At 55.3% G+C, this 57671-nt stretch carries 34 protein-coding genes, 1 tRNA gene and 1 pseudogene (2 of these 36 only partly in view); 16 read left to right on the top strand and 20 right to left on the bottom strand.

Annotated features, from left to right (window positions below):
- The 4 genes from SV7mr_RS21380 to ltrA all read left to right on the top strand — a co-directional run.
- Positions 1–913, top strand: partial view of a sugar phosphate isomerase/epimerase family protein gene (locus SV7mr_RS21380; protein ID WP_419187726.1) — the 3' portion only. Its footprint begins 98 nt before the window's first position; 913 of the gene's 1011 nt are visible here — the last part of the coding sequence; its start codon lies off the left edge, out of view; it ends in the stop codon at positions 911–913.
- A gap of 78 nt (positions 914–991) precedes the next feature.
- On the top strand, positions 992–2122 hold the full coding sequence (locus SV7mr_RS21375) for a Gfo/Idh/MocA family protein (protein WP_145276519.1): 1131 nt from the start codon (positions 992–994) through the stop codon (positions 2120–2122).
- A gap of 379 nt (positions 2123–2501) precedes the next feature.
- A complete protein-coding gene (locus SV7mr_RS21370; RefSeq protein ID WP_145276517.1) occupies positions 2502–3752 on the top strand; it encodes an LL-diaminopimelate aminotransferase in 1251 nt (416 codons plus the stop codon).
- 709 nt (positions 3753–4461) lie between these two features.
- Positions 4462–5745: a group II intron reverse transcriptase/maturase gene (gene ltrA, locus SV7mr_RS21360; protein ID WP_419187725.1), complete on the top strand. Its 1284-nt coding sequence runs from the start codon at positions 4462–4464 to the stop codon at positions 5743–5745.
- A 99-nt stretch (positions 5746–5844) separates the two neighbouring features.
- Here the strand turns inward: ltrA and lnt are convergent, their stop codons facing one another.
- Positions 5845–7572 (bottom strand): apolipoprotein N-acyltransferase, encoded by a 1728-nt coding sequence (lnt, locus tag SV7mr_RS21355; protein ID WP_145276515.1) that lies wholly within the window; start codon positions 7570–7572, stop codon positions 5845–5847.
- A gap of 168 nt (positions 7573–7740) precedes the next feature.
- On the opposite strand from lnt, the gene SV7mr_RS21350 reads away from it, so the two are divergent.
- Positions 7741–9636, top strand: coding sequence for a serine/threonine-protein kinase (locus SV7mr_RS21350; RefSeq protein ID WP_145276513.1), 1896 nt, complete (start codon positions 7741–7743; stop codon positions 9634–9636).
- A 153-nt stretch (positions 9637–9789) separates the two neighbouring features.
- Here SV7mr_RS21350 and SV7mr_RS21345 read toward each other — a convergent pair whose 3' ends face one another.
- Both SV7mr_RS21345 and SV7mr_RS21340 read right to left on the bottom strand, forming a co-directional pair.
- Positions 9790–11391: an L-fucose/L-arabinose isomerase family protein gene (locus SV7mr_RS21345; RefSeq protein ID WP_145276511.1), complete on the bottom strand. Its 1602-nt coding sequence runs from the start codon at positions 11389–11391 to the stop codon at positions 9790–9792.
- Positions 11392–11427: 36 nt separating this feature from the next.
- Complete coding sequence (locus SV7mr_RS21340; protein WP_145276509.1) at positions 11428–13083, bottom strand: ribulokinase; 1656 nt, start codon at positions 13081–13083, stop codon at positions 11428–11430.
- A 339-nt stretch (positions 13084–13422) separates the two neighbouring features.
- Between SV7mr_RS21340 and SV7mr_RS21335 the strand changes: the two genes are divergently transcribed.
- The 4 genes and pseudogenes from SV7mr_RS21335 to SV7mr_RS21320 all read left to right on the top strand — a co-directional run.
- Positions 13423–14271, top strand: a complete 849-nt coding sequence (locus SV7mr_RS21335; protein WP_145276507.1) for a hypothetical protein — start codon at positions 13423–13425, stop codon at positions 14269–14271.
- 58 nt (positions 14272–14329) lie between these two features.
- Positions 14330–14403: transfer RNA gene (locus SV7mr_RS21330), tRNA-Val, on the top strand.
- A 588-nt stretch (positions 14404–14991) separates the two neighbouring features.
- Entirely contained in the window at positions 14992–15417 is a 426-nt protein-coding gene (locus SV7mr_RS21325) for a GxxExxY protein (protein WP_145276505.1), read from the top strand.
- A gap of 487 nt (positions 15418–15904) precedes the next feature.
- Positions 15905–16258, top strand: a pseudogene (locus tag SV7mr_RS21320) (transposase); the annotation flags it as partial.
- A gap of 144 nt (positions 16259–16402) precedes the next feature.
- Here SV7mr_RS21320 and SV7mr_RS21315 read toward each other — a convergent pair.
- Positions 16403–18226: a glycoside hydrolase family 2 TIM barrel-domain containing protein gene (locus SV7mr_RS21315; RefSeq protein ID WP_145276501.1), complete on the bottom strand. Its 1824-nt coding sequence runs from the start codon at positions 18224–18226 to the stop codon at positions 16403–16405.
- A gap of 118 nt (positions 18227–18344) precedes the next feature.
- Between SV7mr_RS21315 and SV7mr_RS21310 the strand changes: the two genes are divergently transcribed.
- Entirely contained in the window at positions 18345–18575 is a 231-nt protein-coding gene (locus tag SV7mr_RS21310; protein WP_145276498.1) for a hypothetical protein, read from the top strand.
- Between the two features lie 58 nt (positions 18576–18633).
- On the opposite strand, the gene SV7mr_RS21305 is transcribed toward SV7mr_RS21310, so the two are convergent.
- The gene (locus SV7mr_RS21305; RefSeq protein WP_145276496.1) at positions 18634–19218 is read right to left on the bottom strand and encodes a GNAT family N-acetyltransferase; all 585 of its coding nucleotides are present in this window, start codon (positions 19216–19218) and stop codon (positions 18634–18636) included.
- Between the two features lie 323 nt (positions 19219–19541).
- Between SV7mr_RS21305 and miaA the strand changes: the two genes are divergently transcribed.
- Positions 19542–20552 (top strand): tRNA (adenosine(37)-N6)-dimethylallyltransferase MiaA, encoded by a 1011-nt coding sequence (gene miaA, locus SV7mr_RS21300; protein WP_145276494.1) that lies wholly within the window; start codon positions 19542–19544, stop codon positions 20550–20552.
- Here miaA and SV7mr_RS21295 read toward each other — a convergent pair whose 3' ends face one another.
- The 5 genes from SV7mr_RS21295 to SV7mr_RS21275 all read right to left on the bottom strand — a co-directional run bounded on the left by SV7mr_RS21295 (position 20553) and on the right by SV7mr_RS21275 (position 25875).
- Positions 20553–21608, bottom strand: a complete 1056-nt coding sequence (locus SV7mr_RS21295) for an NAD(P)-binding domain-containing protein (protein WP_145276492.1) — start codon at positions 21606–21608, stop codon at positions 20553–20555. It abuts the gene before it with no gap.
- 82 nt (positions 21609–21690) lie between these two features.
- Positions 21691–22812: a DNA alkylation repair protein gene (locus tag SV7mr_RS21290; RefSeq protein ID WP_145276490.1), complete on the bottom strand. Its 1122-nt coding sequence runs from the start codon at positions 22810–22812 to the stop codon at positions 21691–21693.
- On the bottom strand, positions 22809–23567 hold the full coding sequence (gene nagB, locus SV7mr_RS21285) for a glucosamine-6-phosphate deaminase (RefSeq protein ID WP_145276488.1): 759 nt from the start codon (positions 23565–23567) through the stop codon (positions 22809–22811). The genes SV7mr_RS21290 and nagB overlap by 4 nt, the downstream gene beginning before the upstream one ends.
- Positions 23567–24874: an HD domain-containing protein gene (locus SV7mr_RS21280; protein ID WP_145278824.1), complete on the bottom strand. Its 1308-nt coding sequence runs from the start codon at positions 24872–24874 to the stop codon at positions 23567–23569. The genes nagB and SV7mr_RS21280 overlap by 1 nt, the downstream gene beginning before the upstream one ends.
- A gap of 59 nt (positions 24875–24933) precedes the next feature.
- Positions 24934–25875: an RING finger protein gene (locus SV7mr_RS21275; protein ID WP_419187724.1), complete on the bottom strand. Its 942-nt coding sequence runs from the start codon at positions 25873–25875 to the stop codon at positions 24934–24936.
- 366 nt (positions 25876–26241) lie between these two features.
- Here SV7mr_RS21275 and SV7mr_RS21270 point away from each other — a divergent pair, with 366 nt between their 5' ends.
- Positions 26242–26760, top strand: coding sequence for a tRNA (cytidine(34)-2'-O)-methyltransferase (locus tag SV7mr_RS21270; protein WP_419187723.1), 519 nt, complete (start codon positions 26242–26244; stop codon positions 26758–26760).
- Here SV7mr_RS21270 and SV7mr_RS21265 read toward each other — a convergent pair.
- The 5 genes from SV7mr_RS21265 to SV7mr_RS21245 form a co-directional block, all read right to left on the bottom strand.
- Positions 26733–29036, bottom strand: coding sequence for an efflux RND transporter periplasmic adaptor subunit (locus SV7mr_RS21265; protein ID WP_145276486.1), 2304 nt, complete (start codon positions 29034–29036; stop codon positions 26733–26735). The two genes, SV7mr_RS21270 and SV7mr_RS21265, sit on opposite strands and share 28 nt — an antisense overlap.
- A 13-nt stretch (positions 29037–29049) precedes the next feature.
- A complete protein-coding gene (locus SV7mr_RS21260; protein ID WP_145276485.1) occupies positions 29050–30636 on the bottom strand; it encodes an efflux RND transporter periplasmic adaptor subunit in 1587 nt (528 codons plus the stop codon).
- 29 nt (positions 30637–30665) lie between these two features.
- Complete coding sequence (locus tag SV7mr_RS21255; RefSeq protein WP_145276483.1) at positions 30666–31715, bottom strand: efflux RND transporter periplasmic adaptor subunit; 1050 nt, start codon at positions 31713–31715, stop codon at positions 30666–30668.
- A gap of 188 nt (positions 31716–31903) precedes the next feature.
- Positions 31904–33958, bottom strand: coding sequence for a preprotein translocase subunit SecA (locus SV7mr_RS21250; protein ID WP_145276481.1), 2055 nt, complete (start codon positions 33956–33958; stop codon positions 31904–31906).
- 2 nt (positions 33959–33960) lie between these two features.
- Positions 33961–36351, bottom strand: a complete 2391-nt coding sequence (locus SV7mr_RS21245; RefSeq protein ID WP_145276479.1) for a TolC family protein — start codon at positions 36349–36351, stop codon at positions 33961–33963.
- Between the two features lie 397 nt (positions 36352–36748).
- Between SV7mr_RS21245 and SV7mr_RS21240 the strand changes: the two genes are divergently transcribed.
- Both SV7mr_RS21240 and SV7mr_RS21235 read left to right on the top strand, forming a co-directional pair.
- Positions 36749–44938 (top strand): DUF4347 domain-containing protein, encoded by an 8190-nt coding sequence (locus SV7mr_RS21240; protein ID WP_145276477.1) that lies wholly within the window; start codon positions 36749–36751, stop codon positions 44936–44938.
- Between the two features lie 16 nt (positions 44939–44954).
- Complete coding sequence (locus SV7mr_RS21235) at positions 44955–47942, top strand: hybrid sensor histidine kinase/response regulator (protein WP_419187722.1); 2988 nt, start codon at positions 44955–44957, stop codon at positions 47940–47942.
- Between the two features lie 40 nt (positions 47943–47982).
- Here the strand turns inward: SV7mr_RS21235 and SV7mr_RS21230 are convergent, their stop codons facing one another.
- The 3 genes from SV7mr_RS21230 to SV7mr_RS21220 form a co-directional block, all read right to left on the bottom strand.
- Positions 47983–49431 (bottom strand): sigma-54-dependent transcriptional regulator, encoded by a 1449-nt coding sequence (locus SV7mr_RS21230; RefSeq protein ID WP_419187721.1) that lies wholly within the window; start codon positions 49429–49431, stop codon positions 47983–47985.
- The gene (locus tag SV7mr_RS21225; protein WP_145276473.1) at positions 49428–50882 is read right to left on the bottom strand and encodes a sensor histidine kinase; all 1455 of its coding nucleotides are present in this window, start codon (positions 50880–50882) and stop codon (positions 49428–49430) included. The genes SV7mr_RS21230 and SV7mr_RS21225 overlap by 4 nt, the downstream gene beginning before the upstream one ends.
- Positions 50883–50945: 63 nt before the next feature.
- Positions 50946–51671, bottom strand: a complete 726-nt coding sequence (locus SV7mr_RS21220; RefSeq protein WP_145276471.1) for an SOS response-associated peptidase — start codon at positions 51669–51671, stop codon at positions 50946–50948.
- Between the two features lie 790 nt (positions 51672–52461).
- On the opposite strand from SV7mr_RS21220, the gene SV7mr_RS21215 reads away from it, so the two are divergent.
- Positions 52462–54042: a TrkH family potassium uptake protein gene (locus SV7mr_RS21215; protein ID WP_419188492.1), complete on the top strand. Its 1581-nt coding sequence runs from the start codon at positions 52462–52464 to the stop codon at positions 54040–54042.
- A 352-nt stretch (positions 54043–54394) separates the two neighbouring features.
- Here SV7mr_RS21215 and SV7mr_RS21210 read toward each other — a convergent pair whose 3' ends face one another.
- Positions 54395–55984, bottom strand: a complete 1590-nt coding sequence (locus SV7mr_RS21210) for a sodium:solute symporter family protein (RefSeq protein WP_145276467.1) — start codon at positions 55982–55984, stop codon at positions 54395–54397.
- Positions 55981–56244, bottom strand: coding sequence for a DUF3311 domain-containing protein (locus SV7mr_RS21205; protein ID WP_145276464.1), 264 nt, complete (start codon positions 56242–56244; stop codon positions 55981–55983). The genes SV7mr_RS21210 and SV7mr_RS21205 overlap by 4 nt, the downstream gene beginning before the upstream one ends.
- A gap of 571 nt (positions 56245–56815) precedes the next feature.
- Between SV7mr_RS21205 and rlmKL the strand changes: the two genes are divergently transcribed.
- Positions 56816–57671, top strand: partial view of a bifunctional 23S rRNA (guanine(2069)-N(7))-methyltransferase RlmK/23S rRNA (guanine(2445)-N(2))-methyltransferase RlmL gene (gene rlmKL, locus SV7mr_RS21195; RefSeq protein WP_145276460.1) — the beginning only. The gene runs 1391 nt beyond the window's last position; 856 of the gene's 2247 nt are visible here — the first part of the coding sequence; it begins with the start codon at positions 56816–56818; its stop codon lies off the right edge, out of view.

The following is a 57671-nucleotide window of genomic DNA, read 5'->3' as shown; positions in this document are numbered from 1 at the left end:
CGCTGCCGCTGAAGTCAATGGTCGTAAGTACGACGGCATTGATTACTTCTTGTTCCATCCCCATACCGATCCCCAAGCCAGTGACGACGAGCTGCGTAAGATCGCGGATTTGATTCAATCCAAAGGGTTTGCCGTCGGTTCATTGGTTGCACCGGTTTGGCCTGGCACCGTTGGTGATTCAGCGATGGGTGACAAGGAGCAGACCGACAAGTTTCTTGAGGCTGTGAAGATGGCTTGCCGTATCGCCGGCATCTTCAACGAGCATGGGGTTCGCCAGTACGGAGTGATCCGCATCGACAGTGCTGAGTTCGGTGTCGAAAAGTGGCGTGAAGATCCACAAGCGAACACCAAGAAAATCGCCAACACGTTCCGTGAAGCAGCCAAAATCGCAGCCGATCATGGCGAGCGTTTGGCTGCCGAAGGCGAAATCTGCTGGGCCGGCATGCATAGCTGGAAAGACATGCTGGATCTGTTAGAAGAAGTCGGCATGCCGGAATCCTTGGGCTTCCAAGCTGACCTGGCGCACACTTATCTGTACCTGATGGGGTACAACGCTTCCGAGCATGCGTTGCTACAAGAGGGCTATAGCGACGACGAGTTCTACGCCGCCTACGAAAACATGACTGACAAGTTGCGTCCTTGGACGATCGACTTTCACGTCGCTCAGAATGATGGTCAAGTTCACGGCGCTGGCAGCCATGACAAGACCGGAAAGCACTGCCCTGCCGATGATCCCAACGGTAAGTTGGACATCGTCAAGTGTGCTGGTTACTGGCTAAAAGACGCCGAGCAACGCGGTATCAAGCACATCTGCTGGGATGGCTGCATGTTCCCCAACGCGACTTTGGAAAAGCCAGAAACTTGGAACACCATTCTGGACACCATGATTAAGGTTGACGATTCGCTGAATTAATTGGATCGATCCGATTGATCTCAGCGCACGACAGACCAACCCTTTCCATTACTACTACTTGCTTCGATAAATCTTGATATGAAACCTTTGAATATTGGTATGGTCGGCTATGGCTTCATGGGCCGTACCCACAGCAACGGTTACTCACAAGCCAATCACTTCTTTGATTTGGAATACAAACCGGTTCTTAAAGCGGTTTGTGCTCGCAACAAAGACAAGGCGCAGGCCTTTGCTGATCAGTGGGGCTATGAGTCAGTCGAAACCGATTGGCGCGAACTGCTTAAGCGTGACGATATCGACGCCATCGATATTTGTACTCCCAATAACTTGCACAAAGAAATCGCTATCGCCGCTGCCGAAGCTGGCAAGATGGTGCTGTGCGAGAAGCCGCTTTCGATGGACACCGCCGAAGGCGAAGAAATGGTTGCAGCGGTTGAAAAAGCCGGTGTTGCCAACATGGTTTGGTACAACTACCGACGCGTTCCTGCGGTCACGCTGGCCAAGCAACTGATCGACGAAGGCCGATTGGGACGCATCTTTCACTACCGCGCAAACTTCCTGCAGGACTGGACCATTAGCGAAGATGTCCCACAAGGTGGTGAAGCCACGTGGCGACTGGATGCCGAAGCCGCTGGCAGTGGTGTGACCGGTGACTTGTTGGCGCACTGTATCGACACCGCGCTCTGGCTAAACGGGGACATCACTGATGTTTCCGCAATGACTGAAACGTTCATCAAGCAGCGGACGCATAGCGAAACCGGTGAAACCCAGGAAGTCAAAATTGACGATGCCTGTGCGTTTCACTGTCACTTTAAAAATGGTTCCTTGGGCCTCTTCGAATCCACACGCTATGCGCGTGGGCACAAAGCCTTGTACACCTTGGAAATCAATGGTGAACATGCTTCGATTCGTTGGGATCTGCATGACCTGCATCGCCTTGAGTACTTTGATCACCGCGATGACTCCATCGTTCGTGGCTGGCGCAGTGTTCACATCAGCGACGGTGATCAGCCTTACATGGGCAACTGGTGGGTGCCAGGTTTGAACATCGGCTATGAGCACACGTTCATTCACCAAGTCGCCGACTTCTTGAAGTCCTTGGAAACCGGTGAGCCGATTGAGCCAAGTTTCCGCTCGGCTCTGGAAACCCAGAAAGTCTGTGACGCCGTGTTGGCAAGTGCCGCCGAGCGTCAGTGGAAAGACGTTTAAGGCCAACGCTCCAGCGATTCGCCCTCCCGGTCTCGGGAGGGCCAGTTCTAAGCGGGCCCAGTTCTAAGCGGGCCCAGTTCTAAGCGGGCCCAGTTCTAAGCGGGCCCAGTTCTATGTGGGCCCCATCCGTGCGGTCCCCGCGAGCGTGCTTGCATGCGTCTTTTCCCTCTGGACCGCGTTTGACGCACGCATTGGGACGACCGGCTTTCGCTCGTCGCGGTGACTCTGCAATCCGCCGCTCTCCAATCCCGCCTTGGCTTTGATTGGCTCCAAGCACTCCCCGGCCGGCGGGATTCTCTCTATGATTGTGCCCTCGCAGGCCTTTCCCGCGACGTGTTTTTTCGCACCCTTCAATCCCTCGTAGCGCCCCTAGAACCCAATGAGCAGCGATAACTCCACTCAGGACCCCTACTTCCAGAAACTGTTTGCCGAGCGGATTGGCGGTGAAAACTACGGCAAGGGCACCGAGATCTACAAGTTTGAAAAGATCAAACGTGCCAAACGAAACGCGCTAGACGCTCATCCCAATCGCCAATTGCTTGACTTTGGTATCGGCGAAAACGACGCCATGGCCGATTCGGCCGTCCGCGAGGTGATGAAGCAGGAAGTCGATCTTGCCGAGAACCGTGGCTATGCTGACAACGGCGTTGCTGAATACAAGCAAGCCGCAGTTCGCTTCATGCAACGCCACTTCGGTGTCGAACTGAGCGAAAGTCAGGTCAATCACTGCATCGGCAGTAAGCCCGCCTACGCCATGTTGCCGGCTTGTTTCATTAATCCTGGTGATATCACGATGATGACCGTGCCAGGTTATCCCGTGGCTGGGACTCACACACGCTATTACGGTGGCGAAGTGTATCGATTGCCATTGCTGGCCGAGAATGATTTTCTGCCCGATCTGGATTCGATTCCGGATGACATTTATGCCCGGACCAAGATGCTGGTCATCAATTATCCCAACTCGCCCACCGGTCGTTTGGCACCGCAATCGTTCTTCGAAAAGGTCGTCAAGCTCGCCAAGGAAAAGCAGTTTATCGTCGTTCACGACGCGGCTCACATCTTGCTGACCTTTGATGGCAAGCCAACCAGTTTCTTGCAAACTCCCGGTGCACTGGATGTTGGCGTCGAGGTTCACTCGATGAGCAAGGGTTACGACATGATCGGCTGGCGGATGGGATTTGTCGCTGGTAACGAACGGATCGTTTCAGCGTTCTCCGACGTGAAAGATAACAGCGATAGCGGTCAATTCATTGCAACTCAGAAAGCGGCTGCAGCGGCTTTAGACGATGACTCCATTCCACAGCGAATTAACGACAAGTACCGTCGCCGGATGGAGAAACTGGTTGCTGTGCTAAAAGAGGTCGGCTTTGATTGTCAGATGCCGGGAGGTTCTTACTTCCTGTACACACCCTCGCCAACGGGATGTGAAGGCGGCGAGAGCTTCGCAGCAGCTGAAGATGCAACGCGTTACTTGATCGAAGACCTAGGCATTGTCACCGTTCCATGGGATGACGCAGGTGCTTATCTGCGTTTCAGTGTCACCTACGTTGCCGGAAGTGAAGCCGAGGAAGATGCCTTGATGGAAGAGACCAAAAAGCGTCTCACCGCAGCCAAGCTAACCTTCGCGTAACATTTACGCCGCTAAGAAACAGCTGATGATTCGTTGACTGCACTCTCCCGCAAGCGGGAGGGTGTTGTTGATGGGGCCATTCGTTGACTGCACTCTCCCGCTTGCGGGAGAGTCGAGCCTAAGCGAGGTGAGGGGAGTGCCGGGATAAAACCGGATTGAGATAGGGAATGAAAGTGTCCTACGTAGAAAGTCTAGCCAACTGCTATGGCCTCCATCGGAGGTGCAGAGAGGGTAACCGATCTGTGCTGAGCGTCCGACAAGGGGGGAAACGCAGGCCAGCTATTGAGCTCCGAAATCTGAACTTCCGTGTGCCGACCTGGTCCCTCTATGGGGAAGGCAACACCGATGGGTTCGTCATTAGGCGAGAACCCATCGGACACGGCGGAGTCACGAGAACCTGCGCATGCGTGGAAATCTCAATCGCGAGAACCGGGAGATCCGATCGGCCACTGGCAAGTATCCAGTGCGGGCAGCGAACCGTCCAGCGGGAAAGGCTGCCATGAACGCTGATCGGAAGTCGGATGAGTCCATAGTACTGCCGACACAGGCGAACAACGCCGGAACTGAACCGGCCGCGGAGTCTGTCGAGGAAAGGGACTCAGCCAAGATGAGCACCTCGCAGCACGATCGACCCCGAACTTCGAGTCGGACCAAGCGTCGTTCTCGCGGGCTGCTGGGTGTGCGCGAAACAGCGCGGGACTGTCCTGCGTTGAAGTTCGAGAACCTGTTGCATCACATCAACGTTCCCCTGCTGCACGAGGCCTTCGATGATTTGAAGAAATCTGCCGCAGCGGGCATCGACGAGGTGACTTGGCAGCAGTACGAGCAAGACCGAGAAGCCTCGATTGAGGCTCTACACGGTCGTATTCACCGGGGTGCCTACCGAGCGAAGCCCTCCAAGAGAATCTACATTCCCAAAGCCGATGGCCGGCAACGTCCGATCGGCATCACGGCCCTGGAGGACAAGATTGTCCAAAAGGCAACCGGGTGGGTCATGCAGTGCATCTACGAACAGGATTTTCTCGGATTCAGTTATGGTGGCCGTCCTGGTCGCGGCGCTCACGATGCACTCGATGCGTTGTGTGTCGGCGTGAGCAGCAAAAAGGTGAACTGGATTCTGGACGCCGATGTGAAAGGCTTCTTTGACAACGTGGACCACCAATGGCTCATGAAGTTCATCGAGCATCGCATTAGCGACAAACGGAGTCTCCGTCTGATCGGAAAATGGCTTCGAGCCGGTGTCAGCGAAGACGGTGAGTGGTCCAAGACGACGGTGGGGACTCCGCAAGGAGCGGTGATCTCGCCGCTGCTTGCGAACATCTATCTTCACTATGTGTTGGACTTGTGGATCGACCACTGGCGAAGACAGCGCGGCCGCAAGGACGTCGTTGTGGTTCGGTACGTCGACGATTTTGTGATTGGGTTTGAGAGCAAAGCTGATGCTGAAATGTGCCTGGAAGCACTCCGGGAACGTTTCGGTAAGTTCGGCCTTGAGCTTCATCCCGAAAAGACTCGCTTGCTCGAGTTTGGTCGTTATGCGATCGAGCGTCGATCTGAGCGAGGAGACGGTCGACCGGAGACGTTCGATTTTCTCGGTTTCACGCACCGCTGTGATACCAGCCCAAAGACGGGATGGTTCATGATTCGCCGCGAGACGATCGCGAGCCGGATGGCTCGTACCCTCTCGGCAATCAAGGCGGAGCTTCGTCGTCGGCGACACCAGTCAGTCGGCCAACAAGGTCGGTGGCTGGGTAGTGTGGTCCGCGGCTGGCTGGCCTACTATGCCGTCCCAGGCAATGTGAGCCGCCTACGTCGATTTCGAGACGAGGTTAGCCGACTATGGTTGCGTACGCTTTGTCGTCGCAGCCAACGGCATCGCTGGCCTTGGCCTCGCATGAAACGGTTGCTGCTGACCTACCTCCCTCACGCCAAGGTACGCCACCCGTATCCAGATCAACGATTTCGCGCCCGAATCAAGGCAGGAGCCGTATGAGACAACACTCAAGTACGGATCTGTGCGGGGGGCGGCCGGAAACGGCCGTTCCTACCGTGACTGAAGTGGTTGGCAACGCCAACCGCAATTCCCCCCCCCTCAAAAAACGTGGCGAACGCCAAAACAGCTGATCACCAGTGTCCCTAAAAACGCCAGCCCACACACGGCGGCTGGATAATCGGCGAACGTGAGCACGGCACTCTGACGCGAATCAATCTGTGGTCTCGCAATCAGTGTGCCTTCTTGACCCTGCTGGACTTCTTCCACGATCCGACCGCAACTGTCGATCCAGCAGGTGGGGCCGTTATTCGCAGCCGATAACAGTGGCTTGCGGCAAGCCACTGCCAGCAGTTGTGCACAGCGTTTGTGATGCTGCACGACGCTGGAGTCGTCGAACCAACCATCATTGGTCACGGTGACGATCACCGTTGGCGTTGGTTGATTGTCTTGGCCACGCAATTCACGTAGCTGATTGATCGCGACGCGTTCCACAGCCGTTTCAATGCAGATGTTGGGCAGGACGGTCGCTTCGCCCACCTGCATGGCAGCGGCGCCCTTGCCGGTTGACAGTCCCAAGCCATCGGGGATCCAGTGCTTGATCACCGGAAGACTGGTCAACAAAGGCACATACTCGCCAAACATCACCAAGTGGTTCTTGGCATACCACTGAACCACCTTGCCTTCGGAATCCAGATGAATCAAGCCGTTGTAGCCATCGATGCCAGTTTCATAGCTGACCACGGCGCAGCCCACCATGAGATCTGGCAGCGTTTGGTTTTCCGGTAGCATGATGGCGAGGTTCTGCATGATCGATGACGCGCGAAACAGAAATTGATCGCGACGCATTTCGCAGAGTTCATTCAATTGTTCGGGAGTGTACTCCAGTTTGTCTGCTGCCTGTGGTGACGCCTGGCCATCGATCCATGGGAGCCCCGCGGTGAACATTGACTCTGGCCACACCACCACGTCAAGCGATTGGTTTGCCGATTGCACCGCTTGGGCGGTCTGTCTGAGGCAACCGTGAAAGAGCTCTAAACTGCGCTCTTCATTCTGTTCGAACTCAATCGACTCGGCGCGACCGATCAAGGCAAACGTGGTCTGCCCATCTTGTAAGGGCTGGCCAAGTCGATAGTTGCCGTACCAAGTCGTCGCGGCGACCAAGGCAATGGCAATCATAAAGGGGACGAACAGCCGTTTGCTGTTCACGCTGTCTCTTAGTTGATACCAACGAATCAGCGCAAAACCGGCCGCGCTGCAACTGGTAAGCACAAACGACACCGCATAAGTGCCTGCTAGGTCGGCAATCTGGATCATGATCGGAACCTCCGCCAAGGCGTGGCCGAGCATTGCGACAGAGATGCCGGTCAGCAAATAGTTGCGCACCCATTCGCCGCCGACCCAGATCACCGGTGATAACAGTGCCAGCATCAATGGCCGGTCCCGAAATGCTCTGAGTGCCAGCACAAACAGCAGCGGATAAACGGCCAAATATGCCGCCATCAAGATCCACATTGGCACAATCAATGGATGGGCGAATCGCAGCCCCTGCAGGGCCAACAGCCAGTAGGCGAATCCAGCGAGGTACAAGATCAAGTAGCGTCGCTTGCTGATTCGCTGATCCATGTTGGCGATCAGCATCAGCGGAGTCAAAGCAATCAGTGCCGCGGGCCAGAAACCGGTCGGAGGACCGCTCAGCCAAAGGCAAATCGCGGGAATCGCCGCCAGCAGCGTCCAGGTTCGTGTGGAAACCGTCGGCGGCTTATCGGCCCTGCCGTTCGTGCCAGAGCCTGCGTCCAGAGTGCTTGCGGATTCTGCTGAAGTATTCATAGCGGCATGTTAGGCCATGGCGGCAACTGCAGGGAACATCAAATCGCCAGCCAATGCTCTGGCAAGTCGTGTAAATGTATTGACCGAACTGTTTGTTGTGTGGCTGGGATTGGCTAGAATGGAGCTCTCGACTTTGGCTTCTCTCTCTCATTACGGCTGACCGCTTGCATGTCGATTCCTGAATTTCTGGGGCCTTATCGAATTGGCCAGTCCATCGGCAAAGGCGGAATGGGGTCTGTCTATAAGGCCAAACAAATCAAAACCGACGAACTGGTGGCCGTCAAATTGATTGCCACCCAGGTCTCCGATGACATGCGGTTCCGCCGACGGTTCCACAGCGAAGTGGAAACGCTCAAGATGCTCCGGCATCCAAACATCATTCGATTGTTGGGATACGGTGAAGAACAAGGCATGCTGTTTTACTCGATGGAGTACGTCGAGGGAGAAACCCTGCAGCAGCGGATTCGCAGCGCCAAGCGACTGCCTTGGAGAGAGGCGGTTCGATATGCGATTCAGATCAGCTCGGCGCTCAATCATGCTCACTACATTGGCGTGACTCATCGTGATCTCAAGCCGGCCAACCTGATCATTGGCGGCGACCAGCAGATCAAGTTGGTTGATTTTGGAATCAGCAAGATCTTTGGGAATGATCAAACCGCCGAAGGTTCCATTCTTGGTACCGCCGATTACATGGCGCCCGAGCAGGTGGATCAATCGAGCATCACCTCCAAGACGGACCTGTATTCGCTGGGCTCGGTCGTGTATGCCATGCTTGCTGGCCGCCCACCGTTTCGTGGCAAGAATCTGACGGAAGTCCTGACTGCTTTGGTCAGCAAAGAGCCGGCGATGTTGGACTTGGTCGATCCTGAATTGCCCAGCGACTTGGTCCAACTGGTCGACGAGCTGTTGAAGAAGTCTCCGGCCGATCGGCCTCCTACTGCGCTCGCGGTGATGAACCGCTTTCAAGCCATTTTGGATTCTGATGGAGAATCAAGTCAGCCCCATCCATTCTTGCTGGGCAATCTGCCAGATGCACCCGAGCCTTCGCCGCACACCAGCAAAGGCAATGTTTCAAAACATGGCGATCCCTATAGCACCGAGGCGACCGACGCAACGGTGGCTTGGTCACAATCCGATCAGACGGGCTCCACTGATTTTTCCATCGCTGACCCCGAGGCCCCCACGCGGTACACCGCTGGCCCGGAGGTTAAGCAGAAAACAATCAAGCAGAAGGCCATTCAAAGATCAGCAACAGAGCATTCCCAGCCTGTCGGTGGTGGCCTTTCGGGCGACACCAACTATGAGCCCGGTAACACCCATTTTCAGACCGTCGTTGAAGAGGCATCGCAGGTCAAAGGCGCTCAGCGAGGCGACGCGGATCAACCGCATCCGTTTTGGAATGTCGTGTCAGTTGTTGCCTTGGTCGGACTGCTGCTTGGTTGTGGCTACTTTGTTTGGCTGACGGCGCAGCCCACCACCGCGGACCAGTTGCTGGACGAAATCAATTTGGCGCTCGAAGCGGATCGAGATCCAAAACGCGAAACGCTGAACGATTTCCTGACCCGTTTTCCAGATCGTCCCGAAGCCAGTATGGTCAGCGACTTGCTGGTGGATGCTCGTATCACAGGGGTCGAGAAGCGATTGACGCTAAAAGCAAAACTGCGGTCCGGAGAACAGCCACTGGTTGAAGAAGCGTACCTACAGGCCTTGGCCGTGCGCAGACAGCAACCGCAAGAAGCCAAGAGGAAGCTGGAGCAGTGGTTGGCCATCTTTGAAACCCAAGTTGATCCCAACGACGCTGAGCTTGGCGACCTGCCCGAAATCGCCAAGATTGCCATCGCCAGGTTTCAGCGACGCATCGATCTGGCGCTCAAAGAAGGCATTGACCCCGGGCAGCAAGACCCCAGAGTGCTCAGTTTGATGGAGCGGATCGATGAAGCCGCAACGCTACCGGAGGAAGCTCGGCAGGCTCGCTTGCAAAGTGTTCTCGATTCCTTCGGCGATCAAGACTGGGCAGAGCCAGCCGTCACGCGCGCCGAGAAACTGATGCGTGAATCGCCCTAGGGCTTGCTGAAATAAGCTCGCGCTGCTGACAACGTTTGGCAGAGCACCCTCTGGCGAACGCCTGTGCAGCAGATGATCTTTGCTCTCACCGAGCTTTGCCCGAAACCGCATGTGCAACACCTGCGGCGTTCGGAGGTTTGACCGTTCCCCTGACTACACGATTCCGCAGAGGTTGACTTGGATCCCCAGTTGCTCGGCGGCCAGTGCTTTGGCATTCATGGCTTCGACGGCCTCGGCCGGTGAGTTGGCGTAGGCAACCTGAATGTGATTGGCTTTGTGCCGAGCCATCATTTGGTTGCGTGTGATCCCGTTAAACACGGCGTGCATGATAGGCCACTGGGGTGTTGTCGACTGCCAGCGACGCTCGGTTTCTTCACGCGGCAATTCGATTGCTTCGGCGATCCCAATGTCCATGTGCAACGCGTCTTCTTGCACAAAGACACGCGACCAGATCACTGGGCCAGGTTTGCTGATGCCGCGAACGGTGCTGCCGCCGTTTGGGAAATACATCGCCGGCTGGCGAAAACCTTCTGCGGCCGCCCAGCCACCGGCAAAGTGAGAGGCGGGAGTGGCACCGCTGATCTCCAAGACCCAAACTTCCTGGTCCGTTGTACCCGACGCGTCCTTGTCGCTCCAACGCAGATCGTGCAGCGTGTTCTCAACCGGTTGGCCAAGCGTTTGATGGATGCGTTGTGTCAGCAGTCCGTCCAAGCCCGCGCACTGATCGACTTCATTAAAGTGAGTCAGCGGCTGGCCAGCGTACAGTTCGCGTGTGCCATCGCGCGACAGCACCGGCGGGCGAACCGAATCATTCAGCATGCCTTCGACCAAGTCGCTGGCCGGGGACAGATCCTTGAGTCCCTGTTGATACTGGATGCCAATCAGATCGCAACCAAAATCGTCCGCAATCCGCATCGCGGCGATGTACATGCGGCACTGATCCAGGATCTGAGCATCGGTCAAGTCAGAGGCGTGATCGGGGCCGGTATGAAACGTCATCCCCGCCTCATCTAACCACGTGCGGACCGCTTGGGCTTCGTCATCAGCGACCTGTGTGGATTCGTAATACAGTGCACTTTGGCTGAGACGTTCCTTGAACACGCCGGTTGGGTTCAGCAGGTGATCGGGGATGATCGCATTGAACATTCCCATGCAGCCTTCATCAAAGACGCCCATGATGGCTTTGCCACCTTTTAATGTTTGGGCAACCGCCTGGCCAGCTTGCTTGGATTTTTCGCTAATCGAAGAGGCGTCAAAGGGGCGAACATGAGACGTGTCGTGTTGCACTGTCCCGGTTTCTAGCCAACGCTTTAGCTCGCCCAGGAACCACTCATCGCCAAAGCTCTCGCTCCACAGTGAACTGTAGGGCACACCGGCTTTGGTCAGTGACCCGTTCAGGTTTAGCAAACCAACCAATCCCGGCCACTGACCGGACCAGTTGGCCACCGTTAGGATTGGGCCGCGATGCGTCGAGAGGCCCGCTAAAACGTGATGCGAATACTGCCAGACCGCTTCGGCGACAACGATCGGTGCTTCGGGGTCGATGTTGGCGAAGACATCCAGCCCTTGTCGCTGGGAATCGATAAAGCCGTGTCCTTGTTCGGGATCAAATTGATGAGCGCGCTCAACGCTCTGGCCGAAAGACTCGATCGCGGCAATCAAACTCGCTTCCATCGCTTGCTGTGCTTCCCAGCAGACGCGGTTGGCTGAATTGCGTAAGTCGCCAGAGGCGATCAGGGCGATAGGAGCGGTCATGGTTGGGATTCCAGTGCGCGGTTTTGGGGGAGGAAACTAATGGGAGGAGTCAATGGATTGGGTTGACGGAAGCTGGCGGCGAAGGTCCGCTAGCTGGCGGTATTGCTGGTAACACTGATCGTAGGCCGCTCGCAGTTCTGAGTTTGGCTGGACGATGGTTTCTTTTCCGGCTGGCACTGCCGCCATCGCGGTCGCTGCAGCTTCGATGTCAGCAAAACCTGAAGCCTCCGTTCCCGCGGCAACCATGCCCAACACGGCCGCGCCAACCGCTGGGCCTTGTGTCGAGGGATGGATTTCAATCGCGTGCCCCAAGACATCTGCGTAGACTTGAACCAAGGCCGGATTGTGGTGCGGCAGGCCGCCGGTGGCAACCAGCCGGTCGACGGGAATGCCGGCTTCTGTAAAGAGTTCCACGATCCAGCGCAACCCGAAAGCCGAGGCTTCGAGCAAGCTGCGATACAGGTGTGCAGGAGTGGTTCCCAGCGTCAAGCCATGGAACATGCCAGTCAGTGCTCCGTCCATCAGTGGCGTTCGGCAACCGTTCATCCAGTCCAGGCAACGCACACCATCGCTGCCCGGTGGCAATTCCATGGCGTCTTTTGACAACTGATCAAAGCTGGTTAGATTCAAGAGCTTCAACAGCCAAGCAAACGCATCGCCGACGGCTGCCTGTCCCGTTTCATAGCCAAAGAAGCCCGGCAAGATGCCTCCGTCCACAATCCCTGCGACGCCATTGACGGGTTGCATGTTCACCGAGTTCAGCATGTGGCAACTGCTTGTCCCCATGACCATGACCAGCGTGCCTGGTTTGGCAGCACCCACGCCCGGGACGGCGCTGTGAGCATCAATGGTTGCGGTAGAGACCGCGATCCCGGCGGGCAGTCCCAGTCGCTGGGCCATCGCGGGGCTCAACTTGCCAGCCGCTTCGCCCGGTGAACGCATCACTCCCGGCATCTTGTTGGCAACGATCAGGTTCAGTTCCGGATGCAGAGCCGCAAAGAAGTCCGTGTTGGCATAGCCTTCATCCGATGACCATAAAGCTTTGTAGCCAGCCTGGCAGGTTGATCGCGTCAGTTGATCTGCGTCACAGCCAACGAGTTGCCAGACCAGCCAGTCGCCGGCTTCCAGCCAAACTTCGGCGGCTTCGGCAACGCCGGGGGCGACTTCTAATGTTTCCAGCAATTTCGGAAAGAACCACTCCAACCCGATCGTGCCTCCATAGCGTGACAGGAAACTGTCGGCACGCTCGGTGGCCAGGCGATTGATGCGTTCGGTCTGTTCCACTGCACCATGGTGTTTCCAAAGCTTGGCCCAGGCCATGGGCACGTCTCGCAGTTCGCTCAGTTGGCACAGCGGAGTGCCATTGCGAAGCGTTGGCAGCATGGTGCAGCTTGTGAAGTCAACGCCGATGCCGACAATCCGCTCGGGGGCAATGTCACTTGATGCGATGGCTTGCTGGACCGCTTGTTGCATGGAGTCCAACCAGTCAGCGGGCCATTGGAACGCGAATCCATCGGGCAGTCGCTGCTCACTGCCTGGAAGTCGCTCAGTGACTTGTCCATGGGAGTAATCTGCAACCGCTTGAGCATGTTGTCGACCCTGGCAATCAATCAAGACCGCGCGGACGGATTCGGTACCAAAGTCCAAACCCAAAGCGATGGGCGTTTGGTCAGACGAGCTTACAGAGTTCATGTTGCCAGCATGCCATGAGGGAGGAGGGAGAGGTGGCACTTCGGCGGTTGTGTTTGTGGGGAAAACCACCTGAAGAAGGCCGTCTGTTGTAACCTTTCTGATCGGATTCGACCAGCCGTCCACTCGCTGGTGCGGGGGCGTCTTTGTGCGGGACGTCTCTGTGCGGGACGTCTCTGTGCGGGACGTCTTTGTGCGGGGGCGTTTCTGGTCCCGCAATGAAACCAGCGTGCAAGGCCCCAGCATCAGGCAGCATTCATTTACACTGTTGTCTGTTCGGCTGTTTATTTATTCGGCTGCTGTTGCGTTGTTTGTTTTTCTTCACTGGTGAGGACTGATGCCATGATCCGCTGCTTGCTTGCGATGACTCTGTTGACGACCAGCTTGGGAGCGTTTGTTCAGGCGGTGGATGCTGGCGAGCTAAGACTGTCTTGGCAGAAGCGTTATTTGGAAATTTCCGGCGACGAGCTTCCCGGTGATGTGATTCGGATTCATTACTTGGAGGCCTATTGCCGGCCTGGTTCCACCGATCAGGAGTGGGGCAAGACCGTGATTCCTCATGAGAGTCAATTGGTTGATCAGGCCGATGACGGCAAGCGGATCAAGATTCGTGATCGGTTGGCCGACGGCGTCGTGGTCGAGCATTTGATCGAGGCCGCAGGGCAGGAGGTGAGCTTTACGGTGACGGCGACCAATCCCACCGATCAGCCCTCGTTGGCTCATTGGGCTCAGCCTTGCATGCGAGTCGACAAGTTCACCGGCACCGACCCCAAGGATTCGCGATTGACTGAGCCGCCGTACATTAAAAAGTGTTTCCTGATGGTTGATGGCAAGTTGACACGATTGCCGACCAAGCCCTGGGCGTTGCAGGCCAGGTACGTGCCGGGTCAGGTCTACGCACCGGCGTCCGTGGATCGAAACGACGTGAACCCTCGGCCGCTTAGTTCTGTCATTCCATCGAGTGGGCTGACCGGGTGTTACTCCGCGGATGAGCAGACCCTGTTGGCCATTGCTTGGCGACCGTATCAAGAAGTTTTTCAAGGTGTGATCACCTGCATGCACAGTGATTTTCGCATCGGCGGGCTCAAGCCGGGCGAGAGTAAAACGATTCACGGCAAGCTGTACGTGCTCCCCAGCGATGAAGGGGAATTACTGAAGCGATACCAGCGTGATTTCCCGGCCGAATCGTGACTTTTCGATCGGCCAGAAGGTTGCTAAACTGGACGCACACGCATCAAAGCGTCTTCAAGGGCGATTGGCTCAGTTGGTTAGAGCGCTGCTTTCACACGGCAGAGGTCACAGATTCGAATTCTGTATCGCCCACTTCTTAAATGGCCGTTCGGCCCGATTTCTTGTTGCCTGATTGGCAAAACCGTAGGGTGCTGTGCTTGCACGCCCCAGTCAACTGCACTCTCCCGCTTGCGGGAGAGTCGAGCGTCAACGAGGTGAGGGTGAAGTGGTTGGCAACGCCAACCGCAATGCCCCTTTCAAAAACCGTGGCGAACACCAAAACGGCTGATGAGCTCGTCGCTGATGTTTCCTCATTAGCTGCTTGGGAGATGGCGTCATGATGAAAGTGTCACGCGGGGGCGCGGAGGCGCGGAGTGCCGTCCATTTATTTCCAGCACCCTCCTCCGCGCCACCGCGTCTCCGCGTGAGTCCTAAATCCCTGGGATTGGCATGGAATTAAAAACGGGAAACGATCGGATTGTCGATCTGCATCGGGAGATGTCGTCCATTTATTTCCAGCGCCCTCCTCCGCGCCACCGCGTGAGTCCTACTCCCTGGGATTGACATGGAATTAAAAACGGGAAACGATCGGATTGTCGAGCTGCTTGGGCGATGGCGTCATGATATTGGGATGTGTGCAGTTTCGTCTGTGCACCTGTGATCAACACGGAGAGTAAAAGGATGGAATTGGACGAAATCACTGGGATTGTGATTGATGAGTCGATACGGATTCATAAAGAGCTGGGGCCGGGCTTAATGGAATCGGTTTATGAGGTGGTGCTGGCGCGCGCTCTGGAGCGACGTGGCTTGAGAGTTCAACGGCAAAAGACCGTTGAGTTTGAATATGACGGGATGTTGTTTCAGGAGGGGTTGAGAATTGACTTACTGGTTGAAGATTGCGTGGTGGTGGAATTGAAATCAGTTGAGAAGTTGGCGCCGGTGCATGCGAAACAAACCTTGACGTACATTCGGCTGATGAATCTTCAGGTGGGATTGTTGATTAACTTTGGTGGCGCCACGTTGAAAGAGGGTTTGAAGCGGATCGTTAATCAATTGTCGCCACAGCAGTCATCGGTCTTGCGGGTGAACCGGGAGGGCAGGTCATGAAAAGCATGCAAGCAGTAATCAGGCACGATTGACCACATTTCGCACCATGCTTTGAATCGCGATGCGGCGACTCTCGTGCCGCTGGGAGTGCCTTGGTTTTAGTGTGCCGAGTGAACTTGCGTCACACATTCCCAGTGGTCGAGACGCTGGTTCCGATGGCAATCAATCAAAATTGGAAAGCACTACCCCCGCCGAATGCATCGATGGATCGTATTTGGCGTGGTTGCTACGTGGATCAAGGGGGCGGCATTGGGCCGCATCGGTGAAGCTGCTCAGGGGACGAAGGTGTTGAGAATGGACGCATGGATTTCGGTTCAACGTCCCATTCCTTCCATTGATGAACCACTTGAAATCGTGGCAACGGTGAAGAAATAGTAGGCGACATTATCTCAGCATCAATCCCAAGCCGAGCGAGTCATCGACCTTCTCCAAGAGCGCCGCACGGCTCTCATCTCCGCCGCCGTCACCGGCAAGATCGACGATGCCTGGTATCGGCGATGTGACATCAGCAACGATCATTGCAGAGTTACCAGAGCTTGGCGACCTGAACCGACGGGAAATCGCCTCGCTCGTTGGACTAGCACCGTTCAACCGGGACAGCGGGCAGATGCGAGGCAAGCGTTCGATTTTTGGAGGCCGTGGATCAGTGCGATCGGCGCTCTACATGGCCGCACTGAGTGCTCGCCGATACAACCCAGCGATCGCAGCCTTCTCCAAGAGACTGACCGAACAAGGCAAGCCTCCAAAGGTCGTTATTACCGCATGCATGCGCAAAATACTCATCACACTCAACACAATGGTCAAAACAAATTCAACATGGGAAAATCCACAAAACGCTTGACATCTAACACAGCCGCTCCCGCTGGCGGGAGGGTGTTGCTGAAAAGAACCGTTGACTGAACCCGCTCCCGCTGGCGGGAGGGTGTTGCTGATTGGGCGTGGTGAACGCCAAAACAGCTGATGGGAACTGGGCTGGCGGCTGGGGTTAGGGAACGTACTGAATTTGGTCTATGTAAAAGACGACGGGGGTGCCCTGGCCGGCGAGGGAGTATCCGAAGCCGGTCTTGATGCGACGGAGGTCTTTGCCCGTCAGGTCGATGCGGTACTTTTTCCATTGTGAAGTCAATCGCACTTCGGGCAAGTTGGCCCGCGCACTGTCAACGTAGGGTTGATCGCCCTCAATTCCACCGACTTGAAAGTTGACGACCTCACCGCCCTTTTCACCACGAGCCCAGAACTCTAACGCCCTTGCTCCACTCAGATTCAAACCTCCGGGAAGCTTACCGTCCCAGTCTTGTTCCGGTGATTGCCAAAGCACTCCGCTCCAATCTTGACCGGCATTGTATTGAACTTGCAAACACGACTTGCCGGTCTTGGCTTGGTCTTTGTGATCGGGGACAAGCTTGATGGCCTGTGTGTTTCCCATGTGACCCGAGGGAACATAAACATCGCCGCTCTTGGATTCCCCATACACGACGTAGGGTAGCTTGGCTTTGGGAGCATCGACGGGCTTGACGGGTGCATCAACATGGAACGGCAAGTTTGCCACCGCTGCGCCTTTGCTGGCATCGCGAACATAGGCGTACAGTCGATAGCCACCCCCATTTTCCGGAATCGTTACTTTGGCTTGATACTGCTCGGCGACGTTTCCAGGTTGGACGTCGATCGCATCGCGAATCGACGCTTCAGCGGCTTGGGCATCACCGCCCACTCCAATCGTCCCGGCGTCGCTTCGCAGCACCCAGGTCACTTGTAATTCATCTTGCTCGGGGTCAATTGCCTTCAGAGTGGCCAGGAAGGATTGGCCCGGTTTGAAGCGTCCGGTTTGGTCTGCCTGCAAGGCCTGGATCTGGGGGCATCGATTGGCCACAGGTTTCCCGGTCCACGCTTGACTGAGCGCGTCAATGGCTTGCAAGCGACTGCCATCGGGTAGCAGCATGCCAAACCAAGTTGCTGTGGTTTCTTGCTTCTGTCCCCATAAGAACGCGTAGGTGCCCAGGCATTGATCGGCATCTTGCTGGGCCGTCGATTGATAGCCTGCCAGGTAGCGTTGGGCCTTGACTGTACTGGTCGCTTCCATCGGGCTGCCCCAGTCTGTCTTGCCAACTTCCCAAGGACCGTTCGGCCCGTGCTCGGTGACAATGTAGGGCTTTTTGATTCCAGACTCTCGGTAGCGTCCGGCCAGGGACGGAATGCCTGCATAGGAGTTCACGCCGACGATATCAACGTTGGGGCAGAAGCGATCAATGCTTTGAAGTTTGTGTTCGCCCAGTTCAGCGATCACGGTCATCGTGGGATGATTGGGGTCAATGGCTTTGATCTCTCGCGCAATCTGATCCACGGCCATCCAGATCGAGGGATCTTTTCCGTCGCCTTCCATTTCATTGCCAATGCCCCAGAGCAACACGGCGGGGTGGTCCTTGAAACGTTTGACTGCGGCAAGGCAGCGCTCCGCTTGTGTCAGCACGCTGGATTCGTCGTGATAATTGAATCCATGTCTGGGATGCCCCAGCCACATGCCGACACAGACCTTCAAGCCCTGTTGATGAGCTTTGTCCAGCAGCGGTTCGATGCCTTCAAAGTCCCAGGTGCGAATGGAGTTGCCGCCCTGCTGGGCCAGCAACTCTAGCGACTCGCTGCCGCCGACGCCTTTGACGCGAAACGGTTGGCCATCAACGATCAGTTGGAACGCCGCGCCATCCTGTTGGAGTTTGACGACAGATTGCGCAGCAACGGGGCTGCTGATGATCGCAGCGAGTGCGAACATCCAGCTACAGAAACATGTGAATCGGTGCAAAGCAATGGTCATCGGCGGGTCACCTAGGGCAGACTGTTAGCAAGTCGAATAGAATGGCGTCATTCTAATTCCTATTTTCCAGCGTTCCACACCCCTGTTCGGTGTCAAAACGCAACGCAAGGGGGCACCGATGAAGCACTTTAAGCTTGCCATGATTGTTTCTGCGATTGTTTTTCCATTGGGGATCATCGCCGGCTTCATCGCTCTGTACACGTTGTTTCAGCTGGACATTCCCAATCGCCAAAAAGAGAAGCGTGCCGGCATGATTGGATCAGGGCTGGGCGTGTTGATTCCGGCGATCGTGGCACCGTTCTGGTTGTACGGTGCAGCAAAGTTGGGCAAGGAGCGACGCGGTGGGTGAGCGTCGATAGAGTGGCTGATCCGTTGAACGCGATTCTGGTCACGAGGTCGTCACGAGTTCAAACACATTCGCGAGCACCGGTAACGTCTGCGGCTTTGTAGACGATCTTGGTCCGATGGAATCCTTTGCGATGGTACAGGCGGATCGCACCTTCGTTTTCGGTTGTCACTTCGAGATGCATTCTGGGCAGCCCCATGGCGCGAAAGCCACTGGCGGCATTGGCAAGCAGCACACTGCCTAAGCCTTTGCCTCGATGATCTGGATCGATGCCCAGGTTTTGGATCGCGCCCCAGCCATCAAGGCTCAGTCCTTGAATCGTGCCGACAGGGTGCCAGTGAACGGGGCCGTCTGGTTCGCTCTGGATGCGATGGCGAATCAGCCATGTTGCCGCCGGGACAAAATCTGAGCGGTTGCTGATCTCTTTCATCAACCGCAGGCAGCCTTCCAAATTGGAGAGGCACGGAAAGACAATCGCGTCAAGCTCCTCGCGAAAGCTGTTGAATTTTGCCTGGGCATGTTCGCGAATCAGGCTGGGTGCGAAGGGGACCAGAAAGTAGTCCTCTGGCAAACGGGGCGCATGGTCAGACTGCCAGTCACGGAGGCTGGATTCCATGCGATAGCGTTTGAAGTACGTGATTCCCATAGCCCTCAAGTGTAACACGCGGATAAGCTTGGTTGGGGTAAATTGCCGTTGCCGATTGGTTATCCCACCCTCAGCGGTCGCCTGCTTTGTCCAATCGGTTCAGTTTGGCTTTTGGGATTTCAGCCAGCCGGTGAGGTGGCCACGGTTGACGGATTTCTATAACTGGAAGGGGCATTACACAACTTCACTGGGGCATCAACAGTCGTTATCTTTCGGTCAAAATACATTGTCCTCTCATCTGGCACAATCGTTGCCTTTGAGTTCGTTGAACGAGCTTAGTGCACGCTGGCCCGATCGGTTTCTCACCTGAAGTTTGCCCTGGAATGCCCGAATCATCGCACGACCTATCCGAGTCGCGTTCTTCCCTGTCAGAGCCGGATTGCTGGCCAGGGTTGATTGACAATGCGATGGTGATCACCGGGGCGACAGCATCGGGCAAGAGTGCCTTGGCCATCGAGCTGGCCAACCGCGTCGACGGCGAACTGTTGTCTCTGGATTCGATTGCCGTTTACAAAGGCATGGACATTGGCACCGCCAAGCCCACTGCCCAGCAGCGGCAACTGGCGGTGCATCACCTGATCGATCTTGTTGAACCGGATCAGGACTTCAGTGTGGCTCATTACATGCAACTGGCCCATCAATGCGTGCAAGACATTTTGGACCGAGGGAAGGTGCCCATTTTTGTCGGTGGAACCCCGATGTTCTTGAAAGGTATCTTGCGCGGCTTTGATGCGGGGCCACCGCCTGATTGGGAATTCCGTAATGCGGTTGAAGCCGATGTGCAGCAGCATGGTGTGGAAGCCTTGATGCGGCGTTTGCAGCAAGTCGATCCGCTGTCGGCAACTCGCATCGAAGCGAACGATGTGCGCCGAATCGTCAGAGCATTGGAGGTCGCCAAGTCAACCGGTGTGCCGCTCAGCCATCGCCAGACGCAATTCGATGTGGCTCGTCCAGCCGCTGAGTGTCAGGTGTATTCGCTCCAGCATCCACGGCCGAAGTTGCACCAACGAATCAACCAGCGCGTTGAAGCAATGTTTCAGGATGGATTGGTCGATGAGGTTCGAAGTCTGATCGAGCAGTATGGAACGCTGTCCAGGACAGCGGGACAGGCCGTCGGCTATCGGGAGGTGATTCAGTGGCTGGACAGCGATCAAGACGAATCTGATCTGCGCGAACAAGTTGCGATTCACACCCGTCAATTGGCCAAGCGGCAGGAAACTTGGTTCCGTTCCTTTACCGAAATCACCGCGCTGACCGTCAACGAATCAACCAGCACCGACGAATTGATCGAGACGATCTTGCAGCATCGGCAGGCGTTGGCCGGTTCGCAGTGATCAGCTCTCTGGCAACGCTTCAATCTGTTTCATGAATTCCGGCTCACTCTCGGAATAGTTTCCGCCGGTCAGGTCAGCCACAATGCGATCGACATGATCGTGGCAGTTTTCCAGGAACGTTTTGTAGTGACTGGTTTGAGTGCCTGCGATGGCTGTACCTGCAACATAAATGCCCGGCACATTGGTCTGCATGGTCTGAGGGTCAAACATCGGGCGTTGTGTTTCCCCAATCAGTTCGACACCGGCGTTTCGAAGCAGTGTTTTGTCTTGCCCATAGCCGATAAGCGTCAACACATCCTCGCAGTCCACGGTGATCAATTCGCCATCGTGCCGTTTGAGATCCACGCTCTGTTCAGTGATGCGTTCCGGTTGGCAGTTGAAGTATGCCTCAATCCGCCCCGTGCGAATCAGACCATTGATCTCTGGTAACAGCCAGTATTTGATTCCATCTTCGGGGATCGAGGGCCCGCGATGGCAAAGTGTGACGCGGGCGCCAACATGATGCAAACGCAAGGCGGCTTCGACGGCGCTGTTTCGACCGCCCACAATCAGGACGCGTCGACCGTGGTAGCGATGCGTTTCACGCAGATAGCCATCAACGTGTGGCAGCTGTTCGCCGGGAATGCCCAGTGTGCGATTGAAGTCCGTGCCGCCGATTGCCAGCACAACGTTTTTGGCCGTGTAGGTGACGGTTTGGTCATGGCAACTGGAAATCAGTTGCAACGCATTGCCCGCCGTTTCAATCGATTGAACCCGGCAAAAGGTTCGTATCGGAAGGTCAAACTGGCTGACGACACCGCGCAAGTAGTTCAGGTATTGTTCGCGAGTTGCTTTCGATTGATCGATGGTCAGCAGTGGGACACTGGCAATGGAGATTCGTTCATTGCTGCTGAACCAGCGTGTTTGAGGAGCCCACCAGGCGATGGTGTTGCCGATCGTCCCTGCTTCTAGAATTTGAAAGGAAACTCCAGCACGCTGTAAGGCAACGCCCAGTTCCAAGCCGATCGGCCCTCCGCCAACAATGGCTACTTCGGAATGCGGTGGAGTGTTTGTCATGAGTTCTTGGGGGGAGCGTTGAAAGGGCAGTCCTTACCAGCGTTGAGATCAGCAACCGTCATCCAGCAACCGTTATGAAACTTTAGGGCGTCCCTGTGAATTGAAAAGCGGCTTCTTGCAGGACTTTGCCATTGATTTGCAGGCCGACGGTGTGTTTGCCGGAATACAGTCGCCGCACCGTGGTGGCTTTCATGGGATGCTGTTTCTCAATGGTACACGACTGGCCAGCGGCGAGTTCCAGCGTTTTCCATTTGAAGACTTTACGGCCCGTCTTGCCGCCTTGGCGAACATATTGCACGACATAGTCGATCATCAAACGCCGCGTTGACTTTTCCAGGTTCGTGATCGTCGCTTGCATTTTGACGGACTGACCCAGAGCGATGCGTTTGGGGGCGACCTTCAGCGCGGTGTCCAGTTTGCCGCCTGGTCGATAGCCCAGCAGTTTTAATGCACCTGGATGTCCGTCTTTGATCAAGGTGCGTAGTGCCTGAGTTGCCAAGGTCACCCGATGCGGCTGATCGGGGGCATAGCGTTCGGCGACCCAGTCGACGATCTGGTCGGGATGGTCTTTGGCAATGTCGTTCAAGTTATTGGCAACCGACCTGCGAACATACAGTTCAGGATCATCGACCAGGGCATCGAGGATCGGAAAAATCGGTGACGGATCATCGATTAACGCCTGCAGTTTCCGGCCCCAAGGCAATCGTGGTCGAGTGCCTTCGCTGCACCAGCGACGCACATGAGCGTCGTCGTGTTGGGTCAGCGATTGCAATCGGGAGAACGTTTGGTCTGGCAGTGATTCGACGAATGGTCGGATGGCAAATTCAGCGGAAAAGCATCGCGTTAGCGCTGTCATCGCTGCAAACGATTCCTCGAAGTGCGGCAGGCCATGTTCGGCGATCAATTGTCCGTAGGGCCAGAGGTGGAAGTGATTGGTGAATCCTTCGCAACGCTCCAAAGGCGGTGGCAGTGATCGAACCAACACGTTGATCGCCGCAGGATAGGGTTTGGGCAGGCTTAGCCGCAATGCAGCGGCAAACTGCTTGATCCGATCCTGAAGCTCCAGCGTTTTCAGCTGGTGGCAGCAACGCTGGACAAACGTGTCTTGATCAAACCGCTTGTGAACCGCCGAGACCTGCTGGGCAATGGTCTGTGCGGTCTGTTGATCAAAGGAGTCTTTAAACGGTTTGCGTTCTTGTTTCACGCCATTTGAATCTGGCTGGCAGCCGCTGGGTCGGTCACAACCGTTAGCGACGGGTGCTGTTGTAAGATTGATGCGGGGAGTTCAACATCAACCGGACCTTGAATCATGCGTTCAACAGCATGCGATTTGCCTTCGCCGGTGGCAAGCAAGACGATGCCTTTGGATTCCATGATGGTGCCAATGCCCATCGTCACCGCTTGCTTGGGCACTTCATCGATGGTGTCAAAGAAGCGCGCGTTGGCCTGAATCGTATTGGCGGTCAAATCGACAAGGCGCGTCCGGCTGTCGGCGGCCGATCCGGGTTCATTGAACGCAATGTGTCCGTTCAGCCCAATGCCCAGCAGTTGCAGATCGATACCGCCTGCTTCGCGAATCATCGCTTCGTAGCTCTGGCACTGATCAGCGAGGTCAGCAGCCGCGCCATCTGGAACGTGCGTTCGATCAAGATTGATATCGACTTGATGGAACAGGTTTTCATTCATGAAGCTGCGATAACTTTGCGGGTGATCGCCTTTCAAGCCGACGTATTCGTCCAAGTTAAAGGACTGCACGGATTGAAAACTGAGTTGCCCCTGTTGAACCTTTTGTACCAACTGTTGGTAGGTTTGCACGGGGGTTCCACCGGTAGCCAGTCCCAAAACAGCTTGTGGGTTGGCGGTGATCAGGCTGGCGAACCGATCGGCGACGATGGCAGCGGCTGCGTTTGCATCCGGGGCTACAACCAAAGAGATGCCATTGATTTTTGTTTCAGTCATTACACCCATTGCTCTTCCATCACTTCGATTGCTTCGTTCAAAATCTGTCCCCAATCCTGATCGGTGGAGATCTGTTGTTTCAAATGCTCACGCAGCCCTGGACGAACAAAGAGGCGAACCTTTTTCACGATGTCGTCAAACTGTTGTCGTGCCAAAGTGGCTGCAACGGGCGAGACATCTTCTAGCGGCTGGCAGGCCCCATCAAACTTACGAATCGCCACGTTGATGTCGACTTCTAATTTTGTCGGTGGAGCGTCAATCAGGATATCGACGGGGGAAACCGCGATCCCGAAGCGGCGGCTAACCGTCTGGGTCAGTGTTTCTGCCAGTGCGACCAGCCACCAGTACGGCCGTCGCGTCAGGCGTTCGTGAAGCGGTCGGCCGGAAAGGACGCTGAATTCTGCCGCTGGTTTGTAAAGCACTCGACGTGTGCCGAATAGACCTTCGATCATCGGTTCGGCTAGGCTGCCTTCACCCGTGCGGCGCAGCAAGGCAATCCAGGCTGCATCAGCCAGCTTCAGTGTCGACGGCAGGTCCAGTCGGTGTTGCAGTAAGAAAATCGAACGCTGCAGCATGGCCGTCGCTGCGCGAACGGTGTGGTGCCAATAGACCTCGTTGAACATGATGTAACGAGAAAACACCATCATCTCAGCAGCTGTTTGACCTTTGGCGTCAACCGCTAATCGCTGGGTGCTAGGGTCAACGGTTAAGGCTGAAATCAAACGTTGGGAATCAAAGTTGCGGCCGTATTCGACCCCACAGTGCAAACTGTCACGCTGTAAGTAATCGAGCTTATCGATGTCGACGGGGCCGCTTAGGCAGCTGGCCAGAAAGGTCACCGCGGGGGTGTTCATGTCGCGTTGTGGACCAACACCCAGCAATGCCAACATCAGTTCCGGCGTGCATTGCCAGTCTTGGTCAATCGCTGCGGCAAGTTCAGGATCCGTGATCACCTCCGTCAGTCGCTGTTCGTGACTGGGAAGGTCCGCGAGCTGCATGTCTTCGATCGGATGGCAATAGGGCCAATGACCAGCGTCGTGCAGCAGGGCAGCCAAAAGGAACGCGTCGCAGTGAGCCTGGTCCAGCCAGGGGCCAACTTGAGGGTCGCGAGTGAAGCGATCAAGAAAACGCAGCGCGTTCAGGTAAACGCCTAGCGTGTGTTCGAAACGGGAATGCATGGCGCCCGGATAGACCAGATTGACCATGCCCAGTTGGCTGATGCAAGCCAAACGTCTCAGGACGGATGAGTCCAGGATTCGACGCACGCGGTTGGAGATTGGAACCGAATCCGAGGGTGGGATTCGCATCAGGGAACCTGAGGACGCCAAGCCCGCTCCGTGCCACAGCTTTAATTCGGTTAATTCGCTCACGAAATTGTCGCTGCTCGCTTTGAAGTGGCGGTTGAAACTTGGGCGGCAACGTCTTGGGCGGCAATGTTTGGCAACTTCATTGCCTGCCAGTGACTGAGCTGTGAGTCTTCGATGACTGCGGGACGATGGGTCAGTGGACGTTCGTTTTCGCTGGCTTGTCCAAAGTAAATCATGCCACTGATCCAACCGGCAACGGCAACGACCAATACATAGAGCGCCGCGTGGATCACACCGCTAAAGAATTCCAATTCAAAGGTGGCCATCGCAATGATGGCTCCAACGACGATCATCACCATCAAGGAGATGCCGAACACGATCACGGACATTTCGTTGGCGGCATCAAGTTCCATCACGTAGGAGGGGACGAACGCATAGATGCACCATAGCAAGCCATAGGCGCCACTGGTGACCAGCACGCGATTGCGGAGTTCGGGGCCGCGATAGGGTTCGCATTCCTGATCGTATAGAAACATGTAACCGGCCCAGGCCAGCGGCGCTGCCAAGGCAAAGGCGCCCAGGAGACGGATGTAGACCAATCCGGAATTCTCTGACCCGGCAAGCCGCAGCATCAACGCCAAAACGAGCAACGCGATCACGCTGCCAATCGTGATCAGCAATCCCTTGCGAGTGACATCGGTTTCTTGACGCGTGATCGGCTTCAGGACACTTTGCCCTTTGCTGTCTTTGGGGGCATCATCAACGGGCGCGTGGACGACAACTTGCTCGTCGGCCTGGGGGATTTCAATGGGCTTTTTGCAGCTTGGACAGGGACCTGTCTGGCCGGCAAATTTCTCGCTTACATTGAATCGTTTTAAACAGTGTCGACAGGTGACTTGAATCGGCATGAAGTGAACTTTAACCAGTCGGGACGTCTGGGTCTGACGAGCTGTCAGTGTGAAATAGAACAGTGTCCGCTGTGCCAGTCGTAGGACGTTCAAGCAGGCAGGAGCATTCAGTCGACCTGTGGCACAAAGACGCGACCGATGACGACCAGGCCGCGTTCACTGTTGCTGTCTAGTTTGCCGTGTCCCTCACGGCTTTTGCAACCCTCCGCCCCCAGGATTTGGCCAGTCCTGTAGAATTATCCGCTCCCGTGCCCTGCGCCGGTCCGATTGCGCCGAATCTTGCAGCGATTCGCTGCGTCGAGAGAGGGTCTGGCCGGACGGGATCTTGAGCTGCCAATGCAGAGTGAGCCGCCAAGATTCGCCACTCTTTTAGGTCAGCACGGATGTAGATCAGGCCAGGTTTCGTCTACGATTGATGCTTGTTTGTATCCCTTACCAAGTTAACGATTGGTCCTGACTTTGAAGGCTAAATCACCCCCACCGAATGCTCCCTTTGCGAAGCAGCCCCAGGACGGCAGTCCGACCGCACATGTCGTGCTGTATCAGCCAGAGATCCCGCCAAACACGGGCAACATTGGACGATCGTGTGTGGCCGTGGGTGCCAAGCTGTGGATCGTCGAACCGGCCTCGTTCGATTTCAGTGAATCACGCGTCCGCCGGGCGGGGTTAGATTACTGGCAGCATCTCGATTTGCAGGCCGTCGATGACTTTAGCGTCGTCCGAGAGTCCTTTCCCGCCGAGCGGATCTTTTACTTTTCACGTTTCGCAAAACAATCTGTCTGGGAGGCAGAGTTTCAGTTTGGCGATGTGTTTGTCTTCGGTAGCGAGACCAGTGGCCTGCCCAGAGAAATCGTTGGCCCCGATGATCCGCAGGCTTTGCGTCTGCCAACCACCGGCCTGGTGCGCAGTTTAAACCTCGCCACCACCGCAGGCATTGTGCTCTACGAGCATCAACGGCAACTGGCGATGCGCGAGTAGCGTTGCAGGACTCGGTGGCCGCTGCGGTGACTGCGCTGCATGATCTGGCTGTGTTCACGCATCACGTTTGCAAGGCTGGGCGATGCCAATTCGGCTTGGCGTTTTGTTTCTTGGATCAGCCGGCGGATGGCTTGGGAAAGGCGTTCAATCAGCGACCGCTTTTTGTCAGGCATCCGTAACTGGACTCTCAGCCCATCGGCTTGGCAGACTGGATCTTCACTTTCGTTCCAATCAGCGTGGACGACGAAGTGAGGGTCGATCAGCTCGATGGCCTCTGAATCTTGATCGTCCCGTGAACGGACTTCCAAGGGGCCTTGATTGGTCGCGGCAAGTGACGCCAGTTCCCGATCCAGTTCCAAACGAGCTTGCGGATCAATGCGTTGCAGGGTTGCCAAGTGTCCCGATCGATCAGGGCAGATCACTTCAACGCTCTTTCCCAGACGTTGGCGAACCACGGGAAGACTGAACTGGTCGACCAACGCAACCAGTTGAGCATTGTGGTCGTTGGCTAGTCGCATCAAGGTGTCGCCTTCGCGCATGAACCTGCCTTGTTGTGCCGCCAGATGCCTGGCGACGATTGTTCCATTGATTGGAGCGTAAAGGACTAGCGCGTTGACTTTGGGTTGCAATTCTTCGATGCGCTGTGCGATCGCCTGGGCGTCTTTTTGCAATGCTTCCACGTTGGCGGTGTCATGATCGTTCAATGCGATTCGTTGTTGGATTTGGTTCTCCAGCAGTGAGCGTTGCAGGGTGACGAATTGGTTTTCCAAATCACGGTTTCTTAGCTTCAGCAGCAGCTGGCCTTGTTGAACGCTCTGGCCATCGTGAACCAAGATGCTCTCAACGAAGCCGTCGGCTTTGGCGCGGACGATCGACGAAGGGTCTCGCTGAATCACTCCTTGCAATTCAACGCCGGACGTGATGAGTCCCGATGGAAGTGGCGTGGCGACCATCAGATAACCCACACAGCAAGCCAAGCTCGCCAGCACGGTTGCGCGCAGAGCAGCCTCGGGAAGGTAGCGATGCATCTCTCGGTGATAACTCGCCAAGGTTCGAATCGGGTTGATGAACCAGGCAACGATTCCTAAGGCCGTCAGGACGATCCCGGCGCCAGAGAACATGACCGACGCACCAACGAGCAACAGAAAACAGACAAGCAATCGCCAGCAAAACGCTGCGGCACCGTAGGTGGTGAGGATCAGCAGGCGTGACTTTGAGTAGCCGCTGCCGTAATCGCGTTGGCCATAAAATAATCGCCGCATCAGACGTCGCCAATGGGCCGAGCCTTCCTCGTACAGATTGGAAAAATCCAGTGCGTCACACAAGAGATAGTAGCCATCAAACCGCATCAGAGGATTGGCGTTGAACAGCAGCGTCGAGACACCAGCGGTTAGAATCACGTTGGCTGTGACGAATTGGAGTTTTGCATCATCCGTGATCAGCCAAATCCACATGGCGATCGAGGCAATGAGTAGTTCTACATACATCCCGGCAGCTGAGACCAGCATCCGTCCCAGACGGCTACGCAGTCTCCAAACGCGAGAGACATCGACATAGGCCAGCGGTGCGAAGAGGATCATGACGATGCCACATTCACCCGATTGCACGCCTTGGAATTGACAGGCGGCGGCATGGGCCATTTCGTGAACAATCTTTAACAGCAACCATGCGATGAACAGAATCAGCCACCGCTCTGGACTGATCCACTGGCCCGCTGATTGTGAGACCTGCTGATAGTGAATGCAGTAGCTCACGATCCCAAAGACGATCAGGCACAGGCCCAAGAACAGTGGCAGACGCTGAAACAGTTTGCCCATCCAACGCAACGGAGTCGTGAAGCCCGAGGAATCACTCAATAGAGGAATCTTCAGCCAAAAAGGATTCCAGCGTTGCAGAAGACTCTGGCTAGCCTTGCCAGAGGGCTCGCGCTGATGATCACTGGTCATCGTCCGCTTGCCCGTTGGGTCCGTTGCCAGTCCCTGCTGAATCAACCAGATGACGACGGTCTCTGCTTCTTCTTGCGAGAGCGCATCCTGACCCAGTTGAGCCGCAGAGAACCCGCAGGCTGCGGCGACGGTGGTCTTGCCATCCAACAAAGAAAGAAAGACCGATTCACGATAGCCAACGCGGTAGAACTTTCGCGTCGCCCGATCTTCGATGCGGTAAACCTGTTGCCCGGCCTCAGATGCAGGCCATACCAAAATCGTCTCCGAAAGTTGGATCGTTTGGTTGCCAAGGTCGATGGCTTGCAGGTCGATTTGTGCAGCGGTATTCATTGGCTGGTTTACCTCACCACCCTAACCACCACAGAAGCTTGTAATAAGCTTTGTGGAAAAGGTTCCAGCCTAATGCATGCTTCTCACAGGCAACGGAACCAGAACCTTGCATGCCGGGACGCAGCAGTTGCGATTCGTTGACCAGTAACGCGTCCGCGAGAAACACGTTTTGTGACTGATGCAATTCGGCTTTGGGATGAATGCGTTCGATGGATGACTCAATGATTTGTTGCGGCATCGATTCGAGCCGCAATGAAACGGACATCCCTTTGTGAACTTGGCGAAGATCAGCTTCGTTGATTTTGATTTGCAGGTTGAACCGATCCAAAGGAGCGACTTCAAACAGCGTTTCGCCTCGCTTCAGCGGGGTTCCTTCCGATCGTTTCCAGTCACCGGAGACCACGATGCCATCGATCGGAGATCGAATCTCTAATTGGCTAAGACGATAATCAATTAAGTCGATTTCGGACTGTAAGCGATCGGCGGCCAATTGCTTCAGTTTGCTTTCAGCGATCTGATGCCGTGCAAGTTCGCCTTTCTGTTCCTGTCGGATGCGATGTAACTCGGCTTTCTTTCCAGCGAGTTCCATCTTCAGTTCGCGGCCACTGATCTTGGCTAGCACTTGACCGGCTTTGACGCTCTCTCCGGGGCGAACCAGCGCGCGATCCAGCGGCGCGTCGACCGGTGCGGCGACAAACCCGCGTTGGAACGGCTGCAGTTCGCAACGCACGGGGGCATGGTAGGTCGTCGGCCATAACAGAACGAGTGCGGCAAGCACAACGCCGCCTAGGAGTAACTTGCTGCGCAGCGGACGCGAGTTCAAACCGTTTTGCTGCAGCCAGCGAATCCATCGCGGCGGTTGAAGTCGCTGCACGGTCTCCAACGCATGAAATAAATGCAAGCTCGCTGCATCAAGCGCGTTGACGATGCGACTGACTTGCTGCTCGGCCATGATGCGATCGTAACAAATCACGATCACTCCCGATGGCACTCTGCCGGTTGAGTTGGAATCCGAAGCGAGTTGTTGAATCGCCGAGGGAGCTTGGCGAAGACAGACGGTCATGCAGCGTTTCATCTGACCGGCAGAGACAAACTGATCGATGGCCATCATGCCTACGCGCTGACGACGTTGGCTGGCCTGAGAGTCGCAAACCCCGCCCAGGATCGCGGCCTCCTCAGCAGCGGCCGCTAACATCATGCGCTCATCGCCAGTGGGCGGCTGAGAAGGATCCAACTGGCCAACCAAGTCAAGTGGCTGCTGGTCGTGCTGACGCCAGAAGAGATAGACCTGCGCTGCTTCCATCCACTGTGAAATGCCCTGACAAGCCGCGTGAGTGGCCTTGCTGAACAAAGCGGTCGCGGTGACGGCGGTTAACAGTTCAGTGATCGCCGCCAGGTCTGCTTCAGTCGTTTTTACCGATGTCGGCGTCCCGTGCTGGGAGTGCAAACCTTCATCGCTAGGCTGCACACGACGTCGCGGCGTCGTCAGCTTTTCTGGTGCTGTCCCGGTTTCTGTTTGGCTGACGCCTACATACAGACTCTGCTTGGACCAAGCCAAGTCAGGCGATGACGAGCGATTCGGATCAGGTGCTGGATTCAAAGCGGGTGACTACATCAACGGTTGAAAAACTAGGGCGTTGGCGAAGCAGCAACGTTGTCCGAGGGTCGGTTGGCGTCAACCGAGGCAGGGTCAACCGAGGCAGGGCTGGCGGTGCCAGGGCGTTGCTGGCTGGAACGTTGCTGGCTGGAACGTTGCTGGCTGGAACGTTGCTGGCTGGAACGTTGCCCGAGGGGACTTTGATCGAGGGGACTTTGATCGCCCGCTCTCTGCACACCACTGTTTTGCTGGGCTGTTGTCGGTTTTGGGGCGCCTGTCCCGCGGACCACTTTTCCAGTGCTGCGGCACAGTTCACCGCAGGCGAGGGTGCCTTTGGTGTTGTCGATGCGAACCTTGACATCACAGGTAGCCGTTTGAGGCTTGGTCATGGGAGAGATAAACTCAACCACGCCGATGGACGCTGGGCGCTTGCTAAAGGAGATCTCGATCGATTGTCCGCTGCGCAGTTGCTTGGCTTTGGCCATGGGGAATGAGAAGATCGCACGCAGTTGTGTCAGATCAACGATCGTCATGATGACCGGGTCGCTGGGGGACACAAATTCACCGAGGTCCTTGCGGATTTCAACCACCACGCCATTGATCGGTGAGCGAATTTTTCGACGATCGAGCTGTGCCTCAGCACGCTGAAGTTCGTGAGCTCGCACGCGGGCTTCGTCTTCGATGACTTGGACATTCGCTTGCGCGATTCCAAAGGAAGTCTCAGCACGTTGCACTTCGCGATCGGTGGCGTTGTGTTGTTTGCGAAGGTTGCGATAGCCCTCCAGTTCATACTGTGCGTTTTCGAGTTGCCGTTTGGCGGCTTCTAGAGAACCTTGAGCTTCACTGGCCGCTTTGGCGACTAACATTGCGTTTTGGTAAACTTGATCATCAAGCCTGGCGACGACCTGTCCCGCTTTGACCAGGGTTCCCTCTTGGACAAGAATGTCAGCCATCACGCCGACCTCGGGAGCCGCCAGTTCGATTTGCCGGAGAGGTTCGGTAAAGGATTCGTATTCGTTGCTTTGGTAATCGGGTTCGATCCGCGGCAGTTGATTGCTTGGTGGCTGTGCATTGGCGGTCATGCCAAGGGAGATGCACGCCGCTAGCGTCAGCAGCCAGCGAGATCGGTTGGCTTTCCCGCTTCGCGTCTGGCACAAAACAGAAGCAGCCTGAACGTGTGCATGCTGCTGACGATCAGACCCTTGTGGGTCGGATGGGTGAGTTGAATGATAATGCACGGGGAATCCTCTGTGCCGTAACGGGAGCTTGACTAACGACGCCGGTCAGTGCCGGCGATCGGATTGGAATGTTGGAACCGCGCCGACATTGCAGTGCTGCGTTGTCGGCTGCGTTGAAACATCAGGCCACGCTGCTTGCGATCAGTGGCTTCAGCATGGAGTTGTGCTTTTTCGATTCTTCGTGTGACGGTCCGGATCATTCGCGGCCGCTCGATTGCCTGGGCTAACGAGGTGCGAAGGTAAGGCGCATAGCGATTGATGAACGCATCTTCCAACGCGACATAGAATCTTGCCGTGCCTGGATCGCCTTGTCGTGCGCAGCGTCCAATCAGTTGTCGGTCGACTCGCCGCAACTTATGGTGTTCCATCCCAATCACGTGCAAACCACCGGCATCACGCACGGCTTGTGAAAGATGAATGTCAGTGCCGCGGCCGGCTAGGTGAGTGGCCACGGTCACTTGGCCGCTCTGTCCAGCGTTAGCGACGATGGCTGCTTCTTGTTCGGACTGAACTCCATTGAGTACTTGAGGCTTGAGCCCCAGGGATTCAAGCTGTGCTGCCAGCACGATACTTTGATCGATATGGTTGGTGCCGATCATGACCGCGCGCCCTTGTTGGGCAACCTGAGCGGTTTCCCGGCAAATGGCAGCACGCTTTGATGCTTGGTCACGATGGATGGACAATTCCAAGACGACTCGTTGGCACGGTAGACGCGGTGAAAGTTCCGTTGTCGGCAGTCGATAAGTTTCCCTGAACTCCTTCCGGCAACCGTCAGCGGTTCCCGTCATGCCCGAAAGGAAAGGATAGAGCGCAAAGTACGCTTGCCGCGTGATCCTGCCTTGTGCTCCCGCTTGGGGCGAGACACGCAATCCCTCTTTGACTTCAACCGCTTGATGGAGTCCGCTGGCCCATTGGCGGTCCTTGAAGATTCTGCCGGTGGATTGCTCGACCAGGTGCAACTGATCGTCTAGCAATGTGTAATGCTTTTCGAGGTGCAGGGTGTGCTCGGCCTTTAAGGCAGAGACAACGTAGTGGTGCCAGGGATAAGCTAAACGCTGGTCGCTGGCCATCTTCTCGCATTCATAGATCCGTTCAAAACCGGCTTGGGTCAGTTCGATGGTTTGCTGTGTGGGGTCAAGTGTGTAGTCTTGTCCCACTTGAAGGTTCAGGCTAAACGCTCGGGCAGCGCGGTGGATGGCAGCGTCTTTGGCGATCCCTTCAGGACGTTCAGTGACCAGCAACGGAGTTAAGGCGTCGTCAATCAGCACTTGGTCCGCTTCGTCAACGACGGCCGCAAAGGGTTGGATCTGACGCAGGCGACTCTGCAGTCCCGTTCCACGCAATCGTCGAATGGTGCTGGCGCCAAAGGCTGCTGCGAGTTCGTCTCGTTGTTCCGCTTGATCGCGCAGGTAATCAAAGCCGAACAGATGCCCAGCCGCATAGGTAATGTCAGCGCGATAGGCGGCCTGCGCGACGCTTAGCGAGTCGTGTTCTCCACGCAGCGCGGTACGGACTCCTAATGCCTCAAACACCGGTTGCAGCAGTTTTTGATCGCGTTCGGCTAGGTATGCGTTGGGCAAGCAAACATGGACTCCCCGGCCGGTGAGCGATAGCAGGTAGCTGACCAATGCGCCCGAATACGTTTTTCCTTCGCCGGTCTGCATCTGGACAATCTGATTGTGTGCCATCGCAATGCCCGCGGCGATTTGGCAATCGTAAGGCATGATGGACAATGCCTTCTGCAATCCCAACGCTGCCAGGGCGATCGCTTCGGCAACAAAGGCTTGCTGGGAATGGTCTAGACGCCCGGCGCGACGGCTGGTCGCAGCACTCAGCCATTCAGATTGGGCTCGCCTAGCCAGTTGCAAGGTTTGCGCTGGCAATTCATAGGATGCCGTTGTGGAGTGCCGGTGGATCAAGTCACGGACGCGTGGGATCAGTCGCTCGATTGCCCGTGGACTGGCGGCGTTCTGGGACGACAAAGCAACGCGAGCGGTGGCGCGTTGTTGCTGATTCCCGGTTGTCGGCGGCGCCGACAAGGGCACTGCCGAAGCCGTTTGCGACGAGACGTTTGCCGATGCATTCATGGCTAGAATCCTCGACTGTTCTCGATCGCTGCAGCCCTGGGGGGTGTCTCGTCTTCGGTCGTTGAGGATTTGACAAATGGCTGAGCTTCGTGCGCTGCATGTTCCTCGAATCGCAGCAGCGTTCCCGTCGCTTTGCGAAGATTCACCCAGGACATCGCATAAGCAATCTGTGACTCAAGGAATTCACTCTCCGCCGCTGCCAGTCGATCTTGTGCATCGAGCAAACTGTCAACCAGGGAAACGAGCGAGTCTTCTTGCGCGGGCAACTCTTGATAGCGCTGAGTCAGGTAATCGACTTCCGCCTGCATCGCATCAACGGCCAGTTTCTTTTCCACAAGGTCCTGGTACGCAGTGTTGGTCTCACGGGCGGCAAGTTCGACTTCAGTGATCGCTGATTCGGTGGTCTGCTTGAACGTCTCCATGACCTGGTGAAGTTCCCAACGACTGCGGTTCAGTCGCGATCGGGCCGCGCGGTTGCCGATGGGGAGTTCGTAGGTTAACGCGACGGAGTATCCTGGGCGACCGTCACTGAATTGATTCTCCAACGCGCCCCAAGTGTCACGGCCTTCTTCCAGTCCAGCGACATAAGTGCCTAGCAAGAGGTCAAGTTGTGGCAGGACTTGGTTTCGCGCCAGTCCAACTCGGGCACTGACCTCTTGGATCTCCTGCAGCACAGCGCTGATGTCGCCGCGGTGTTCCAGGGCTTCGTAGACAGATTGCTTGAGGTCCACTTCAAAGGGCTGCGTGTTGGGTAGTTCGCTGGTTGTCCATTCGACCGGGGCGGTTGTTGGAATTCCAGAATAGCCAACTAGCATCCGCAGTCGTGATTGAGCATCTTGAATGCGTGATGCGGCGCGAACCAGTCCCGCTTGGCGTCGCGCGACTTCAGCTTTTGCTCGAATCAGTTGACGCTTCCCGGCATCAAATGCTTGGCGAGATTTGATGACTTCGTATAAGTCGATCGTCTTGCCAACCAATTTGCGCTGTTGCAGGTAACGAGCTCGGTAGCGATACAAGTTCCAGTAAGCTGAGGTGACTTCTCTGAGATGATCTTCAAGCTCCAGGCGAGCCTCACTGCCGGCTTGATAGGCGCGGAACTGCGCAATCAGGACCTGATAGCGATTGACCTGTTCACCGCGCCCTTGCAGCAGAGGTTGCGAATAGTTCAGCTCTAAACGCGTGGTGCCCTGCGGGTTTGGTAACAGGAATTCCGAGTTGTTTTCCTGGAAACCACCACGCTGGAGCATTTCAAAGTTGCCACCGTTTCGCAGCCGGCGCTGCAATGCTGCGGATGCTGTAAATTCTTCGTTGCGGAAGCGGCGATCGGCGTTACCAGTTGTCAGTTGGTTGCCAACGGGATCGTTGCCGTCTGCAAATTGTGTTTCCAGGAAGAGTCGCGAGTCAAATTCTGCGTCCGCGATGGTGACTGCGGATTGCTGGATCTTTGGCTCATCTAGAATGGATTGAATGCGCGGCGAATTGCTAAGTGCTGAAACCGTCAGGCTGCCAACGTCCACTAGCAACTGCTGGTCGGAGAATCCGATAGGGCGATTGATCTCCTCGTCCCACCACGCACGGACGTCGGTCGGCGCAGCGGCGGGCGATAGCTTCACTGGCTTGTGAAGCTCGTTGAAATTCTGGTCCGACAAATGCCACTGGGCAACTCGTCCTCGCACCGAGTCAAGGTGCCGCTGAGCAGAACCACGCGGCGTGACCATCGGCAGAGTCTCGTAAGGATCTGGCTTGCTCAGCCGATGAACTGCTGATGTGATGGGCGGATTGGCAATGGGCTGATTGACCAATATGTTGCCACGGGCACCAAAGGGGCCACGCTTTGGCGATCGCTTGGTGCGTTCCAGTTCTTGTTCGGCCTCACGCGTTGTCTGATGCGCCGCCAGGGTTGCATCCGTCGCCGAACGTTGGTTGACGCTAGCTGGTTTGGGCAGACTGGCCGTTGTTCCACCGAGCGGTTCGATCAGGACGGGCTCCAGCAACAAGGTGGAACGTGATTGCCGATCGGTTTGGTCCGTTGATGAACTTCGCTGGGAAGGTGCTGCTTGACGCACCGTTTGGGGAATCAATTCAACGGGGGTTGAAACCAGAGGGCTGGCGACGGTTTGTGGAGCCGCTAACTCGCTTGGTTTCGCAATGGTCACCGGAATCCATCGCGGGCCAGAAGGGTTTTGGGCGGAACGCTTGCTGTCAATCAGGCTGTCAAGCTGCGCGGGTTCCTGAGCACTGGTCATGACGGCAAACGAACTCAGCAGCAATGCAATGCTTGTCCTCGACCAACGCCAGCATGACTTGGCCGGCAGTCGACGATCCATCACGCTCCGCTCAACCGGCCCGCTTCCTTGCTTCGTTAGGTTGGTCACATCCATGACGTTCGGCATCAGCTTGCCAATTGGAAAAGTTTCACTAACCGTTCAAACCCTGACGTGGTGGTGCTGAGGGTGATCCCGCACCAAGTTCTGGATTCGTCGTTGGTGCGGAGCTGGACACAGCCGTTACGAGGGAAAACGTACAGTTCAGATTGCCATGAACGATTTAAGCGTTGCAATCGTTAAAGCCAGCGTGTTGTTATTCACATAGGGAAGTGCAGTCAGAATCCAACCCGACCTGCTTTGTTGTCGTTTCCTAGGGTTTCACTTGCGGGGGCAGATCTGAATCAAAATGTGCAGATATTGACGTTGCGGACGACGCCTGTCGAGGTGCGGGGATTGCCTGCCCTGTCTTGGTGGTTTGGTCAACGCCTCTACTGTCAGCCTTCTCTCTGTGGCTCGCCTTGCTATGCATCAACGTCTAGAACATCTGCTTTACCTCGGACGAAGTACTGCGCAAATCATCTCGTGGAAACTTAGTCGACGGTTTCGAACCGGGCGGCGGAGTGGTGGTCGGCTTGGCAAGGGCACGGCCGCTTACCAACGCCAACCCCTGAGCTTGATGGGGTTAGAGCAGCGTTTGTTGATGAGCGCTGTGCCGCTTGATGTGATCGAAGCGGGGGAGGCGGAAGAGTTGGACGGGCCCCTGCTCATTCAAGGGGACGCGGGCCTGACTGAAGGAGACAGCCCAGCGGTAGAGGACACCGCACAGGCAGGCGCGGTGTTAGTCTTTCTTGATCCTTCTGTCACCGATTTTGATGCCGTGTTGGCCAGTCTGACGGCCAATACGCCTGAAGCAGATCTCTATCTTTTAAGCGACAACAGTTCGGGGGTCGCGCAGATCACTGAAGTGCTCAGTGAACGGAGCGATGTTCATTCATTACACATTGTTGCTGGGACCGAAGGAGTCAATTCTGTCTTTGGTTCAGAAGATCTTGATCAGGTCACGCTGAATCAATACGTGGGTTCCATCGCAGCTTGGAATGATGCACTGTACAACGCTGGAGAGATTCACTTCTATGACACGGACTTTGCCTCCAGTCTCGAAGGGCAAACGTTTTTGCAGGTCATGGAGTTGCTAACGGGGACGACTGTCACCGAAAGCAGCAGCAGCAGTCTGCGAACTCAGGTAGAGGCGTCGCTCGTTGGATCAGGGGCCGTGGTCTCGTGGGATCTGATTCAGCAAGATTCGATTATCGTCACGACAACCAGCGATGTTAACGACGTCGGACTTGGTGCCTTTGATCGAGATGATTTGGCCGCTAATCGTGGAGCCGATGGCGAGGTCTCGTTGCGAGAGGCGATCATTGCAGCCAATCACAGCGCCGGAATCGATCGGATCGCGTTCGACATTGGTGATGCTCAGCCCGATGAAATCAGCTTGCTAGCCGCTTTGCCTGAAATCACTGACTCGGTCGTCATCGACGGTCACGCGGCAAATGCCGATCTGCCCATGCCAGGTGTTTCCTTGCAGGGCAATGACTTGGCCATTGACGGGCTCGTGCTGGGAACCGGATCCGACGGCAGCTATTTGATTGGGTTGTCCGTGATGAATCTAGGCGGCAGTGGAATCGTTGTCGAATCCGCAAACAATACGATTGTCGGTAACTGGCTGGGTGGCTTGTCGTTAACGACTGGACTTGCGGACAGTGACTTGGCGATAGCAGCTGACGGATTGCGCATTCATTCTGATGGAAATACGATCGGTGGGCGCACCGACGATGAGCAAAATGTTCTGGGAGTCATGGATGGCAATGGAATTGCCCTGATTGATGCCAGCAACAATCAGATTCATGGGAATCGCATTGGTGTGGCAGCCAGTCAGCCGACAGCGGCTGCGATTGGCCAAAGCGGTATTCAACTGAGCGGGAACTCTGACGCTAACCAGATCGGTCAGCGGGGATCGGGAAACTTAGTTGCCTTCACTGGATCGAATGGCATTACGATCGAAGACGAATCGGATAGCAACCTGTTGCGATTCAATCGGATCATGGCATTCTCTGGACTCGCCATCGATCTTGGGAATGATGGCCGAAACATCAATGACCCTCTGGACGCTGATGATGGCCCCAACGATTTGTTGAATGGGGTCCAACTTGACTCTGCCAGCATCGATACACAGGGTGCGTTGGCGGTGAATGTGTCTTTACAGGCTCAGGCATCTGCTGATTACAACATCGACTTTTACCTCTCCGATAGTCAGGGGCAACTGCGACGATTCTTAGGGCAGCAAGCACTGTCAACGGACGGTCTTGGCAGCTACAGCGGAGTGGCTAACCTGACAACGAATGGCCTTGATGGTTCAAACTATCTCTCTGCAATTACAACCGACGACGCTGGCAATTCGTCTGAGGCTGTCATCCCTCTGCAGTTGATCGAAGATAACCTGGCTCCTGTGCTAACCGTCACTCCCCAGTCAAACCTCTTGTTTGTTGAGGATGGGCCGGCGCTAGTGCTCTTTCCCGATGTGCAAATCACGGATGATGGTGAGCTAAGCGGGGCCGTGATTGAAACATTCTTTCACGCTTTGAGTGACGTGAGGCTACAGTTCGAGGGCACCGATTCGATTGTCGGAACCTGGGATGCTGACGCCCGAACGTTTGACTTGTCCGGTCAAGCGAGCGCAGCAGAGTATGAAGCTGCGATCGAACAGATCGAATTGGTGAATTACACCAATCGAGTTGGGCCAGAATTCGGTTTTCTCAATTTGACTGTCTTTGATTCATTCGATCAGTCCGTGAAGGCTTCGCAGTTGCTTGCCGTTGAGCATGTTGTGAACGAGGTTACCGGTGATGTGAAACTCTCGGGCCCAGTGGTGGTTGGTGAAGCGGCAACGGTGGATATTTCAGGTGTCACCGATCCAGAACTTGCCACGAACATTGTCGTCAAATGGTATCTAGATGGCGAGTTTTTTCTGCAAGCCGACGAGTTCACACCGACGAATGAACAGGCCGGTAGGGACATATCTGCTTCGGTTCACTTTGTCAGTATTTTCTCAGGGAGCCGCTCCCTGTGGACGGATACTGAGGTCATTCTTGGTTCCAATCAACCAGCCGTCGGTTTGCCTGTGATTCCACACGCCGCGGCGGAAGATCAAGTGTTGAGCGTGGATCTGGACGCGATCAGTGATGTTGATGGCATGGCGACTTCAGTGTTTACCTATCAATGGTACCGCGATGGAGCGGCAGTTGTTGGTGCGACGTCTGATCAATACACGCTGGGTGATGCCGATGTGGAGGCGGAAGTCCATGTGGAAGTCAGCTTCACCGATGATCGCGGCGGCGTGAATGTACTGCAGTCATTGGCAACAACTGCCGTGGCCAATGTGGACGATGCACCTGTGGGACTGCCTGCGATCACAGGCGTTGCAACTGAGGATCAAACATTAGGTGTGGATCTGGGTGGGATCAGTGATATCGATGGCATGGCGACGTCGGTATTCACCTATCAATGGTACCGCGATGGAGCGACAATCGTCGGCGCGACGGCTGATCAATACACGCTGGGCGATGCCGATGTGGATGCGGAGATCCATGTGGAAGTTAGCTTCGCAGACGATCGCGGCGGTGTGAATGCATTGCAATCATTGGCGACAACTGCGGTTGTGAATGTGGATGATGCACCCGTGGGATTGCCTGTGATCACGGGTATTGCCACCGAAGATCAAACGTTGGGTGTGGAACTCAATGGGATCAGTGATGTTGATGGCATGGCGACTTCAGTGTTTACCTATCAATGGTACCGCGATGGAGCGGTAGTTGTTGGTGCGACGTCTGATCAATACACGCTGGGTGATGCCGATGTGGAGGCGGAAATCCATGTGGAAGTTAGCTTCGCAGACGATCGCGGCGGCGTGAATGTCTTGCAATCGTTGGCGACGACTGCGGTCGTGAATGTCGATGACGCACCTGTGGGACTGCCTTTAATCACGGGCGTTGCAACTGAAGATCAAACATTAGGTGTGGATCTCAATGGGGTCAGTGATGTCGATGGCATGGCGACGTCGGTATTCACTTACCAGTGGTATCGCGATGGTGCGGTGATTGTCGGCGCGACGGCTGATCAATACACACTGGGTGATGCCGATGTGGATGCGGAGATCCATGTGGAAGTTAGCTTCGCAGACGATCGCGGCGGCGTGAATGTCTTGCAATCATTGGCGACAACTGCCGTGGCCAATGTGGACGATGCACCCGTGGGATTGCCTGTGATCACGGGTATTGCCACCGAAGATCAAACATTAGGTGTGGATCTGGGCGGGATCAGTGATGTCGATGGCATGGCGACGTCTGTATTCACTTACCAGTGGTATCGCGATGGAGCGGCAGTTGTTGGTGCGACGGCTGATCAATACACGCTGGGCGATGCCGATGTGGATGCTGGAATCCATGTTGAGGTCAGCTTCACCGATGATCGCGGCGGCGTGAATGTTTTGCAGTCCGTTGCAACAACTGCGGTCGTGAATGTGGACGATGCACCCGTGGGACTGCCTTTAATCACGGGCGTTGCCACCGAAGATCAAACGCTGGGTGTGGACCTCAATGGGATCAGTGATATCGATGGCATGACAACGTCGGTATTCACCTATCAATGGTATCGCGATGGAGCGGCAGTTGTTGGCGCGACGTCTGATCAATACACACTGGGCGACGCCGATGTGGAGGCGGAAATCCATGTTGAGGTCAGCTTCACCGATGATCGCGGCGGCGTGAATGTCTTGCAGTCGTTGGCAACAACTGCGGTCGTGAATGTGGACGATGCACCTTTGGGACTGCCTTTAATCACGGGCGTTGCAACTGAAGATCAAACGTTGGGTGTGGAACTCAATGGGATCAGTGATGTCGATGGCATGGCGACTTCAGTATTCACCTATCAATGGTACCGCGATGGAGCGACAATCGTCGGCGCGACGGCTGATCAATACACACTGGGCGACGCCGATGTGGAGGCGGAAATCCATGTGGAAGTTAGCTTCGCAGACGATCGCGGCGGTGTGAATGTTTTGCAGTCCGTTGCAACAACTGCGGTCGTGAATGTCGATGATGCTCCGATTGGCTTGCCTGTGATCACGGGTATTGCGACTGAAGATCAAACATTAGATGTGGATCTCAATGGGGTCAGTGATGTTGATGGCATGACGACATCAGTGTTTAGCTATCAATGGTACCGCGATGGTGCGGTGATTGTCGGCGCGACGGCTGATCAATACACACTGGGCGATGCCGATGTGGATGCGGAAATCCATGTTGACGTCAGCTTCACCGATGATCGCGGCGGTGTGAATGCATTGCAATCATTGGCAACAACTGCGGTCGTGAATGTCGATGACGCACCTGTGGGACTGCCTTTAATCACGGGCGTTGTGACTGAGGATCAAACATTAGGTGTGGATCTGGGCGGGATCAGTGATGTTGATGGCATGGCGACTTCAGTGTTTAGCTATCAATGGTATCGCGATGGAGCGGTAATCGTCGGTGCGACAGCTGATCAATACACGCTGGGCGATGCCGATGTAGAGGCGGAAATCCATGTGGAAGTCAGCTTCACCGATGATCGCGGCGGTGTGAATGCATTGCAATCATTGGCGACAACTGCGGTTGTGAATGTGGATGATGCACCCGTGGGATTGCCTGTGATCACGGGTATTGCCACCGAAGATCAAACATTAGGTGTGGATCTGGGCGGGATCAGTGATGTTGATGGCATGACAACGTCGGTATTCACCTATCAATGGTACCGCGATGGAGCGACAATCGTCGGCGCGACGGCTGATCAATACACACTGGGCGATGCCGATGTGGATGCGGAGATCCATGTGGAAGTCAGCTTCACGGATGATCGCGGCGGTGTGAATGTACTGCAATCGTTGGCGACAACTGCGGTCGTGAATGTCGATGATGCTCCGATTGGCTTGCCTGCGATCGCGGGCGTTTCCACCGAAGATCAAACATTAGGTGTGGATCTCAATGGGATCAGTGATGTTGATGGCATGGCGACGTCAGTGTTTAGCTATCAATGGTATCGCGATGGAGCGGCAGTTGTTGGCGCGACGGCTGATCAATACACACTGGGTGATGCCGATGTGGATGCGGAGATCCATGTCGAAGTCAGCTTCACCGATGATCGCGGCGGCGTGAATGTTTTGCAGTCCGTTGCGACAACTGCGGTTGTGAATGTGGATGATGCTCCGATTGGATTGCCGGTGATCATCGGGACGGCGATTGAGGATCGGGCACTCAGTGTTGATTTGAGTGATTTGAGCGACATGGACGGCCTGGCGACGTCTCTGTTTAGTTATCAGTGGTTTCGTGATGGTTCGGTGATTGTCGATGCAACTTCGGATCAGTTCACGCTGGGCGATGCCGACGTTGGCAACCAGATTCACGTTGAGGTTGGATTTAGTGATGATCAGGGAACCAGTTATGTATTGACCAGCGAACGCTCGCCGGTCGTTCAGAATGTCGATGATGCTCCGACAGGGTTACCCATGATTGTTGGGTTGGCGATTGAAGATCAAGTGCTGCATGTTGACACGGGTTTGATTCAGGACGCCGATGGGATTGAGCATGCTGTCTTTGGTTACCAATGGTACCGAGATGGTGTGCTGGTGTTCGGTGAGACAAGCGATGCTTACACCTTGGGTGACGAGGATGTCGATTCGGTGATCACGGTTGAGGTTGAGTACACCGATGATCGGGGGACGGTGGCGAATCTGATGTCTGTGGCGACCGATGTGGTGGCCAACGTTGATGACGACGCAGTGGGATTGCCATTGATCAATGGGGTGGCGATTGAAGATCAATGGCTGGGTGTTGATACCAGTCAAATCACTGACGCAGATGGTTTGAGCAATGTGAGTTTCAGCTATCAATGGTATCGTGACCAGGTTGCAATCTCTGGAGGCACCACCGATCAATTGCTCTTGTCGGATATCGACGTCGATGCACAAATCAGCGTTTCGGTGACCTTCACTGATGATCGAGGCATGGAGTATACGCGGACGTCCGTTCTTACCGGTCCGGTGAAGAACCTTGACGACTCCGTCACGGGGCAACCGGTGATTGTTGGTCAAGCAGTCGAGGACCAGCAACTGTCATTAGATCTTGCAGGGATTGCAGATGCTGATGGTATGGAGAATGCGGTGTTTTCTTATCAGTGGTACCGTGATGGGTTAGTGATTGACGGCGCGACAGAAGCGACCTACACGCCAACCGATGCGGACTTTGGCAAGAACATCACGGTTCTGGTTAGTTTCGTCGATGATCGTGGTGGTTCTTCTGTCACGCTTTCTCAGCCAACTGATCCGGTTCAGGGTGTCAATGATGATCCCACTGGGGTGCCAGTCATGGTCGGGACATTCCTTGAAGAGGAGGTGCTGTATGCGGATCTCAGTGGATTGGTTGATCCAGATGGCCTTCCAAGTGCGTATCAGTATCAGTGGTTCAAGGACGGCGTGGCCATAAGCGGGGCAGACCAGCAAGCGTATGCATTGACGATTGACGATGTTGCGCAAAGAGTCTCAGTGCAGGTCGAATATGTTGACTTGCAGGGGACACGCGAAGTGCTTCGATCTGCCGAGTCACCTTTGATCGACAACATCAATGATCCGCCAGAGCTTCAAGATTTAGGTTTTGAGATTCGGTTTGGTGAATCCTTAGACGCCGCTGCCGAGTTCTTTCAGCAGCAAGCCTTTGATATCGATGGTGACGAGTTGGAAGCGATCGTGGTTTCCACGCCTAGTTCGGGCACACTGGAGGTACAGCCCGATGGAAGCTTTGTCTTTACCCCTCGCACAGGCTTCTTTGGCGAGGTGTCGTTTAGCTGGGTGGCCTTCGACGGTGAATTTATCAGTGACGCAGCCACCGTTACAATCGTCATTGCTCCTCCAATCGACACCACGCTGCCACCGGATGAGGGTGGTGGGACTGGAACCTCACAGCCAGGTTCATCAGGAGGCCCGGGAACGGCCGATGCAAATGATGAGGGTTTATCGCAATCTGATCTGGATCAGCTCAAGGGCCATGGTGCGAGCAAGCTGGACGATTCGAGCCTTGTCGGGGAGCAGGCGATCGAAGAAAGCGGTGACGAGCAGTTTGAATCGAGTTTGTTAGTGTTCGCCTATGCGAGTGATTCGATCCGGCAAGGCGCCAATGGCCATGAAATCGATGTGCGTGTCCACAGTCTCAAACCATTGTTGACTGAGCAGTCGCATAACCAGTCGAGCGTCAGTTTGTATACCGAGGTGGCGGAATCGGTTGCAGATTCCATTGACTGGGCACACTACAACTTTGCCGAAGTGAACCGGCACATTTGGGAACAACTTAATTACAGCGAATCTCATCTTTCCACCATTTTGCGAAACCGTCAGATCTTGGCGGGATCCTTTGGAGCGGCGACGGGAGGGATTGCGTTCGCCATCGTGAGTTGGCTCCGCAACAGTGTGCTCTTGCTGGGGGTGTTACAGCAGCGACCGATCTGGTCGTCAATGGATCCATTGCTGCTGATTCAGGGACTGCGTGATCAGGATACCGAATCGCTTGAAGATGTCTTCAAAGATCAGAAAGAGAAACTCTACGGCTCCGGCGAGAGCGTTGTTTAACCACTATTCAGCTGCCATGTTAAAGTTATACACGTTTATTCCTATCCGTTTCCGGTTGGCGCTGACCATTACCTGTATTGTTGCAGGCGGGATTCTACTCGCTGATTGGATTGGTTTGGTTCCACACAGTCGTGGTCATGTTCAGCAAGGCCGTATCGGCATTGCAGAGACGATTGCAGTGACTGGCACCGCCCTGGTTGAACAAGGTGATATCGACGGTTTTCAAGCCTCGGTGCGGGCGCTTGCGGTCAGTAACCAGCACGTTCGCAGCATTCGATTCATCGACCGTCTCGGGCGGACGCGATTTGAAACCAGCGACCATGACCAATATTGGTCTGAAGATCAGGTTGACATTGAATCCAACTTGGCCGTGCCAATTCTGCGTGCGGGCGAAGACTTTGGGTCCTTGCAAATTGCCTTTACACCGCTGGACACGGAGCTAGGCATTGCGCGCTATGAAATTTGGGGTGTGTTGGCGTTTGTCATTCCGCTGTGCTTCATTCAAGTTTCGGTCTTTTTGCGGCGGATGGTTGCAGCCCTGAACCCCAAGGGGGCTGTCCCTGAAAATGTTCGTTCGTTCATGGATACATTCGCGGAAGGTTTGGTGTTGATGGACGATCAGCAGCGGGTGTTGATCGCCAACCGACAGCTTGGTGATGTTTTAGGGAAGGATCCCGACGAGTTGTTCGGGAAGAACATTGACTCACTTGGTTTCGAGATTGCTGATCAGGGCGAATCCTGGCCGTGGGCTGAAGCCATGGTCTCACAGCAGGCTGTGACCGAGCGGATTTTAAAGCTGCGCGCCCCGACAGGCAAAGTTCACACGTTCACGGTCAATTGCAATCCGCTGCATGGTCAGGGTGTGATGGCCACGTTGGATGATATTTCTGAGTTCGAAGAAAATAAAGCTCGGCTCGCGGTTGCTTTGGGGATCGCGAAAGACGCCAATGACGCAAAGAGCGCATTTTTGGCCAATATGAGTCATGAGATCCGTACACCGTTGAATGCCGTTTTAGGATTCACCGATGTACTGCGACGTGGTTTGGTCAGTGATTCGGCTGAAATGCTCGATCATCTGAATATGATTCACCGCAGTGGGGCACACCTGCTGGATTTGATCAACGATGTGTTGGATCTGTCCAAAATCGAAGCGGGTCATATGCACGTCGAATCGATCCCCACGGCTGTGATCGATGTGATCAAAGACTCGGCAAGTGTTCAGACGGGGCGTGCGAAAGAGAAAGGGATTGATCTCAACATTCATTGCCGGACGGATATCCCGTCCGTGATTCACACCGATCCCATGCGGCTTAAACAGGTTCTGATCAACCTGATTGGAAACGCGATCAAGTTTACCGAACGCGGTGGCGTTTGTGTTCAAGTCGAGTGCCTACCGTATTCAGGCGATTTGGGAAATGCGGATGCTGGACGCTACACTCACGAGTTGCTGGTGCATGTAAAAGACACTGGCATCGGGATGACCGAAGAAGCGCAAACCAAGGTGTTCAACGCTTTCATACAAGCGGACAGTTCAACCACACGTCGTTTTGGTGGCACCGGGTTGGGGCTTTCGATCAGCCGGCGATTGGCTGAGGCGATGCATGGAACGATCGACGTTCATAGTGAGATTGGCGTTGGCAGTACCTTCACCATTCGCCTGCCGGTTACAGTGACTGAACAAGATCTTTGGACGCCGGCAGATCTGATCAAGGGTAACTTGGTCGATCATTATGCTCCCAAAGAATCTGGCAAGCTGCAGCGTATTCCCAACAAACGCATCCTTGTTGTTGATGATGGTGAAGCGAATCGCAATTTGATCGACTTGGTCTTGAGGCGGGCTGGTGCACAAGTTCAAACCGTCTCGGATGGTCAACAGGCGGTGGACGCGATTCGAAAAGAGGATTTCGATTTGGTTTACATGGACGTTCAGATGCCTGTCTTGGACGGTTTGTCCGCCACGCAGGTCTTGCGGGACGAAGGGTACCATCTGCCGATTGTTGCCCTGACTGGAAACGTGATGAAGGGTGACCGGGAGCGATGTTTGCAGGCGGGGTGTGATGGATTTTTGCCGAAGCCTGTTGACCTTGATGAACTGCTCGCCACCAGCCGACATTACTTAGGCGAGGCCGATTCAGAAGATCTGACAGAGATCATTCCAACACTGGCACCCGTCAATGAAACCGATGAACAGAAAACACCTGTCACGCGGTTGGATTCTGCTGAATCGATTCACACCACGTTGCCAACCGATGACGAAAACCTGCGCCGGATTGTGTCGGATTTCGTCGAGCGTTTAGAGGGCCGACTCGATGGGATTGAAGAAGCCCTGCAAGGCGAAGACTTTGAGCACGTTCGCGCAGAAGCACACTGGTTACGAGGCTCCGGAGGAACCGTCGGCTTCCAAGTCCTGACCGACGTGGCCTGCGACTTAGAAGCGGCTGCTCAGGGCGAAAACGTTGACGACGCGCTTGCCGTTTTGCATGAGCTACAAGACATTCGCAGCAAGATTGTGCGTCCGCAGATCAGCCCTTCCGAAGAGACCGTTTCACAGCCCGAGCCACCAAGCGATCAGGCTCCTCAGCAATCCACTTGGCTAGAAGGGCTTTCGGCAATGGCTGCAATGGCTCGCTCTGCCGATGAAAACTCTGCCGATGCGAGTGCTCCGGTGGAACAGGAGGATCAGACACCGATTCACTGTCAGTTGCCGTTGGATGATCCCGAGTACCTTGAGATTGTCAGTGGTTTCCTTGAACGTCTTGGTGGGCGATTGGAAGGGATGCACCAGTTTCTCCAGCAGGATCAGCTGGAAGAGCTTGGCAACGAAGCGCATTGGTTAAAAGGTTCCGGAGGTACAGTCGGTTTCCCGGAGTTTACCGGGCCGGCGCTGGACTTGATGAATTCAGCACGCGACAACGACGCGGAGGCGAGCGAACTCCATTTGCAACAAGTGATGGATGTGCGTCAACGATTGGTGATTCCAGCGACAAGTGGCAGCGTCAGCTAAGAGGAAAGTCCTGATTGACAGGACGAACGGACGCCCTGAATCAATCGTTGTCCATTTGGTAACTGCGGAGCTTTTCACGCAATGTTCCGCGGTGAATCCCCAGTCGCTCCGCTGCGGCAGCACGATTGCCTTTGGTGCTGATGAGCACTTTCTTAATCAGCAGCGGCTCGAACCTGCGAATCAGTTGTGACTGTAAATCAGCGGTTTCGTCATCAGCCAGCAAAGAGTCAATCCACTGGTTGACGACATCATCCAGAGTGCCCGATGTTTCTTCATCGCCAATGGTTTCGTCCATTGGATCGGGGAAGTCCTGGAGCGTCATGGTTCGGCCTCGCGAGACCACGGCAGCGTGTTCGACAGCATTGCGAAGTTCGCGAATATTGCCTTGCCAGTTTCGTTCAGCGAGCTGCGAACACAGGTCATCATCCATGGCTTGTTGCGGATCGGCTTGAGAGACTTGCGAAAAGAAGTGTCTGGCGAGCATGTTCAGATCGTCTTTGCGCCCGCGTAGCGGGGGCAGGTGGATCTGCAAACCAGAGAGTCGATAGTACAAGTCTTCGCGGAATTTTCCTTCGGCCATCGCCTTGCGAAGGTCGCAATTGGTGGCCGCTAACACGCGAACATCGGCGTGCCGTGTCTCGGTGTCGCCAACTCGCATGAATTCCCCATGCTCTAGCACTCGCAATAATTTGACCTGGATGTTCATTGGTAGGTCACCGATTTCATCCAGCATGACCGTGCCACCATGAGCCATTTCAAACAGGCCCACGCGATCCGTTTCGGCGCCTGTGAATGCACCTCGGATGTGTCCAAACAGTTCACTCTCGATCAGCTCTGGATTGAGGGCAACCGGTGCGATGGGGAGGTAAGGTGCCTGTGCGCGATGGGAGTGCAGATGAATCGCTGAAGCGACAAGCTCTTTACCTGTCCCGGTTTCTCCAGTGATCAGGACGGAGAGGTCGCTTTGGGCAACCAAGGCGATCTGCCGAAAAACCTGTTGCATGGCAGCAGACTGGCCAATCAGTTTTCCCCGCTGGCTGCGATCAATGGTTGGCTTTTTCAGTTCGGCGTCAAAACTAGAGCGTAACGCCGCGTCGCAAACTTGTTTGACTTGCTGGAGTTCAAAGGGTTTGGTTAAGTAATCCGTGGCGCCTCGTTTGACGGCTGCGACGGCGGTTTCTAAGTCACCGAAGGCGGTCATCACGATCACGGGGCAGTTGCCGATCTGTTGTTTTAGTTTCGGTAGCAACTCCAGACCGCTCTGGCCGGGGAGACGAACATCCAGAAGAACAAGGTCTGGCGGTGTCTGGCAGGCTAATTGAAATCCCTCTTCGGCGCTGGATGCGGTGACGACCTGATGGCCTTGGGAGGCAAACAAGGTTTCAAAAGCCCAGCAGATTGATGGTTCATCATCGATCACCAGCACGCGATACTGTTCGTCCACTGGCTTGGTTTCCGAGGCAGGATTGTGTTTGGGGTCTTGGTTCACGGTCGCTCTCCAGCGGACGGCGATTCGATGGCGGGAAGGGTTAAGGTAAACCGAGTGAGCTGATCTTCACGAACCCATGTGACGCTGCCGCCGAGACGCTCGGCCGACCGCTTGACTACGGCAAGCCCCAGTCCCATGCCTTCTGGTTTCGTGGTGACGAAGGCTTCAAAAACTTGTTCGGCGACTTCTGGATCGACACCGGCACCATTATCAACGACATCGACGACCAGTTCCGCAACGCAGGGAGCAGTGGTTGATGAAGCCTCTGGCCCGGTTTCCAGGGTGGCGACCTTTGCTCGCACAGTGACTTCATCGGCTTCGGCGAGAGCATTGAGCACTAAGTTGGAGACCGCGGCATTGAGTGATCGTTCGTCTTTGATCAGATAATGTTCTAAACGCTGGTCAAGTTGCCAGCGAAGTGTTCGTTTCAGGTGCTGTGCAATGGATTGGTGGCTGGCCTGAAGGTCGAAGAGGCATTTCCCAGCGGGGGCTTGTTGGTCAACCTGTTGGTCTTGTGTTCCCAAAGAGAGTAACCGGCTGACATAGTCTTCAGCGATCTCCAGTTGGTTGATCGCAACACCCGCTTCTTTGCCGCCGCTTTGGCAAGCGGCTTGATGCAGTTCGATGGCCATGCGTGCGCCAGTCAGCGTGTTGCGCAATTGGTGTGCCATGCCGCTGGCGACTTGATGCAGCAACTTGGCCCGTTGATCGCGTTTGACTTCTTTCCACAGTTGGTCCAACTGAATGGTCATCTGATTGATTGCAATCGACAGTTGTCCCAGTTCATCGGGGCTGTTTTCCGTGAGCTGGGATGAAAAGTCTCCGGCCGCAACACGATCGACTTGTTCTTGCAACACCGTGATCCGCTTGACGAGTCGGGACATGATCAGCCAGGTTGTTGTCACGATCAGCAGAATCGTTGACAGGCCAGTGGCTAATGGTGTGATCGCCGTTTGTCGTGCGGACGCCTGGACCGATCGGCGTTCAAACAACACAATCACACGAGCAATCCCATCACGCACCACATCGCTGGATGGACGTCCCAGAGCGTAGGCAAAGTAGGCTTCGTTGCCCAGTTCCAGTTCGACCGCTTGGGTGACATCTCGCCGAGCCTGGTCAACGCTTAGTGATCGCGCTGGAAGTTGTTGTAACTGTGCGATGTCATCTTCTGAGACCGCTAGGGTGGAGCGCGCAATGTCCCCGTTGGTCGACAAAGCAATCCACTGGGTCGAGGTCAGCTGTGAAAGTGAATTGAGCGCCGAAGAAGTCAGGGGGATGGGAGTCGAAGAGAAGGCAGCGCGAATCGATTCAATGCGTTCTAGCATCGCTTGCTGAGCTTGCCGGCGACCGTACGACCAGGAGGCCATGGCGACCAGCAATGAAGCGATTGCCGCCGTGCCCACCAACGGCACTAACATCTTCACTCGAATCGATCGACCGTGTTGTTTCATGCCCTGCTCTGTTGATCGCCCATCAGGTGACTGGCTGCGAAGGAAGGTTGCTCACCAACGTGACTAAAACAGCTCGCCCTGCTGAAGTGGCTTTTCGATTTCGATGCAACGTGGACCTTCGTTTTGGGAACGACTCACGTAGGTTGAAACCGGATCGACGGAGAATTCCATTGCTTGGCAGGCATTGTACAGCGGTTTGAGAGCGCTGGCATCTTGGACTTCTTGGTCAAGCCAAAGTTGTGCTTGGGCCTCGGTCAAAAAGACTGGCATGCGGTCATGGATTTCAGCCGTGGCCGGACCCGCGTTGGTGGTCAGGACGGTCGCCGATTCAACGGGTTGATCCGCGACGTGCTCATTCCGCTGCCACAGACCAGCCATGACGAGCAGCTGGCCGGACGGATCGCGAATCCAATACGGTTGCTTGCCGTGATCCGTTTTGACCCATTCGAAATAGCCATCGGCGGGAATCAAACAACGTTGTGTTTTCAGAGCCGACTTGAAGGCGTTTTTCTCCGCCACCGTTTCACTGCGAGCATTGATCATTCGGTAACCGATCGCAGCATCCGTCGCCCAGTGAGGGATCAGTCCCCAGTGCAGCATCGCCAGGTCACGTTTCTCGCTGCCCGGTTGCGATCGCACACAGGCAATCGGTTGCCCGGGGGCGACGTTGTATCGTGAATGAATCGATAGCTCGTCAATGCGTCCGGTTCGTTCTTGATCGGTCCACAGAGGCAGCAACGCTTGAGTCCATTGAGCTGCAGGAGTGTTCAGGTTGTACCGACCGCACATCAAACCAGAGCTTGTTAGAAAAAGTGAATTGAGCTGGAAACATCAGCCGAGTGCGATGTCCGAGGCAGACCGACAAACCCGCGTGACTGGAAAGTAGATGGCGGCAACGTTTGAATGTTTTTGCTCGGCGGTAGCCCGGGAAGTCAGGTGTGGTGCAATTTCGTTCGAGCAAAATGCAACACATTGCCTGATTTGGCAGCGCTGCGAACACCACTTCTTAGTGTAGTCCGCCAGCGACTTGGGGACGAGGCAGATTGAGATTGGCAGACGGGCTGTGAAAGTTTTCTCGCGAGCCGGTTTTTCCCGGTTTTCGACTGGGAAAAAGCTATGATTCCTCGTGTTTACTGGACTTGCCGGCAGAAAAGAAAAGCAGCGAATCGATACCGCCTCCAGTACCGATCCGCCAGAATCTGGGCAATCCCCTGAGGAAAGGAACGCTCAGCTGACCCTGAACGGCAACGGTCTAGACCGCGAATCGTTCAAGGTGCAGCGTCTCAAATTGCAAATCAGATGCCAATTCATGCGAAGTGGTTTTAGAAAGCGGGCCAGCAACATTGGATCGCCCGTCGCGTGGGCGTTCCAAGGACGCCAGGCAACGCGTTGCCGTGGACGCTGGCGGGACGCAGGGCTGAAACCAAAGCGTGGCGTCAGCCCTCGACTTCGCGAAGCAAGATTGGTTTAGGGCTGATAACACATCGCTTGCTAAGATTACAATCCGCCCAACTCTTGATTTTCCCATTGCCTGGATGATTTGACTGTGAACATTCGATTGCTGAGCCGAGTGTTGGGGATGGTGTGCCTGTTGGTTGGTACGTCAATGTTGTTTAGTTTGCCGTTCGGGTTTCCCATCTTTGCCAATCGGACGTTCTTGCCAGCGGCTGAGTCGCCTGAGTACGGTGGCATTCAAGGGCTGTTGCTGGGGACCGGCATCAGTTTTGTCATCGGCATTGCAATGTTGATCTTTGGTCGCGGCAGCCGTGGAGCCCAGCTGTTTCGTAAAGAGGCGATGGCGATCGTCGGTCTCAGTTGGGTGTTGGCAACCGTGCTTGGTGCGCTGCCCTATTATCTTTCTGAAACCAAGATTGCGCCTGATCAGCCCATGACCTTCATCGAAGCGATGTTCGAATCCCAGGCGGGGTTTAGCACCACTGGGGCAACGGTGCTGACGGATTTGGAAACACCTGCAGACGTGCCGCATTGCATTTTATTCTGGCGTAGCTTCACGCACTTTCTTGGTGGGCTGGGCATCGTGGTTCTGTTTGTGGCGATTCTTGGTCAAGGATCGGCAGGGAAGGCGATGGCTCGCGCGGAGATGCCGGGCCCAAGTAAGGAGGGCAGTCAGCCTCGGATGCAACACACTGCGTTGCTGTTTGCGGGGATCTATTGTGGGCTGAATGTGATCCTGACGGTGATCTACATGCTGTTTGGCATGACCTTGTTTGATGGGCTCTGCCATGCTTTTGGAACGATGGCCACCGGAGGTTTTAGCACTTACAACCGTTCACTCGGTGCATTCGAAAGTCCTTCGATTGAATACATCACCATTGTGTTCATGATCCTGGCCGGAACGAACTTCACGCTGTTGTATTTGACCATGGTCGGTGGTTTGAAGCGCCTGCTCAACGATGCCGAGTTTCAAACGTTCTTAGGCATCATCCTGGTCGTGACCTTAGGGATTTTGTTTTACGGCATTCGGCATGACGATCCCGGTTTCGATCCGCCGGGTCAAGGTTTCCGCAATGCGTTGTTTCAAGTGGTCTCGGTGATTACGACCACTGGATATGGCACCGCAGACTTTGATACATGGAACAACTTCGCTCGGGGCGTCTTGTTGGTGTTGATGTTCGTCGGTGGTTGTGCTGGCAGTACCGGTGGCGGTTTGAAGGTGATTCGTCATGTGCTGTTCTTCAAGATCCTTCGCCGTGAAATCGAACTGTCTTATCGGCCTCGCGTGGTGCGGCCGATTCGGTTGGGGCAGACGACGGCCGATGACCCGGCAATGCTTAGCGGGATCATGGTTTATTTTTGCTTGATCTTGGGGATCTTCATCGCGTCGTGGATGGGCTTGGTTGCGTTTGAGCCCAACGAGACCTGGGGTTATTCAGAAGTGGTTTCCGTTGACCCAGAGGGCAATCAGACGGTGGCCATCAGCAAGGGGACGACGGATGAGAAGCTGTTGGATTGTGCGAGTGCCGTTGCAGCAACGCTAAACAACATTGGTCCCGGCCTTGGCGTTGTTGGGCCGACAAGGAATTACGCGGAATTCAGCCAAGGGGCCAAAGCGTTATTTGTGTGGCTGATGTTGCTCGGCCGAGTGGAAGTGTTCAGCGTCTTGGTGCTGGTGTTTCCCACGTTCTGGAGGCGAACGTAAAGTCCAATCGCCACCTGCGAGCCGGTGGCCCGGTTTTTGGGGCAGTCCAACGCCCAAACGGCTGATGGCAAAACAGTAGGGGGCCGTGCTTGCACGCACCAAAAACACAGGGCAACGCCAACGGCAGGCAGCCACAACGCAGCCCTCCCCGGCCGGCCATTGAGACAATCATTGCCGCCGCCTTGCAAATTTGCGCACTCATCACCGCGCCACCACCGCCAACCGGCCGACTCTCCCGCAAACGGGAGGGTTTTGCTGAATGCAACCGTTGACCATTCGCTGCCTGAACTCTCCCGCAAGCGGGAGGGTGTTGTTGATGGGGCCGCGCGAAATCAATTGCCTTCCCCGGCGTCTATTGGGCTGGGAAAAACTTGGCCAAGGTTTCTGGCTTGGGTTTGGGCGTGATCAATGACACGACGACCATCGCAATCAAGCTACTGCCAAGCATTCCGACCACGGGCATGACGTCATACGTTTCTTCGCCGATCGGCAGATCCAGAACATAGGTTCGCAGCGTGTCCGACTGTAATGCTTGATAGAACATGTAGGACCAGCTTGCGATGGCAGCCAAGACGCCAGCAATCGCTCCCATCGCACTTAGCCCACGCCAATACAGCGCTGCTAACACGATTGGAAACAACGCACTAAAGCCACTGAAGCACCAGACACCGAGTGCAAAGACGCTCTTGGGATCAAACAGGCTTAGAACGTATGTCACGGCCACAATGCCGATGATGAAGCTACGGGTGTACAGGACCGTTTGTCGATCGGAAACATTTTCTTTGCCCTTGTAGTGCGTCACAATGTCGTTGGTGAACATCGTCCCAATGCAAAGGAACTGGCTGTCCAAACTACTCATGATCGCCGCCAAAATCCCTGCTGCCAGGAAGCCCGCCAGGATGGGACTGGTCAGTTTTTTGACCAAGAATGGGAGCAATGCGTTGGGCGATAAGGTTGGAGGGATGTTGATGGTATCCCCTGTCGCCCAGACGCCGACCAGCACGCAGGGCACCCAGACAATCATGATGAACAGTGGGTGGCAAATGACGGGCACCTTGAACGAGCTTGAGCTCTTGGCGGTCATCCAGTGCTGGAAGAGGTGTGGAAACATGCCGACTGATAATGGAATCAGCAAGTACGTAAAGAACTTGGTCTTGCTCATTTCAGACCGAGTGGCTTTGTCGTCGGGGATTGATTCACCGAGTACCTTCAGGTTTTCGAACAAGCTTTCGGTGCCACCAAGTTTCATCGCAATCACAACAAAGGTGACTAAACCTAGGACCATGAAGACCATGGTTTGCAGCGTATTGGCCCAAGTGGTCCCTCGCATCCCACCAAAGAACACGTACACCAAAACCACAATGCACACCATCAGCGAACCCAAGTAAGGTGGCACGCCACCGTTCAGTGCTTTGATGATGGTGCCGTCTGGCTTGGTGGCCTCAAACCATTCCGGTGACAGGCCCGCAGTCAGTGACTGGATCACTGTTCCACTGGCCATCACACCGATCAAGAGATAGGGAATGACCAGGCCGACCAAGATCGGGAACAGCAGCAGGCCAATGAAATCGTTATCCAGGCGGTCACGGAAGAATTCAATCTGAGTGGTGTAGCCGTTGTTACGGGCAATCTTCCAGACTTTGACACCGATGACAAAGAAACACAGCGAGTGAATGATCCCACTGCTACTGGCTAACATCCCGTAAACACCAATGCCTTCCTTGAAGGCTTCCCCGCTGCTGCCGACCAGGGCAAACGCGGTCATGGTGGTTCCAAACAGGCTCATCAACAGAAAGAACGGGCCAATCGAATGACTGGCGACTTGGAAGTCTTTCTTGGTGCCTTTGAACAGCAGGCTGCTGGAGAGTCCTAGCAGCAGCAAAATCGCCAAGTAGCCCAAGATGATGATGAGCTGTGGCAAGCCGGGTTGTAGATCGTTCATTTTCCCGCCTCCTGCTGGTTGTTTTCCTGGAAGGCTTGACCATCGTCTCCGAAGGGCCAGGCGATGAAGGTGGCTAAAGCCCAGGTCAGGCTGGCGCCAAGCGAAATGCAGGCATGCCAAAACAATCCAATCGGCATGAAGCCAAAGACCAAGGTGTCACTTTCCCAGTTCCAGTTGTCTTGGTGCAAAATCAGCAGCAGCACAACCAGGCCGCTGATGATCCAGACTCCTTTGGAGGCTGCTTTTGATGATCCAGTCATGCGATTCCCGAGCAAAAGTGTTCTAGGCAGGAGGGAGGGAACAGGAGGGTGGTGCAGAGGCCGTCCGGCAGAAGTCTTGTTGTTGTCAAGCATTGGAAACGGGCCTGGCTGCCCGAATAGTGTACTCGCAAGACACCCCGTTCCGATAGATCCCCCTCAAAAAGACGTCGCCGCTGCAGGCCGTGTCTTCTTCCGGTGCGGCGGCCGTTGGATTCCGTTGCCGGCAAGGCTTGGCAACACTTGTGCAAGCCCCGGATCGTCCAGCATTCTGGACAAACCGGACCGCGTTGGCAAACCAGAGCGGCTGAGACCAATTCGAGCCCGCTGGGCCTGCTACCAACGCTGGGGGCTGCTACCAACGCTGGGGCTGCTACCAACGCTGGGGCTGCTACCAACGCTGGGGCTGCTACCAACGCTGGGGCTGCTACCAAGGCTGGGGCTTCTACCAAGGCTGGGGGCTGCTACCAACGCTGGGGCTTCTGCACTGCTTGCCGGGTCCAAAGTCATCTACACTACTGAATTGTCTTCAGTCGATGACTGACCGAGCCACTTAGCCGTTAGGTATCCTTTGATGTCCCAAGACTTAATCGCCATGTGCGGCTTTGGTCTGGAAAAGGTCGTTCAGCGCGAACTTGCCGACCTACAGATCGATTCCAGCTTAGGGGCTGACGCAGCCAGCGCCGGGCGCGTTGCCTTCCGCGGCGGGCTGCCCGAGATCGCGCTGACGAACCTGCACTTGCGATGTGCCCAGCGAATTGTGATTCGCGTGGCTGAATTTAACGCTGCTGACTTTGATGCGTTATTTGAACAGACAAAGGATTTGCCTTGGGGAGAATTGATCCCAGCTGCCGGTCAGTTTCCTGTCAGTGCGCGGTCCTACAAGTCGCAACTGACCAGCGCGCCGGCACTGCAGCGTTCGGTCAAGAAAGCGATTGCTCAGGCTTTGCAACGTGACCATTTTGTCGGGGAACTGCCGGAGACCGGTGGGCGCTACCACGTCGATCTTGCCCTGCAGAATGATCAAGCGTTGTTGACGCTCGATACCTCCGGCCAACCACTCTCGCAGCGCGGCTACCAAAGCCATCATTCCAAAGCGATTCTCAGCCAGACCTTAGCGGCTGCCTTGGTCAAGTTGACCTATTGGAAACCCGAATTCCCGCTGATCGATCCTTACTGTGGGGCGGGGATCATTCCTATTGAAGCCGCGATGATTGCCGCGCGGATCGCTCCTGGCGTTGATCGTGAGTTCGCGTTTGAATCTTGGTCCGACGAGTCGAAGCGTTTGCTTGGGACGTTGCGTGAACAAGCCGTTGAGCAACAGCTCAATGAGATCCCCGAGCGGATCCTTGGCTTTGACACCAATTCACGGCGTTTGGCTGATGCACGTCAAAATGCTCAGCTGGCCGGGGTGGACGAAATGGTCCACT

Origin of the sequence: Stieleria bergensis, from assembly GCA_007745635.1 — a bacterium.
Classification (GTDB): Bacteria; Planctomycetota; Planctomycetia; order Pirellulales; family Pirellulaceae; genus Stieleria; species Stieleria bergensis.
Note: the sequence above shows the minus strand (reverse complement) of the source record. Positions and strands in the feature narration are given on the sequence as shown.

Excerpts from the sequence above, each read along its gene's own strand:
- SV7mr_RS21225 (WP_145276473.1), bottom strand. The coding sequence starts at position 50,882 with ATGAAACAACACGGTCGATCGATTCGAGTGAAGATGTTAGTGCCGTTG.
- SV7mr_RS21375 (WP_145276519.1), top strand. The coding sequence starts at position 992 with ATGAAACCTTTGAATATTGGTATGGTCGGCTATGGCTTCATGGGCCGT.
- miaA (WP_145276494.1), top strand. The coding sequence starts at position 19,542 with ATGCCCGAATCATCGCACGACCTATCCGAGTCGCGTTCTTCCCTGTCA.
- SV7mr_RS21315 (WP_145276501.1), bottom strand. The coding sequence starts at position 18,226 with ATGACCATTGCTTTGCACCGATTCACATGTTTCTGTAGCTGGATGTTC.
- SV7mr_RS21310 (WP_145276498.1), top strand. The coding sequence starts at position 18,345 with ATGAAGCACTTTAAGCTTGCCATGATTGTTTCTGCGATTGTTTTTCCA.
- SV7mr_RS21325 (WP_145276505.1), top strand. The coding sequence starts at position 14,992 with ATGGAATTGGACGAAATCACTGGGATTGTGATTGATGAGTCGATACGG.
- SV7mr_RS21215 (WP_419188492.1), top strand. The coding sequence starts at position 52,462 with ATGGTGTGCCTGTTGGTTGGTACGTCAATGTTGTTTAGTTTGCCGTTC.
- SV7mr_RS21220 (WP_145276471.1), bottom strand. The coding sequence starts at position 51,671 with ATGTGCGGTCGGTACAACCTGAACACTCCTGCAGCTCAATGGACTCAA.
- SV7mr_RS21335 (WP_145276507.1), top strand. The coding sequence starts at position 13,423 with ATGATCCGCTGCTTGCTTGCGATGACTCTGTTGACGACCAGCTTGGGA.
- SV7mr_RS21235 (WP_419187722.1), top strand. The coding sequence starts at position 44,955 with ATGTTAAAGTTATACACGTTTATTCCTATCCGTTTCCGGTTGGCGCTG.
- SV7mr_RS21245 (WP_145276479.1), bottom strand. The coding sequence starts at position 36,351 with ATGCCGAACGTCATGGATGTGACCAACCTAACGAAGCAAGGAAGCGGG.
- lnt (WP_145276515.1), bottom strand. The coding sequence starts at position 7,572 with ATGAATACTTCAGCAGAATCCGCAAGCACTCTGGACGCAGGCTCTGGC.
- SV7mr_RS21295 (WP_145276492.1), bottom strand. The coding sequence starts at position 21,608 with ATGACAAACACTCCACCGCATTCCGAAGTAGCCATTGTTGGCGGAGGG.
- SV7mr_RS21205 (WP_145276464.1), bottom strand. The coding sequence starts at position 56,244 with ATGACTGGATCATCAAAAGCAGCCTCCAAAGGAGTCTGGATCATCAGC.
- SV7mr_RS21240 (WP_145276477.1), top strand. The coding sequence starts at position 36,749 with ATGCATCAACGTCTAGAACATCTGCTTTACCTCGGACGAAGTACTGCG.
- SV7mr_RS21255 (WP_145276483.1), bottom strand. The coding sequence starts at position 31,715 with ATGACCGCCAATGCACAGCCACCAAGCAATCAACTGCCGCGGATCGAA.
- SV7mr_RS21370 (WP_145276517.1), top strand. The coding sequence starts at position 2,502 with ATGAGCAGCGATAACTCCACTCAGGACCCCTACTTCCAGAAACTGTTT.
- SV7mr_RS21340 (WP_145276509.1), bottom strand. The coding sequence starts at position 13,083 with ATGAACTCTGTAAGCTCGTCTGACCAAACGCCCATCGCTTTGGGTTTG.
- nagB (WP_145276488.1), bottom strand. The coding sequence starts at position 23,567 with ATGACTGAAACAAAAATCAATGGCATCTCTTTGGTTGTAGCCCCGGAT.
- SV7mr_RS21265 (WP_145276486.1), bottom strand. The coding sequence starts at position 29,036 with ATGAATACCGCTGCACAAATCGACCTGCAAGCCATCGACCTTGGCAAC.
- SV7mr_RS21305 (WP_145276496.1), bottom strand. The coding sequence starts at position 19,218 with ATGGGAATCACGTACTTCAAACGCTATCGCATGGAATCCAGCCTCCGT.
- SV7mr_RS21280 (WP_145278824.1), bottom strand. The coding sequence starts at position 24,874 with ATGCGAATCCCACCCTCGGATTCGGTTCCAATCTCCAACCGCGTGCGT.
- SV7mr_RS21210 (WP_145276467.1), bottom strand. The coding sequence starts at position 55,984 with ATGAACGATCTACAACCCGGCTTGCCACAGCTCATCATCATCTTGGGC.
- SV7mr_RS21350 (WP_145276513.1), top strand. The coding sequence starts at position 7,741 with ATGTCGATTCCTGAATTTCTGGGGCCTTATCGAATTGGCCAGTCCATC.
- SV7mr_RS21250 (WP_145276481.1), bottom strand. The coding sequence starts at position 33,958 with ATGAATGCATCGGCAAACGTCTCGTCGCAAACGGCTTCGGCAGTGCCC.
- SV7mr_RS21345 (WP_145276511.1), bottom strand. The coding sequence starts at position 11,391 with ATGACCGCTCCTATCGCCCTGATCGCCTCTGGCGACTTACGCAATTCA.